At 68.3% G+C, this 55,180-nt stretch carries 55 protein-coding genes, 2 tRNA genes and 3 pseudogenes (1 of these 60 cut by a window edge); 32 read left to right on the top strand and 28 right to left on the bottom strand.

The window, feature by feature from the left end; all coding sequences use genetic code 11:
- Positions 1–80, bottom strand: partial view of a hypothetical protein gene (locus EXE52_RS12280; protein WP_049932929.1) — the beginning only. The gene continues 244 nt to the left of window position 1, outside the view; 80 of the gene's 324 nt are visible here — the first part of the coding sequence; its start codon is at positions 78–80; its stop codon lies beyond the left edge, outside the window.
- A 39-nt stretch (positions 81–119) separates the two neighbouring features.
- A complete protein-coding gene (locus EXE52_RS12275; protein ID WP_049932928.1) occupies positions 120–647 on the bottom strand; it encodes a DUF5813 family protein in 528 nt (175 codons plus the stop codon).
- Between the two features lie 157 nt (positions 648–804).
- Between EXE52_RS12275 and EXE52_RS12270 the strand changes: the two genes are divergently transcribed.
- Together EXE52_RS12270 and pyrF are read left to right on the top strand one after the other, a co-directional pair.
- Positions 805–2,109, top strand: a complete 1,305-nt coding sequence (locus tag EXE52_RS12270; protein WP_089308738.1) for a carboxylate--amine ligase — start codon at positions 805–807, stop codon at positions 2,107–2,109.
- A 74-nt stretch (positions 2,110–2,183) separates the two neighbouring features.
- Complete coding sequence (pyrF, locus tag EXE52_RS12265) at positions 2,184–3,014, top strand: orotidine-5'-phosphate decarboxylase (RefSeq protein ID WP_086215991.1); 831 nt, start codon at positions 2,184–2,186, stop codon at positions 3,012–3,014.
- Positions 3,015–3,033: 19 nt separating this feature from the next.
- Here pyrF and EXE52_RS18520 read toward each other — a convergent pair whose 3' ends face one another.
- Positions 3,034–3,174, bottom strand: a complete 141-nt coding sequence (locus tag EXE52_RS18520; RefSeq protein ID WP_167373098.1) for a hypothetical protein — start codon at positions 3,172–3,174, stop codon at positions 3,034–3,036.
- Between the two features lie 50 nt (positions 3,175–3,224).
- On the opposite strand from EXE52_RS18520, the gene trmY reads away from it, so the two are divergent.
- The 6 genes from trmY to EXE52_RS12235 all read left to right on the top strand — a co-directional run bounded on the left by trmY (position 3,225) and on the right by EXE52_RS12235 (position 8,113).
- Positions 3,225–3,839, top strand: coding sequence for a tRNA (pseudouridine(54)-N(1))-methyltransferase TrmY (gene trmY / locus EXE52_RS12260; RefSeq protein WP_089308737.1), 615 nt, complete (start codon positions 3,225–3,227; stop codon positions 3,837–3,839).
- Between the two features lie 11 nt (positions 3,840–3,850).
- Positions 3,851–4,285 (top strand): CHY zinc finger protein, encoded by a 435-nt coding sequence (locus EXE52_RS12255; RefSeq protein ID WP_089308736.1) that lies wholly within the window; start codon positions 3,851–3,853, stop codon positions 4,283–4,285.
- 395 nt (positions 4,286–4,680) lie between these two features.
- Positions 4,681–4,753, top strand: a tRNA-Pro gene (locus EXE52_RS12250).
- A gap of 278 nt (positions 4,754–5,031) precedes the next feature.
- Entirely contained in the window at positions 5,032–6,480 is a 1,449-nt protein-coding gene (locus EXE52_RS12245; protein WP_089308735.1) for a response regulator, read from the top strand.
- A 105-nt stretch (positions 6,481–6,585) separates the two neighbouring features.
- Positions 6,586–7,359: a DUF429 domain-containing protein gene (locus EXE52_RS12240; RefSeq protein ID WP_089308734.1), complete on the top strand. Its 774-nt coding sequence runs from the start codon at positions 6,586–6,588 to the stop codon at positions 7,357–7,359.
- A gap of 52 nt (positions 7,360–7,411) precedes the next feature.
- The gene (locus tag EXE52_RS12235) at positions 7,412–8,113 is read left to right on the top strand and encodes a TVP38/TMEM64 family protein (protein ID WP_049932921.1); all 702 of its coding nucleotides are present in this window, start codon (positions 7,412–7,414) and stop codon (positions 8,111–8,113) included.
- A gap of 25 nt (positions 8,114–8,138) precedes the next feature.
- Here the strand turns inward: EXE52_RS12235 and EXE52_RS12230 are convergent, their stop codons facing one another.
- Both EXE52_RS12230 and EXE52_RS12225 read right to left on the bottom strand, forming a co-directional pair.
- Positions 8,139–8,561, bottom strand: coding sequence for a GtrA family protein (locus tag EXE52_RS12230; RefSeq protein WP_089308733.1), 423 nt, complete (start codon positions 8,559–8,561; stop codon positions 8,139–8,141).
- On the bottom strand, positions 8,561–10,159 hold the full coding sequence (locus tag EXE52_RS12225) for a sulfatase-like hydrolase/transferase (protein WP_089308732.1): 1,599 nt from the start codon (positions 10,157–10,159) through the stop codon (positions 8,561–8,563). The genes EXE52_RS12230 and EXE52_RS12225 overlap by 1 nt, the downstream gene beginning before the upstream one ends.
- 193 nt (positions 10,160–10,352) lie before the next feature.
- On the opposite strand from EXE52_RS12225, the gene EXE52_RS12220 reads away from it, so the two are divergent.
- Together EXE52_RS12220 and EXE52_RS12215 are read left to right on the top strand one after the other, a co-directional pair.
- Positions 10,353–11,309, top strand: a complete 957-nt coding sequence (locus EXE52_RS12220; protein WP_089308731.1) for an alpha/beta fold hydrolase — start codon at positions 10,353–10,355, stop codon at positions 11,307–11,309.
- 73 nt (positions 11,310–11,382) lie between these two features.
- A complete protein-coding gene (locus EXE52_RS12215) occupies positions 11,383–11,655 on the top strand; it encodes a hypothetical protein (protein ID WP_089308730.1) in 273 nt (90 codons plus the stop codon).
- 12 nt (positions 11,656–11,667) lie between these two features.
- Here the strand turns inward: EXE52_RS12215 and EXE52_RS12210 are convergent, their stop codons facing one another.
- Positions 11,668–12,195, bottom strand: a complete 528-nt coding sequence (locus EXE52_RS12210; protein ID WP_089308729.1) for a hypothetical protein — start codon at positions 12,193–12,195, stop codon at positions 11,668–11,670.
- An 83-nt stretch (positions 12,196–12,278) separates the two neighbouring features.
- On the opposite strand from EXE52_RS12210, the gene EXE52_RS12205 reads away from it, so the two are divergent.
- Positions 12,279–12,353 (top strand) — tRNA-Val (locus EXE52_RS12205).
- Positions 12,354–12,628: 275 nt separating this feature from the next.
- Here the strand turns inward: EXE52_RS12205 and EXE52_RS12200 are convergent.
- Complete coding sequence (locus EXE52_RS12200) at positions 12,629–13,540, bottom strand: SDR family NAD(P)-dependent oxidoreductase (protein WP_086219278.1); 912 nt, start codon at positions 13,538–13,540, stop codon at positions 12,629–12,631.
- 60 nt (positions 13,541–13,600) lie between these two features.
- Here EXE52_RS12200 and EXE52_RS12195 point away from each other — a divergent pair.
- The 3 genes and pseudogenes from EXE52_RS12195 to EXE52_RS12185 all read left to right on the top strand — a co-directional run.
- Positions 13,601–14,230 (top strand): annotated as a pseudogene (locus EXE52_RS12195) (ABC transporter permease); the annotation flags it as partial.
- A pseudogene (locus tag EXE52_RS12190) lies at positions 14,227–15,275 on the top strand (ABC transporter permease). The pseudogenes EXE52_RS12195 and EXE52_RS12190, both read left to right, overlap by 4 nt.
- A 701-nt stretch (positions 15,276–15,976) precedes the next feature.
- Positions 15,977–18,637 carry a PAS domain S-box protein gene (locus tag EXE52_RS12185; RefSeq protein WP_089308543.1) on the top strand — a complete coding sequence of 887 codons (2,661 nt, stop codon included), beginning with the start codon at positions 15,977–15,979 and terminating at the stop codon, positions 18,635–18,637.
- Positions 18,638–18,694: 57 nt separating this feature from the next.
- Here EXE52_RS12185 and EXE52_RS12180 read toward each other — a convergent pair whose 3' ends face one another.
- From EXE52_RS12180 to EXE52_RS12160, 5 genes are all read right to left on the bottom strand, one after another.
- Positions 18,695–19,120, bottom strand: coding sequence for a universal stress protein (locus EXE52_RS12180; RefSeq protein ID WP_049931046.1), 426 nt, complete (start codon positions 19,118–19,120; stop codon positions 18,695–18,697).
- Between the two features lie 93 nt (positions 19,121–19,213).
- Positions 19,214–19,660, bottom strand: coding sequence for a peptidylprolyl isomerase (locus tag EXE52_RS12175; protein WP_049931060.1), 447 nt, complete (start codon positions 19,658–19,660; stop codon positions 19,214–19,216).
- A 143-nt stretch (positions 19,661–19,803) separates the two neighbouring features.
- Complete coding sequence (locus EXE52_RS12170; RefSeq protein ID WP_089308544.1) at positions 19,804–21,480, bottom strand: hypothetical protein; 1,677 nt, start codon at positions 21,478–21,480, stop codon at positions 19,804–19,806.
- 116 nt (positions 21,481–21,596) lie between these two features.
- Complete coding sequence (locus EXE52_RS12165; RefSeq protein ID WP_089308545.1) at positions 21,597–22,415, bottom strand: hypothetical protein; 819 nt, start codon at positions 22,413–22,415, stop codon at positions 21,597–21,599.
- 6 nt (positions 22,416–22,421) lie between these two features.
- Positions 22,422–23,738 (bottom strand): hypothetical protein, encoded by a 1,317-nt coding sequence (locus EXE52_RS12160; RefSeq protein ID WP_089308546.1) that lies wholly within the window; start codon positions 23,736–23,738, stop codon positions 22,422–22,424.
- A gap of 141 nt (positions 23,739–23,879) precedes the next feature.
- Here EXE52_RS12160 and EXE52_RS12155 point away from each other — a divergent pair, with 141 nt between their 5' ends.
- A complete protein-coding gene (locus EXE52_RS12155; protein ID WP_089308547.1) occupies positions 23,880–24,737 on the top strand; it encodes a metallophosphoesterase in 858 nt (285 codons plus the stop codon).
- Between the two features lie 188 nt (positions 24,738–24,925).
- Here EXE52_RS12155 and EXE52_RS12150 read toward each other — a convergent pair whose 3' ends face one another.
- From EXE52_RS12150 to EXE52_RS12135, 4 genes are all read right to left on the bottom strand, one after another.
- On the bottom strand, positions 24,926–26,404 hold the full coding sequence (locus EXE52_RS12150) for an MATE family efflux transporter (RefSeq protein WP_086219270.1): 1,479 nt from the start codon (positions 26,402–26,404) through the stop codon (positions 24,926–24,928).
- The gene (locus tag EXE52_RS12145) at positions 26,401–26,991 is read right to left on the bottom strand and encodes a TetR/AcrR family transcriptional regulator (RefSeq protein WP_049931032.1); all 591 of its coding nucleotides are present in this window, start codon (positions 26,989–26,991) and stop codon (positions 26,401–26,403) included. The genes EXE52_RS12150 and EXE52_RS12145 overlap by 4 nt, the downstream gene beginning before the upstream one ends.
- Before the next feature lie 1,430 nt (positions 26,992–28,421).
- Positions 28,422–29,663 (bottom strand): chemotaxis protein CheC, encoded by a 1,242-nt coding sequence (locus tag EXE52_RS12140; RefSeq protein WP_089308548.1) that lies wholly within the window; start codon positions 29,661–29,663, stop codon positions 28,422–28,424.
- 233 nt (positions 29,664–29,896) lie between these two features.
- Positions 29,897–30,109, bottom strand: coding sequence for a hypothetical protein (locus tag EXE52_RS12135; RefSeq protein ID WP_049931028.1), 213 nt, complete (start codon positions 30,107–30,109; stop codon positions 29,897–29,899).
- A 203-nt stretch (positions 30,110–30,312) separates the two neighbouring features.
- On the opposite strand from EXE52_RS12135, the gene EXE52_RS12130 reads away from it, so the two are divergent.
- Together EXE52_RS12130 and EXE52_RS12125 are read left to right on the top strand one after the other, a co-directional pair.
- Positions 30,313–31,221, top strand: coding sequence for an ADP-ribosylglycohydrolase family protein (locus EXE52_RS12130; RefSeq protein ID WP_049931026.1), 909 nt, complete (start codon positions 30,313–30,315; stop codon positions 31,219–31,221).
- A gap of 187 nt (positions 31,222–31,408) precedes the next feature.
- Entirely contained in the window at positions 31,409–33,289 is a 1,881-nt protein-coding gene (locus tag EXE52_RS12125; protein ID WP_089308549.1) for a cation:proton antiporter, read from the top strand.
- 40 nt (positions 33,290–33,329) lie between these two features.
- Here EXE52_RS12125 and EXE52_RS12120 read toward each other — a convergent pair whose 3' ends face one another.
- From EXE52_RS12120 to EXE52_RS12110, 3 genes are all read right to left on the bottom strand, one after another.
- Positions 33,330–34,064 carry a CBS domain-containing protein gene (locus EXE52_RS12120; protein WP_086219267.1) on the bottom strand — a complete coding sequence of 245 codons (735 nt, stop codon included), beginning with the start codon at positions 34,062–34,064 and terminating at the stop codon, positions 33,330–33,332.
- A 62-nt stretch (positions 34,065–34,126) separates the two neighbouring features.
- On the bottom strand, positions 34,127–34,735 hold the full coding sequence (locus tag EXE52_RS12115; RefSeq protein ID WP_086216449.1) for a TetR/AcrR family transcriptional regulator: 609 nt from the start codon (positions 34,733–34,735) through the stop codon (positions 34,127–34,129).
- 2 nt (positions 34,736–34,737) lie between these two features.
- A complete protein-coding gene (locus EXE52_RS12110) occupies positions 34,738–35,190 on the bottom strand; it encodes a zinc ribbon domain-containing protein (RefSeq protein WP_089308550.1) in 453 nt (150 codons plus the stop codon).
- A 240-nt stretch (positions 35,191–35,430) separates the two neighbouring features.
- Between EXE52_RS12110 and EXE52_RS12105 the strand changes: the two genes are divergently transcribed.
- Positions 35,431–35,754: a HalOD1 output domain-containing protein gene (locus EXE52_RS12105; protein ID WP_086219264.1), complete on the top strand. Its 324-nt coding sequence runs from the start codon at positions 35,431–35,433 to the stop codon at positions 35,752–35,754.
- 173 nt (positions 35,755–35,927) lie between these two features.
- Positions 35,928–36,047, top strand: a pseudogene (locus tag EXE52_RS18765) (short chain dehydrogenase); the annotation flags it as partial.
- An 82-nt stretch (positions 36,048–36,129) separates the two neighbouring features.
- Here the strand turns inward: EXE52_RS18765 and EXE52_RS12100 are convergent.
- The gene (locus EXE52_RS12100; RefSeq protein ID WP_086216452.1) at positions 36,130–36,870 is read right to left on the bottom strand and encodes a molybdopterin-binding protein; all 741 of its coding nucleotides are present in this window, start codon (positions 36,868–36,870) and stop codon (positions 36,130–36,132) included.
- Positions 36,871–36,985: 115 nt separating this feature from the next.
- Between EXE52_RS12100 and EXE52_RS12095 the strand changes: the two genes are divergently transcribed.
- Positions 36,986–37,969: a hypothetical protein gene (locus EXE52_RS12095; RefSeq protein ID WP_089308551.1), complete on the top strand. Its 984-nt coding sequence runs from the start codon at positions 36,986–36,988 to the stop codon at positions 37,967–37,969.
- A gap of 212 nt (positions 37,970–38,181) precedes the next feature.
- On the opposite strand, the gene EXE52_RS12090 is transcribed toward EXE52_RS12095, so the two are convergent.
- The 4 genes from EXE52_RS12090 to EXE52_RS12075 form a co-directional block, all read right to left on the bottom strand.
- Complete coding sequence (locus EXE52_RS12090) at positions 38,182–39,354, bottom strand: tubulin/FtsZ family protein (RefSeq protein WP_080508569.1); 1,173 nt, start codon at positions 39,352–39,354, stop codon at positions 38,182–38,184.
- Positions 39,355–39,475: 121 nt separating this feature from the next.
- Positions 39,476–39,826, bottom strand: coding sequence for a hypothetical protein (locus tag EXE52_RS12085; RefSeq protein ID WP_089308552.1), 351 nt, complete (start codon positions 39,824–39,826; stop codon positions 39,476–39,478).
- A 2-nt stretch (positions 39,827–39,828) separates the two neighbouring features.
- Positions 39,829–40,590: a Rho termination factor N-terminal domain-containing protein gene (locus EXE52_RS12080; protein ID WP_137703726.1), complete on the bottom strand. Its 762-nt coding sequence runs from the start codon at positions 40,588–40,590 to the stop codon at positions 39,829–39,831.
- A 3-nt stretch (positions 40,591–40,593) separates the two neighbouring features.
- Positions 40,594–40,770 (bottom strand): zf-TFIIB domain-containing protein, encoded by a 177-nt coding sequence (locus tag EXE52_RS12075; RefSeq protein WP_080508566.1) that lies wholly within the window; start codon positions 40,768–40,770, stop codon positions 40,594–40,596.
- 87 nt (positions 40,771–40,857) lie between these two features.
- Here EXE52_RS12075 and EXE52_RS12070 point away from each other — a divergent pair, with 87 nt between their 5' ends.
- The 4 genes from EXE52_RS12070 (at position 40,858) to EXE52_RS12055 (ending at position 45,804) form a co-directional block, all read left to right on the top strand.
- Positions 40,858–41,748, top strand: coding sequence for a permease (locus tag EXE52_RS12070; protein WP_089308554.1), 891 nt, complete (start codon positions 40,858–40,860; stop codon positions 41,746–41,748).
- 51 nt (positions 41,749–41,799) lie between these two features.
- Positions 41,800–42,825, top strand: coding sequence for a cell division protein FtsA (locus EXE52_RS12065; protein ID WP_049931005.1), 1,026 nt, complete (start codon positions 41,800–41,802; stop codon positions 42,823–42,825).
- A gap of 154 nt (positions 42,826–42,979) precedes the next feature.
- A complete protein-coding gene (locus EXE52_RS12060) occupies positions 42,980–45,433 on the top strand; it encodes a penicillin acylase family protein (protein ID WP_089308555.1) in 2,454 nt (817 codons plus the stop codon).
- Positions 45,430–45,804, top strand: a complete 375-nt coding sequence (locus EXE52_RS12055; protein WP_394334820.1) for a hypothetical protein — start codon at positions 45,430–45,432, stop codon at positions 45,802–45,804. The genes EXE52_RS12060 and EXE52_RS12055 overlap by 4 nt, the downstream gene beginning before the upstream one ends.
- 1 nt (position 45,805) lies before the next feature.
- On the opposite strand, the gene EXE52_RS12050 is transcribed toward EXE52_RS12055, so the two are convergent.
- A complete protein-coding gene (locus tag EXE52_RS12050; RefSeq protein WP_089308556.1) occupies positions 45,806–46,171 on the bottom strand; it encodes a cupin domain-containing protein in 366 nt (121 codons plus the stop codon).
- Positions 46,172–46,302: 131 nt separating this feature from the next.
- Between EXE52_RS12050 and EXE52_RS12045 the strand changes: the two genes are divergently transcribed.
- From EXE52_RS12045 to EXE52_RS12020, 6 genes are all read left to right on the top strand, one after another.
- Positions 46,303–47,163 (top strand): hypothetical protein, encoded by an 861-nt coding sequence (locus EXE52_RS12045; RefSeq protein ID WP_089308557.1) that lies wholly within the window; start codon positions 46,303–46,305, stop codon positions 47,161–47,163.
- An 88-nt stretch (positions 47,164–47,251) separates the two neighbouring features.
- Complete coding sequence (locus EXE52_RS12040; RefSeq protein WP_086216459.1) at positions 47,252–48,280, top strand: VOC family protein; 1,029 nt, start codon at positions 47,252–47,254, stop codon at positions 48,278–48,280.
- Between the two features lie 92 nt (positions 48,281–48,372).
- On the top strand, positions 48,373–49,230 hold the full coding sequence (locus EXE52_RS12035; RefSeq protein WP_086216460.1) for a TatD family hydrolase: 858 nt from the start codon (positions 48,373–48,375) through the stop codon (positions 49,228–49,230).
- Between the two features lie 85 nt (positions 49,231–49,315).
- Complete coding sequence (locus EXE52_RS12030) at positions 49,316–49,897, top strand: DUF2150 family protein (protein WP_049930992.1); 582 nt, start codon at positions 49,316–49,318, stop codon at positions 49,895–49,897.
- A 364-nt stretch (positions 49,898–50,261) separates the two neighbouring features.
- Positions 50,262–50,972, top strand: coding sequence for a trans-aconitate 2-methyltransferase (locus tag EXE52_RS12025; RefSeq protein WP_089308558.1), 711 nt, complete (start codon positions 50,262–50,264; stop codon positions 50,970–50,972).
- 60 nt (positions 50,973–51,032) lie between these two features.
- The gene (locus EXE52_RS12020; protein WP_049930989.1) at positions 51,033–51,515 is read left to right on the top strand and encodes a DUF456 domain-containing protein; all 483 of its coding nucleotides are present in this window, start codon (positions 51,033–51,035) and stop codon (positions 51,513–51,515) included.
- Positions 51,516–51,539: 24 nt separating this feature from the next.
- On the opposite strand, the gene EXE52_RS12015 is transcribed toward EXE52_RS12020, so the two are convergent.
- The 3 genes from EXE52_RS12015 to EXE52_RS12005 all read right to left on the bottom strand — a co-directional run bounded on the left by EXE52_RS12015 (position 51,540) and on the right by EXE52_RS12005 (position 53,618).
- Positions 51,540–52,349 carry a DUF63 family protein gene (locus tag EXE52_RS12015; RefSeq protein ID WP_049930986.1) on the bottom strand — a complete coding sequence of 270 codons (810 nt, stop codon included), beginning with the start codon at positions 52,347–52,349 and terminating at the stop codon, positions 51,540–51,542.
- Positions 52,349–52,798: a universal stress protein gene (locus tag EXE52_RS12010; protein ID WP_089308559.1), complete on the bottom strand. Its 450-nt coding sequence runs from the start codon at positions 52,796–52,798 to the stop codon at positions 52,349–52,351. The genes EXE52_RS12015 and EXE52_RS12010 overlap by 1 nt, the downstream gene beginning before the upstream one ends.
- Positions 52,799–52,868: 70 nt before the next feature.
- Positions 52,869–53,618, bottom strand: coding sequence for a DUF547 domain-containing protein (locus EXE52_RS12005; protein WP_086216462.1), 750 nt, complete (start codon positions 53,616–53,618; stop codon positions 52,869–52,871).
- A gap of 101 nt (positions 53,619–53,719) precedes the next feature.
- Between EXE52_RS12005 and EXE52_RS12000 the strand changes: the two genes are divergently transcribed.
- Both EXE52_RS12000 and EXE52_RS11995 read left to right on the top strand, forming a co-directional pair.
- Entirely contained in the window at positions 53,720–54,238 is a 519-nt protein-coding gene (locus EXE52_RS12000) for a peroxiredoxin (RefSeq protein ID WP_086216463.1), read from the top strand.
- A 3-nt stretch (positions 54,239–54,241) separates the two neighbouring features.
- Positions 54,242–55,177, top strand: a complete 936-nt coding sequence (locus tag EXE52_RS11995) for a prenyltransferase (RefSeq protein ID WP_089308560.1) — start codon at positions 54,242–54,244, stop codon at positions 55,175–55,177.
- Positions 55,178–55,180: the final 3 nt, after the last annotated feature.

Below are 55,180 nucleotides of genomic sequence, written 5' to 3'. Positions count from 1 at the left end.
AACCGGGTCGCGACCCCGGCGAGGAACGTGTGGAACGCGACCAACGCGAGGAGGCTGCCGAACCCGAACAGCGCGAGCATGGTCGCCGTACGATCCCCCGACACTTCCCCCTATCGACCTCAGACGGGCCCGCCGCCGCCCTGCTGTCGCGCGGCCGAGAGCAGGTCCGAGACGGGTGCCGTGTACTCGTAGCCCGGGATCACGCCTTGGACGTACGTGCCCTCGACGAAGTCGATCAGGGCGCCCGCGTCGTCGACGCCCCGCCGCTCGTTGATGTCCGAGAGCGCGTAGGTGATCGCGATCTCGTCGTCGTCGCGCTCGACGGCCGGATCGAAATCCCGATCCTTGCGGGTGACGCCGCCGACATCGACGGCGCGGCGCTCGAACGTGTCGACCCAGCCGTCCTCGACCACGTCCGCGACCTCGTCAGCGGTGGCGGCGGAAAGCATTGGCACGCGAACGGTAACGGTGAACCGGATGCGCCCCTCGCCGGCCGGCTCGGCCCGGACGCGCCCGTCGAACGCAGTCGTCGTCGACACCCAGCCGTCGCCGTCGCGCTCGAACGAGCCGTGGTCGCCGAACGCGCGCCGGACTCGGCCGGGGAGTTCGTCGGCCGCGTCGGCGTCGTCGTCCTCGGTTTCGGTCATACCTATCCGGAGGTGACGCGGCCTGAAAAGCCGCTCGCGTCGCCCGCGCGAGCCGGGCATCGCCCCGTCGCCGACGGCCCCGTCGCACCCGTCACCGATACGGGCACACCGAGCCGGTACGTCGGGCGCTTTTATGCGTCGACCGACGAGACGAGGTATGGCTGACCGGTTCCGGTCCACGGAGGGACTGATCGACGCGCTCGCGACCGCCGAGTTCGACCGACCGCCGGCGCTCGTGAGCAACGCGCACATCACCGGGCTCGGGGTCGCGCGCGCCCTCGACGCCCACGACGTGCCCGTCATCGCGCTCGACCGCGCGGGCGACGGCGCCGACACCGAGGCCGAGACCGTCGCACACGACGGCCTCGCGCCCCCCTCTGACGCGGTCGACTACGCGGGGGCGGTGACGTACCCGCTCGACGACCTCGACGGGTTCCGCGAGGACGTGGAGGCGATCGTCGACGCGGCGGGCACCGAGGCCGTCGCGTTCGGCTGCATGGACGAGTGGGCGCTGTCGTACGCCGAGGCAGACCCCGATGGCGTCCGGCTTCCGTTCGCCGGGAGCGAGACGCTCGACGACGTGCTGAACAAGTCCGAGCTGTACGCGACCTGCGAGGAACTCGGCGTGCCCTACCCGGAGACGTACCGGCTCGAAGCGACCGCGGCGAGCGGGATCCGCGAGGCGGACGCCACCGTCGACGAGGCCGCGGCGGCGCTCGGCTTCCCGCTGGTGGTGAAACCCGAACTCAAGCGCGACTTCGAGGAGGCGTTCGGCACCAACGTGATTGAGGTCGCGGACCGCGAGGAGTTCGCGGACGTCGTCGCGGCCGCGGCCGACGAGGGCATCGCGGTGATGGCCCAGAAGCGCGTCGACATCGCGACGGGACGGGACCACTCGCTGGCCTCCTACGTCCCCCCGTCCGGGAGCGACGACGCGCTCGCGGTGGTCGGCAACGCGGCGGTCCGGTACCCGCGAAACTTCGGCACCTCCTGTCTCGTCGAGACCGCGAACGAGCCGGCGATCCGGGAGCACGCGCTCGCCGTCCTCGATGACGCGGGCTACCACGGGATCAGCGAGGCGGAGTTCGTCTACGACGCCGACCGCGAGGAGTACCTGCTGCTCGACGTCAACACCCGGCCGTGGAAGTGGATCGGGATGCCCGTCGCCGCGGGCGCGAACCTCCCGATGGCCGCCTACGCGGCGGTCACCGACGCGACCTACGAGTCGTCCGGAATCGAGCCGATGCGGTGGGTGTACCTTCGCGACTACCTCTCGCTGCTCGCGGGCGACGACGCGTTCTGGGACCAGCTGTCGGCCGCCGACTGGCGGCGGCTCGTCTCCGGCGCGTTCGAGCGCGAGGGCGACCTGACGGCGGGCGTCTACCGCCCCTCGGACCCCGATCCGGCCGCGAAGCTGCTAGAGACCGAGTTCGTCGACCGCGAGTACTACTGCTCCTGTTGAGGCGTCCCCGACCGGGAGACGCGTGAGCGACCGCGGAACGCAACGATTAGTTCGCCCGCCGACACAGGGCGCGTATGGACTTCTTCGAGGCGCTCGCGGACCGGATCGAGGCCGTCGACAGCGTCGTCTCGGTCGGGCTCGACCCCGACCCGAGCCGGCTCCCCGACGCCGTGGCCGACGCCGATCTACCGCGGTGGGCGTTCAACCGCCGGATCATCGACGCCACCCACGAGCACGCCGCCTGCTACAAGCCGAACGCCGCGTTCTACGAGGATCCGGACGGCTGGCGCGCGCTGCGCGAGACCGCGGCGTACGCCGAGGGGAAGGGCGTCCCCGTCCTGCTCGACGCGAAGCGCGGCGACATCGGCAACACGGCGCGGCGGTACGCCGAGGTGCTCGACCACGTCGACGCGATCACGGTGAACCCCTACCTCGGGCGCGACTCGCTCCAGCCGTTCCTCGACCGCGCGGACAAGGGCGTGTTCGCGCTCTGTCGCACCTCGAACCCCGGCGGCGCGGACCTCCAGGATCTCGAACTCGCCTCCGGCGAGCCGCTGTACGAGCGCGTCGCGGCGCTCGCGGACGTGTGGAACGCGAACGACAACGTCGGACTCGTCGTGGGGGCGACGACGCCCGAGGAGCTGGAGACGGTCCGCGAGATCGTCCCCGAGATCCCGTTCCTCGTTCCCGGCGTCGGCGCGCAGGGGGGCGACCCCGAGGCCGCGGTCGAACACGGGCTCGCCGAGCGCCCGGACCTCCCGGTCGACGTCGGGCTCGTGAACTCCTCGCGCGGGATCATCTTCGCAGGCGAGGAGTCGAGCCGGCCCGGCGACGAGGCGACGTACTTCGGCGCCGCGGGCGACGCGGCGAAGCGACTCAAGAAGCGGCTGAACCGGCACCGCTGAGCCGTCGCGTCGCGGCGCGTTAGCGCCGCCCGGCGACGCAGGCGGTACAGGCTCGGGCCGTCTCGTCCCAGTGGTCGTCGCAGACGGCGCGGCCGCAGCGGTCGCAGGCGCGGCTCGCGGTAGCCGCCTCGCAGATCTGGCACAGTCCAGTGCGGCTCACGGCGGCGGTTGGGTCGGACGGCTTATGACGATCGGGGGCGACCGCCCGGTATGCGCCAGTTCGTCGTCATCGGCCGCGACGTGCCAACCGATCCGGACGCGATATCGCTGTCCGACATCCCCGGGGCCGGCCGGCTCGACCTCCTCTGCCGGTGCGTGAGCGCCGGCGTCTTCCTCTCGCACGGCATCCGCGAGTCCGTCCGGGTCCACCTCGCGATCGCCGACGAGTTCACCGTCTCCTTCGACTCCGACGCGCTCCGGCACCTCCACCCCGACGAGCGCAACGTCGCCGCGCGGGTCCGCGACGCGCTCGACGCGCGAGACGAGGCGATCGGCCACATGCCCGCAGACGTCTCTCCGGGCGTCGAACTCCGCCGGATGGGGCTCGACGCGACGCTCGACCGGCTCGTCGGCGCGGACGGCCGCGGCCCGGACGGGACGCTCGTCCAGCTCCACGAGGACGGCGCCACGCTCATCGACGCCGAACCGCCGGAAGATCCGGTGTTCGTGCTCTCGGACCACCACGACTTCGCGCCGGACGAGGCGGCTGCGGTCGACGAGCGCGCCGACCGCCGGCTCCGGGTCGGCCCCGAACTGCTCCACGCGGACCACGCGATCACGGTGGTCCACAACTGGCTCGACACCGACGGGTACGCCAGCTACTGACTGCGGGACGGATGACCGCACCACCCCCCGGCAGCGACCCGTCGCCGCCCGACCGAGAGACCACGACCGCGCCCGACGCGGACTCCCGGTTCGCGGTTCCACTCCGCGGGGTGGCCGTCGACCCCGAGACGCGCTGCGCCCACTGGGACGACCCCGTCGACGTGGTCGCGCTCCGGTTCGGCTGCTGCGAGGCGTACTACCCCTGCGACGCCTGCCACGACGCCGCGACCGACCACGAGGCGGTCCCGTGGCCCCGCGACCGCTTCGACGATCCGGCGGTCCTGTGTGGCGTCTGCGAGACGACGATGACCGCGAGCGAGTACCTCGACTGCGACGATACGTGCTCGGCGTGCGGCGCCGCGTTCAATCCCGGTTGTCGGAAGCATCGGAGCCGGTACTTCGAGGTGGCGGGCTCGGGGGACGAGGACGGTGACGACGGTTTATAACTGATGGCGCGGCAGCGGTGGCGTGTGCCTGCGAGCGCCCGACGGGCGCGAGTCAGGACGCGCGAGGGAGTCAGGCGCGACGAGGGCGACTGAAGGGAGCCCGCAGGACGCGCCTGACGAGGCTGGGGAGGCGTGAGGTGCGGTTGCGGTGCGGGACGGGACTCGAAGGGGCAGTCGCGAGGACGAAGACGCGCGACGTAAGGACCGCAGGGAGCGAGTGAAACGAGCGACTGAGGACCGCAACGAGCGCATCGAGTCCTCGCGACTGGGGCTTCGTGGTACCCGCGTCTGGCGTCGATGAACTGGATATTCTATCGACTCCTCCCCCCTCCGGTCCGTCTTGATCGCCCCCCTTTCGGAAGGATTAAAAGAACGAACGGCCTTCTGTCGAGTGCGGGCCGGTGGGGTAGCTTGGTATCCTTCGGCCTTCGGGTGGCCGTAACCACGATTCAAATTCGTGCCGGCCCACTTCTCCCGCATTTTCCGCCGACTACCGACGGGTACCTACCTTCGGTGAAGCCGCGGTGTTCCGCCGCGGATGTCACCCGACCACCGCGTTCCGAGACGTGTGTTTCCCGGGCGCAGCGGGGAGGCCGAAACGGCGGAAATCGCGGTCCCGTCGCCGGTGATCTGAAGTATAAGGTATCCGGGACGATCGGTCGAACAGCTCCCCGATCGGCTTCTCGAAACGAGACACTACAGCCAGATATTTTTCCGTTTAGAACCCCTCTTGATCGGTAGTTGGAATGTCGATCGATAACCCGAATGAAGCCGCCACTGCGTCGATCGAAGTCTTACATGTCGACGACGATCCCGCGTTTCTCGACCTGACCAAATCCTTCATCGAGCGGGAGCTCGGCGACGTCGAAATAACCACGGTGGCCAGTCCGGACGCGGTGCTCGACACGCTCGACGAGCGGTCCGTCCACTGCGTCGTGAGCGACTACGAGATGCCCGGGACGGACGGACTCGAACTGCTCGACGCCGTCCGCGATCACTACGCCGACCTCCCCTTCATCCTCTACACGGGGAAGGGCAGCGAAGAGATCGCGGCGCAGGCGATCAACGCCGGCGTGACCGGGTACCTCCAGAAGGGCGGCCCCGACCAGCACCGCCGCCTGGCCAACCGGGTCAAGCACGCCGCGACGGAGTACCGCGCCCAGATCGAGTCGGAGCGGTACTCGACGGTCCTCCGGGCGCTCGACTATCCGATCTACGTCGTGAACGCCGAGGCGGAGTTCGAGTACGTCAACGAGGCGTTCCTCGACCTCGTCGGCTACGACAGGGAGGCGATCATCGGCAGCCCGCCGGGCAAGATCAAGACCGACGAGGGTGTCCAGCGGGCGAACGACATGCTCGCGACGATCGTCTCCAGCGCGGGGCCGGAGACGCAGCAGTTCCGGGTGGACATCCACACGAAAGACGGCGAGACGGTGCCGTGTTACGACCACATGGCCGCGCTCCCGTTCGACGACGAGTTCCGCGGGTCCGTGGGGATCCTCCGTGACGCGACGCGCGAACAGCGGCAGCGCGAGGAGCTGATCAGACAGAACAAGCGGCTCGACGAGTTCACGTCGATCGTGTCGCACGACCTCCGGACGCCGCTCCAGAACGCGAAGACGGCGGCGGAGATGGCTCGCGCCGAGAGCGAGGCGACGCACTTCGAGGCCCTCGAACGGGAACACGAGCGGATGGAGCAGATGATCGGCGAGCTGCTCACGCTCGCGAAGGAGGGCGAGTCGGTGTCCGAGCCGGAGCCGGTCGACGTCGGCGCGCTCGCCGCGGAGGCCTGGAAACCGTTCGGCTGTCCGGCCGACACGCTCGACGTGGTGGACGACGAGATCACCGTCTCCGGCGACCGCTCCCGGATCCGGCGGCTCCTCGAGAATCTCTTCCGCAACGTCGACGACCACTGCGGGTCGCCCGTGACCGTGACGATCGGGGCGTCCGCCGACGGGTTCTACGTCGCCGACGACGGGCCGGGGCTCGACGAGACGGACTGCGAGAGCGTGTTCGAAGCGGGGTACACGACCGCCACGGACGGGACCGGGTTCGGGCTGACTATCGTCGAGCGAATCGCCGACGCCCACGGGTGGGACATCTCGGTCGGCGACAGCGCGAGCGGCGGCGTCCGGTTCGACGTGACCGTCGACCCGGCGGTTCCCGTGACAGACGACGTACCCGTCTCGCCGTAGCGGGCCACGCCGCGGCTTCGACCGCACCTCGCAGGGCCCTGTGCCCCGAGCGATCGGTCCGCGGACCGGGCCGATTGAATAGGCACGGGAACGAGCGATCGATCGATGACACCCGACACCGTCGCGGGCGTCGACTGGGCGGGCGGCGCGTGGCTCGCGGTCGTGTTCGACGGGACCGGCGGGCCGGACGCGCGCCTCGAACGCGACCTCGAAGCGCTGTGGAACGACGGCGTTGATCGGCTGCTGGTCGACGTGCCGATCGGTCTCCCCCACGACGCCGAGACGCTGGTGAAGCGCGAGGCCGTCGACTCGGCCGCGCGGTCGGCCGCCGAGCGTCCGAGCAGCGTGTTCCCCGTCCCCTCGCGGGGCGCGTGCGAAGCGGCCAGAGACGGCGCTGACTACGAGGCGGTGAGCGAGCGGAACCGGGCCGACCTCGGCAAGGGGCTCAGCCGACAGTCGTACCACATCGCGCCGGCGGTCGGCGAGGTCGACGCGTTCCTCCGGCGGGACGAGGCGGCGCGCGAGGCGGTCATGGAGGCGCACCCGGAGGTGTGCTTCCGCGGGCTCAACGGCCGGCGGCTCGACCACTCGAAGACCACGGCCCCGGGCGTCGGCGAGCGGCTCGGCGCGCTCGACGGGCACCTCGACGACCCGGGCGCCGCGCTCGGTCGGGTCTGTCGACGGCTCGCAGACGAGCCCACCGACGCCGTGAGGGAGGCGGACCCCACCGCCGACGACGCCGTGGACGCGCTCGGGCTGGCGGTCGTCGCCCGCCGGCCGGTCGACGAGCTACGGTTCCTGCCGGGTGACGCGGATCACCGGGACGACGAGGGGGTCCCGATGCGGATGGCCTACTGGAGCGCGGACCCGTTGGCGTGAGGATCCGCCGGGTGGTAAGGTTGAAGTCCCTCTGTCACCCGCTACGACACGAATGAAACTCTTCTCCTCGCGGGCGGACCGCCGGCGAGGGATCGCGGCCGCGGTCGGCGTCGCGGTCCTCGCGGTCGGGCTCTACGTCCTCGTGAGCCGCTACGCAGGGTTCCTCACCAACGCGGAGGCCCTCCGGACGTGGCTCGACCAGTTCGGTATCTTCGCCCCCATCGTCTTCATCGGCCTTCAGGCCCTCCAAGTCATCGTCGCCCCGATCCCAGGGCAGGTCGTCGCGCTGGTCGCGGGGTTCCTCTTCGGCCCGCTCGCGGGCACGGTGTACAGCCTCACCGGCGTGCTGATCGGGAGCGCGGTAGCCTTCTCGCTCTCGAAGCGGTACGGGCGCACCTTCGTGGAGCGGGTCATCCACGAGGACGTGATCGCCCGCTTCGACGGGTTCGTCGACACAGTCGGCGTTCCCGGGCTGTTCGCGTTCGTCATCATTCCCGGCCTCCCCGACGACGCGATCTGCTTCCTGAGCGGCCTCACCAAGTGGTCGCTACCGACGTTCATGGCCGTCATCGCGGTCGGTCGCCTTCCGGCGTACGTCCTCACCGTGTACGCGGGGGGCCAACTCGCGAGCGGCCGGTTCCTCTCGGCGATGGCGCTCGTCGCGCTCGTCGTCGCCGCGTCCGCGGTCGGGTACTACAAGCAGGAGGCGGTCCGCGACCTCGTCGAACGCGTCGAGCCGCGGCTCCCCTTCTGAGGGGCCCGAGACGAGCGATCCGGGGTCAGCCCCACGTCCAGTGCGCGTCGAGGACGAACCGGTAGAGTCCGCTGACGAGGATCGCGGCCACGTTCGCGATCAGGTACATCACCCCGGCCCACTCGACGAGCGCGGCGAGCACGCCGAGCTGGATCGGAATCGCCGTGCCGCGGACCAAATTCGTCTTCAGCAGTCCGGCGAGGTACTCGGAGGCGCCCGTGTTCCGGCTCGCCCGGAACGTCCACGCGTTGTTGAGGACGTACGAGCAGACGATCGTGATCTCGATCGCGATCGTCGCGCCGACGATGTAGTTCAGTCCCGCGGTGTCGACGAACAGCCAAAGCAGGGCGAGCTGGAGCCCTGCGGTGAGCGCACCGACGACGACGAACCGGCGCATCTGGACCGCGATCGGTCCGCTGGCGAGGTCGCGGAGGACCGCTCGAAGCATCACTTATACCCGAGCGCTTCGAGGCGAGCTTCGAGGTCTTCGTCGACCTCGTCGTCGCCCCGCTCGGCGGCGGCCGCCTCCGCCGCGGCGCCGCGCTCGCGGAGCAGTTTCGCGTGGGAATCGACGACCGGGGCGAGCCGGTCGATGACTGCTTGTCCCTCCGCGTCGGGGTCGACCGCGAGGTTCTCTTGTTGGGTTGGATCCGTGGGACGGTGGTACAGCTCGCGGTCGCCGGCGTCGACGTTCTCGATGTACGTCCAGTCGTCGTCGCGCGCGCTGACGAACAGGTCGCCGTCGGACAGTGACCGGGGGATCGGCTGCTGGGTCACGTCCTCGCCCCGGACGGTCACCGAGACGACGGGGTCGGCAGCGTCGCGGTCACCGTCGCCGCCGGACTCGGACGGCGCATCGACGACGGTGTCGGAGGGCGTCTCCTCTCCGGCGGCAGAGAGCGTCTCCTCGCCGCCGCCGGAGCGCCTCTCCTCGCCGCGGAGCGCCGGCAGGAGCGACTCGCCGTGCCACTCGGGCACCGGATCGACGCCGAGGAGGTCCGCGACCGTTGGGGGGATCGCATCGAGGCCCACGTGGCCGTCGACGTGGCCGCCGTCGAGCCCGGGCACGTCGGCCACGAACGGAACGTGGATCAGCTCGTCGTACAGCTTCGGGTAGTGGGCGAGGTGGCCGTGTTCCTGGAACTCCTCGCCGTGGTCCCCCGCGAGCAGCACCGCGGTGTCGTCGCGGACGCCCGCGGCGTCCAAGGCGTCGAGCAGTCGCCCGACGCTGGCGTCGACCTGCCGCACCGTCGCCTGGTACAGCGTCCGCAGTTCGCTGAGCGTCCGCTCGCCGACTTCGAGGCCGAGGCTCGTCCGGGCGTGCGCGTGGAGCATCTGGTGCGTGCCGACGATACCGTCGGACACCTCGCGGATGTAGCGCGGCGCGGGGACGTACGGCGTGTGCGTGTCCATGTAGTGGACCCAGAGGAAGAACGGCTCGTCGGTGTCGTCGACGAACCCGGTCGCGGCGTCCTCGACGTCGAACATGCGCGAGGCGTCGAGGAACGGGCGGTCGTCGCTGTCGCCGCGGAACTTCGAGCCGAGCCGACGGACGGGCGAGGTCGCGAGCTGGATCCACGCCTCGACGGTCGGGTGGGCCGCGAGGTACCGGCTGTAGACGCTGGATCCGACGCTGGTGACGAACGGCTCGAACTCGTCGAAGCCGTCGGGATACCCCCAGTGGTCGGTGAGGAATCCGTTCGCGGCGTTGAAGCCGCCGGTCGCGATCCCGGCGTCGGAGAGCACCTCCGCGAGCGTCACCGACTCGTCGACGCCGATGTCACCGGACCGAGTGAACACCGGTTCCGAGGCGAGGATCGACGGGAACGAGAACGGCGTCCAGTTGCCGGTCGCGAACGCGCGGTCGAACACGGTTCCCCCGTCGGCGAGCCCGTCGATCACCGGCGAGCGTCGCTCCGGGTCGTACGGGGAGACCGCGTCCGCCCGCAGCGAGTCAACCGTCACGAGGACGACGTTCGAGACGGCCGCGTCGTCGCTCGGCGTACCGGGGTCTGCGGCCGTCCGGGTCGACGAATCGGATGTCATAGAGTACGCGGCGGACCCCCCGCGGCCGCGCCTCGGGCGGCGGCGCGCGGAGCGTCACGAGTATACTTAAATGCGGTTTGCCAGCGGTTTGAGGATTTCGATCCCTCCCATCTCCCGGAGCGCGGCAGTCCGTGGGTCCGTGTGCGCCCGCGTCGAGCGTAGCTATTTGCCCGTCCCGCTCCTCAACCCGACCATGCGCGAGACGCCACAGAGCGGACCGGTCGACGCCGCGGCGCTGCCGGAGTCGGTCCCCGACGACGAGATTCCCGAGTCGATCCCCGCCGAGTCCAGGGCGATCGAGACCAGCGGTGCGACACTTCACGCCGTTGAGGCCGGTCCGGAGGACGGGAAGCTCCTCGTGCTGCTCCACGGGTTCCCCGAGTTCTGGTACGGTTGGCACGAGGCGGTCGTCCCGCTCGCGAACGCCGGCTACCGCGTCGTGGTCCCCGACCAGCGCGGCTACAACCTCTCGGCGAAGCCGTCGGCGGTGCGCGATTATCGGATCGGCGAACTCTCGCGCGATGTCGTCGACCTGATCGACGCATACGACCGCGAGACGGCCGCCGTCGCGGGGCACGACTGGGGGGCCGCGGTGGCGTGGTGGCTCGCTCTCCACCACGAGGACCGTCTCTCGGAGCTGGTCGCGGTCAACGTCCCGCATCCGACGGTGTTCGAGGAGGCGCTCCGGGGGTCGTGGGACCAGCGGCTCAAGAGCTGGTACATGCTCGCGTTCCAGCTCCCGAAACTGCCCGAGGCGGTCGCCAGCGCGGGGAACTGGCGGCTCGCGACGAACGCGCTGCGGGACACGAGCGCACCCGGCACCTTCACCGACGAGGACCTGCGCCGGTATCGCCGGGCGTGGAACCGCGACGGCGCGTTCGAGGCGATGGTGAACTGGTACCGCGCGATCGTGCGCGACCGCCCCGAGCCGATCAAGAGGGAGGTGGCCGTCCCGACGCTCGTGATCTGGGGCGCGCAGGACCAGTTCCTCGCGCGCCGACTGGCCAACGAGAGCGTCGACCGCTGCGCCGACGGTCGCCTGCTCGCGATAGAGGAGGCGAGCCACTGGGTCGTCCACGAACACCCGCACCGCGTCGCCGAGGCGATCGCGGACCACGCCGACCCTCTCCCGCCGGGCGCGCGCGAGTGAGGCCGGCCGTTTCGAATACTGTCCCCGCCGAGTCGCCACAAAGGTTATATCTGCCCTCGGCCAAGGGACAGATATGAGCAAACACTTCGAAGACGCGCGGTACTACCTGGGTCGGGCGGCCGAACACGCGAAGGCGGGCGTGGTAGAAGAGTTAGAGCCGGTCGAAGCCCGCGTGAAGGAGCTCGTCGGCCGGGAAGACGAGGAACCGGAGCCGTCGCGGCTGGACAAGCTCCAAGCGGACCTGAAGGACCTCGAAGAGCGCGCCGAGGGCGAGGCCCGCGAGGCGGTCGCGTCCGCCCGGAAGCGCGTCGCGGAGTACCGCGGCAAGGACACCGCCGCCGAGTAGTCGCGCCGCGTCCTATCGGATCGGCGGCTCCGCTCCGGCGGTTTCGTCCCCACCGATCCGTTCGTCAGCGGGAACCACCGCGTACTCGATGCCCGCTTCTTCGAACAGCGACCGCACCCGTTCGATGCCCCGCTGTGCGTCGACCTCCGTCGCGCGGTAGTGCCGGACCGGGTGGCGGATCCACGACGGCTCCCAGTGGGCGTACACGTCCGTGGTCGAGCGGTCGGGGCCGACGTACAGCGCGAGGTGGAGCTGGTCGTCGCTGGCGAGCGCCCCCTCGGGGTACCACGCCCAGCTCGCGACGGTCGTCTCGGGCGGCGTCTCGTAGTCGCGGTACTTCAGCGAGGAGACGAGGTTGCGGACGAACCCGAGCCGGTGGAGCTGCGCTTCGACGAGGGGAAACGGCTCGCGGAGCGTGAACGCGTACTGCTCGCGCGGCGTCTCGCGCTCGGCGTAGAGCCCGACGAGCGACAGGGGCGCGTGGAGGAGGCTCGCGACGCTCTGTCGGACCCGTTCGAGGAACCGGAGTTCGTGGGTCACGGCGGGGGATCCGAGCGGGTCCGGGATGTACTTTCCGCGTAAGGTAACTCTTAAGTCCGGAGGTCGGATACCTCGAAGTGAGCGGGTTGGTGGTCTAGCTAGGTTATGACGGCTCCTTCACACGGAGCAGGCCGGCGGTTCGAATCCGCCCCAACCCATGCGTCTTCCTGCGGTTTCTGAAGTAGACAGCCTTCGCTGTGTCATTCAGTCTGGGGAGATAGCTCTCTTTCCAGCTATCTGTGTTCAGTGTACTGGGTCGGTCAGGCCCTTCGATCAAAATAAGTCTGTAATTCTTGTCAGCACAAAATCACAAACCGACAGTAACAACCAATGATCGGTCACAGCCGCCAAGGTCCTCTATCAGCTAGCAAACGTGGCTCTGTTGAATGCTTCTAAAGACGAAGTGGATATCGTACTGTCGCAAACGCCCAGTTCATTCGGCACCTTCTGCGAGGGGCGTAGCTATCCCGAGCAGATCCGCGCTCGCATTCCAGAGACGCTGCGCCGCATAGGTGCCCTGTGCCGGAGCGGACGGCTGTGTCGGCCGTTGATCGCTGAAGTATCGTCCAGAGATCGTCGCTGTCCGCGGCGAGAGGGCGGGCACCAGAATCTCGGCCGCCCCCTCGGCAACGCTCGTGACGATCGGCAGACCATCGAGCGCTTCGAGGACGCGGGGGATCGGTCCAGGGAGGAACCGACTGAACCCGCTTCCCGGGATCGCACCGGGATGGATGCTATTCGAGACAACGTCCCGGTCGGCGGCGTCAAGTCGTCTAGCGAGTTCACTCGAGAAGAGAATATTCGCGAGCTTCGAGTGGCTGTACGCCCACATGCCAGAGTACTCGTCGAGCGTCTGAACCCGCGAGAGGTCCAGTGACGTCCCCTGGTGCGCGGCCGAGGCCGTCGTGACGATTCGACTGCCGGCGGTGAGATGGTCGAGCAGCTCCGCGGTCAACAGATACGGGCTGAGGTGGTTGACGTGGAACGTGTACTCGACGCCGAGGTCGGTGAGCCGCCCGCTTCGGAAGAAGCCGCCCGCGTTGTTGATGAGGAGGTCAAGGCCGTCAGTCGTCCGGCGGACGGTCGCGGCCAGTTCTCGGACGGCGTCGGGGTCAGCGAAATCGGCCCGAACGAACTGACCGTCTGACCCGAGCGCGTCGAGTTCGTTCACGACCGCCGCCCCGGCCTCCTGATCGCGACCGTGGACGATGACATCGGCACCGAGACGCCCCAACGCGAGCGCCGCAGCGCGGCCGATGCCGCTCGTCGAACCGGTCACGAGCGCTCGCGTTTCGGAACAGTCCACGTCCGCAACGCCCGCGATAGCTTCGGGCTGCGTAGTCATACGAACCATTCGTCCTATAGGCACTTGAGGCCGTCTGCCCGGAGGCTGGCGACACGTCCAATCATGTTGAACTTCATCGCGGTCGGGGTGGTGGGGTGGCTGGTCCAGAACCCGTTCCGCGGCGAAGGCAACGCGGCCCCGAACACGGAGCGAATTCCGGAGTACGTCTCCCTACCCGGCGTCGCGTTCGACAGTTCCGGCTTCTCGATCGTCGGGCCCGGAATCGCGCTCGCGACCGTCGTCGTGATCTCCGTCGTGGTGGAGCGCAGCCGATTCGGATACGACATGGTGACGAGCGGCCACCAGGAGTCGGCGGCGACGTACTCGGGCGTCGACGCCGAACGGACCGTCGTCTCGACGATGACCCTCTCGGAGGTGGTGGCGGGAATCGCCGGCGCGGTGTTCGCAATTATGATCCAAGGCTGCTACACCGACCTGAGCGGCATCGGGACGTACGGGTTCGACGCGATCGCCGTGAGCCTGCTCGCCGCGAACAACCCGATCGGCATCGTCCCGGCGGGACTACTTTTCGGCGGCCTCGAGTCCGCCGGGTCCCACATCGGGATCTACACCGACCTTCCGGTACAGCTCATCGACGGGGTCATCGGGCTCGTCATCCTCTTCGTCGCCGTGCCGGAACTGTTCCGGACGGCCGCCGTGCGGACCGGGGTAGGGGGTGACCGCCGATGAGTCTCGCGGGCTACGCAGACGGCAACCGACTCCGGATCGGGGACGGTGCCGCCCTCGTCGCCGCGGCCGTCGCGGTGGCCGTCGCGCTGGATCTACCGATCGTCGAGATCGTCACGATCGGGTTCGTGGAGCGCTCGCTTCAAGCCGCGACACCGATCGCGCTGACGGCCATCGGCGGTCTCTACGCCGAGAAGAGCGGCGTCTTCAACATCGGCGTCGAGGGGTTCATGATCTTCGGGGCGGCGACCGCGGCGACGACGATGTGGATCATCAGCGGGGGCGATCCGGGGCAGAGCGATATCTGGCTCGCGATCCTCGCCTCGGTGCTGGTCAGTCTCGCGTTCGCAGTGCTGTTCGCGATCCTGTTGATCAGATACGAGGCGGACCAGATCGTCGCCGGGTTGGCGCTCTGGTTCGTCGGGCTCGGCTTCGGGCCGTTCATGGCGGTGCTCGTCTGGGACAGCCGAAACAGCCCGAGCCTCGAGAGCATCGACAACCTGGCTATCCCCGTGCTCGCAGACGTCCCCGTGCTCGGTCGGATCCTCTTCGACGCGTCACCGCTCGTGATGATCACGGCCGTCGTGGCCGTGGCCGCGTGGAAGTTCCTCAACGACACGAGGTACGGATACTGGATCCAAGCGGCCGGGGAGAACCCGGAAGCGCTCGACACGGCCGGCGTCGACCTGACGCGTGTTCGATACGCGGCAGTGATCTTCTCCGGCGTCATGGCCGGCCTCGGCGGCGCGGTACTGCTCGCACAGGCGGGGTCGTTCACCGGCACCGGTGACACGATGGTCAGCGGCCGCGGCTGGATCGGCATCGCCGCCTACCTGTTTGGGAACTACAACCCGCTCGGAGCGGCCGCCGCAGCGCTCGTGTTCGGGGCTTGGACATGTTACAGATCCAGCTACAGACGGTCGGCATCAACGTCCCGAACAGGCTGGTTAATCTGTTCCCGTACGCCGGCGTGATCCTCGTCCTGACGATCTGGGGCTCCACGCGGACCCCCTCCGCCGTCGGCGAGACGTACGAGAGCGAGGAGTGAGCACCGACGGGCGAGTGCCCGTTCTCGGTGTCTGATCACGGTTATAGAGACGGCAAGGCGAATACACCCGCCTTTAGGCGGGTAATGAAGCCGACATGGTGGGAAGCTATCCACTAGCCGAACGTCTGTACAGAGTTTCACAGACGGAGATTTAATTGACAGGCCGCTCTATCTGAAGGTAGGAATCGGTCGGAACGGAGCGGATTCCGGACCGTCCTTCAGAGGCGGCCTGTCCGCCCGCGTAACGAGACAGTATCTGAAAGGGTAGTCGGTGAACGCTACATCCTCGAAGGGTGTGTCTGTGCCGACCGCTCAAAGCACGCGACACGATATCCCCAACTCCGCTGACGCCTGCTGGCGCCCCCGTGGCAAAAACAACATTGGGACGCCATACATGGTCGAGGATAGGGGTAACGGCGGCTTGGCACCGCCAGCAGTCCACCACATCGACGCTGTGGGACTACCCGTGCCCGAAAGGTGTGGTAGTCCGGTGATCGGACTGGAAACCTGAAACTCCCACCGCTCGGGATTCCTCCGCGTTTACGCGGAGGAGGATGTCAATACCACGGTCGAGACCGGAGGCGCGAGGCCGACATTCGCTCATAAACACTACCCGAGTGCTGCGTCTTGGTTCACGTTTAGTTACATTTCTATAGGGGACTTATTACTGCGTAATTATATATCTAACAGTAAGGCGTCACATGAGCGAGAAAGTGAACTCAATCCGCATTTTACATGTCGACGATGATCCCGACCTTGCGGAATTGGTCAGTACCTATCTTCGAAGAGAGGACAGTCATTTCGAGGTCGTATCCGCGGGGAGCGCGAGTGACGGACTCGACACACTCGCTGAAACGGACATCGACTGCGTTGTTTCCGACTACGACATGCCGGAGCGGAACGGGATCGAACTTCTCGAAGCCGTTCGCGAGCGGGACGCCGATCTTCCATTTATACTGTTCACGGCGAAAGGAAGCGAGGACATCGCGAGCGATGCGATTTCGGCGGGCGTTACGGATTATTTACAGAAGGGAGTCGGCACCGATCAGTACGCCGTTCTGGCCAATCGGATCCGAAACGTCGTCGACAAGTGGCGAGCCGAGCGGGAGGCCGAACGGACCAAGCGGCGCCTTGAGGCGATCGCCGAAAACTCAAGCGACGCCATCCTCACCGTCGACTCCACGAACACGATCCAGTTCGTAAACCAAGCGACCGAAGACTTGTTCGGGTACGAGCCGGAGACCCTCAGAGGCGACTCGCTGTTCACCTTGATACCGGAGCGGTATCGAGACGGCCACCGGCAGGGAATGGAGCGGTTCCTGGAGACGAACGACCGGTCGCTGGACTGGACGGCGATCGAATTCTCCGCCCAGCATCGAGAGGGACACGAGGTGCCGGTCTCGATATCGTTCAGCACGTTCAAGGAGGGCGGCGAACGCAAGTTCGTCGGCGTTCTCCGAGACATCTCGGAGCGTGTTCGGATGGAAGACGAACTCCGAGAGCGAGAACGGCGGTTCCGGCAGATGGCCGAGAACATCCAGGAAATGGTCTGGATGACCGACCCGACGAAGGGAGAAGTGCTCTACGTCAACCCCGCGTACGAGGTGATTTGGGGCCGGTCGCCCGACGCGCTGTACGAGGACCCGCAGTCATTTGCGGACGCCATCCATCCGGAGGACCGAGACCGAGTCGAAGAGATCCTCGATCCGCAGTCGACTGGCTCCTACGAGGAGGAGTACCGCATCGTCCGGCCGAACGGAGAGACGCGATGGGTGTACGACCGGGCCGTTCCGGTGAAAAACGAGGCCGGAGAAGTGTATCGGACCGTCGGTATCGCCTCGGATATAACTGAGCGGCGAGAACGCGAGCGTGAGTTTGATCGCGTCGTCGAACTCCTCGATCACACGGAACGGGTCGCCGATGTCGGCGGCTGGGAGGTCGACCCGAAGACGGGGGACGCGTTCTGGTCCGACCACCTGTTCGAGCTCATCGGCTGGGAGGGCGACCGAGCGCCCTCACTGGAGGACGTCGTCAACATCTACGTCGAGGAAGACCGGCCGAGGGTTGAAGCCGCGGTCGAAAACGCACTTACTCACGGGGAATCGTTCGCGATAGAGGCCCGCCTCCAGCGGTCTAACGGTGAGGATCGGTGGATGGAGATCCGCGGCGACCCTCACGTCGAAAACGGTGAAGTCACGACGCTCCGAGGGGCCGTTCACGACATTACTGAGCGGAAGCAACGAGAGCGGGCGCTTCACGAACTGTACGACGTCACTTCGGACCCGGATCTGTCGTTCGACGAGAAGGTACAAGCGCTTCTGCGGCTCGGTCGGAGGGAGTTAGGAACCGAGTACGGGACCCTCTCGAGCATTCACGACGACGAATACGTCTTCGAGTTCGTCGACACGGACCGTGAGACGATCCAGCCCGGCGACGTAGTTCCGGTCTCGGCGACGAACTGTGAACTAGTAGCGAGCACCAGACAGACGGTCGTGATCGGCGACGTCGAACGGGATGCGCCCGAGGAGACCGGCCGGGCGGGATTCACCGAGTGGGGGATTTCGTCGTACATCGGAGCCCCGGTGTTCGACACCGGTGACGTGTACGGGACGTTCTGTTTCTACGACACTGCGGCCCGGGCCGATCGGTTCACGGACTGGGAGGAGACGCTGGTTGACCTGATGAGCAACTGGGTGACGGTGGAACTCCAGCGAAAGCGGACGACGGAACAGCTCCGAGATCAGAACGAGCAGTTGAGCCAGTTCGCGTCGATAGTTTCGCACGACCTACGGAACCCCCTGAACGTCGCGAAGGGCCGACTGGAGTTGGTACGAGAGGAGTACGACGGTGAGCATATCGACGCGGTGCGCCGGTCTCACGAGCGGATGCAGGACTTGATCGACGATCTGCTTGCGCTCGCTCGCGTCGGAGAACAGATGGGCGAGTTAGAGCGAGTGAACCCGGCGGATGTAGCCAGCGATTGCTGGCGGACGGTCGCTACCACTGAGGCAACGCTCAGAACGGCTATCAGCCGGAGTGTTCGTGCCGATGAAAGTCGGTTTCGCCAGTTGTTCGAAAATCTCATCAGTAACGCGATCGAGCACGGCGGCGAGGACGTGACGGTTACCGTCGGGGAACTGGACGACGGGTTCTACGTCGAAGACACCGGTGTGGGGATTCCGGAAGAGAACCGTGACAGCGTGTTCGAACCCGGCTACTCCACCACGCGAAACGGGACCGGCTTCGGACTACACATCGTGAATCAGGTGGTGAAAGCACACGGATGGGACATCCGGGTGACTACCGGAGCTCGGGACGGCGCCCGGTTCGAAGTCACGGGCGTCGAGTTCAGTTCGGAGTGACCTGTCGCGGGTTCAGCTCCCGAGGCGTCGCCCCGCGACGCGGAGCGGCACGGCCTCTCAGGACTGCTGGTTGGGGAAGACCATCACCGGTACGGCCGCCTCCCGGATGAGTCGGTTCCCGGGGTCGCCCGCCAGCGTCTGCTTCCACGTGTCCATGTCGCGCGGCGTGAAGGCGACCACCGTCGCCGCGGTCATCTCGACCGCGTCGACGAGCGCCTCCGTGACCTCGCGCGCTTCGAGCGTCACCCACTCGAACTCGAGGTCGCGGCGATAGAGGATGTCCGAGAACGTTTCGTAGGTCGCCCCGGCGAACTGGTCTCGACCGGTCTTGATCGTCGTCTCGGCGTCGGTCCCCCGCGTGACGTGTGTCACGATGAGCGTGGTCCCCGCGTCGAGATGCGGCCGGATCGCACGCGCCGTCGCCTCCGCGTCTTCGGGACTCGCTATCGGGACGAGAATGCGTTCGAAGAGCTCGTCGTTCACAACGGAACTGTCTCCCAGACGAACATAACTCGTGGGGGACGTTCCCGAGGTGCGGCTCTCCGTGTGCGGCGGCCACCGACACCTCAGTCAGACTCAGTTGACCTCGATGATCTCCACGTCGAACGTCAGCGTTTCGCCGGCGAGGCGGGGGTTGAAGTCCACCCGAACGATCTCCTCGTCGACGTGAACGACCTCTCCCTGACTCCCGTTCTGAGCCTCGAGATACGAGCCCTCCTCCGGCGTCTGTCCGCCGAGCATCTCTCTGAGCTCCGCGGTCTCGAACTCCTGGACGTGTTCCTCGCTGGGTTCGCCGTAGGCCTTCTCCGGCGGGATCGTCAGCGTCTCCGTGTCTCCCGCCTCTAAGCCGATCAGTCCCTCCTCCATCCCCTCGATGACCTGCTCGGCCCCGATTTCGACCGTCAACGGCGTGTACTCTCTGTCGGGTTGCGCTTCGGCGAGCCCCGCCTCCTCGGCGACGGACTGCCGGGTGGTGTCGAACACTGTTTCGTCGTCGAGTCGGCCCGTATACTCGATCGTCACGGAATCGCCGGTATCGATCGTCATACGCGTTCGAACAGCGCCGCACGGAAAGTCTGTGGCATTGCGCGACAGGAGCCGGTGCGGCACAGTGCGGCGTCGCCGTGTCGGCGGTCAGGGCGGGCGCCGACGGGTGGCTCGCTTCGTCACTGCGATCCGACCGACCGCCGGAGCGCGCGCTGTGCGCGGTACAGCGTGTACGCAACGGAGACCCCGACGAAGACTACCGCCGCACCGACGGCAGCGAGCACCGGACCGGACGCCGGCTCCTTCAGGTCGTCGCCCGTGCCGCAGTTTCCGCAGCCGTCGTCGCCGCAGTTCCCACACCCCGGCGCGTCCGTCGAGTCGTCGTCCGCCGAGTCGGCCGTCGATCCGCCCCGATCGGCCGCGGTGGCCTCGTCTGCGTCGGGGGTGGCACTCGTCTCGTCCGGTTCGCGAGAGACGCCGTCCGGCCGCGTCTCGCTCGGCGTTTCGTCCGGGCCGTCGTCCGTGGCGACCGGCCCGGCGGTCACTTCGACCGAGTCCGTGGCCTCGCCACCCGAGTCGTCGGGCTCGTCGAACAGGTGCGGCGCGTGCGAGCGGAGCGCCTCCAGCCCAGCCTCGATCTCTTCGCGGTCCTGGTGGCCCACCGCGAACTCGGACAGCTCGTCGACCATCTCGCGGGCGCGCTCGGATCGGTCGTTCTCGACGTAACTCCGGGCGGCGTCGAACATTGCCCGGCCGAGCCAGTGTGCGAACACCGGGTTCTCGTACCGGTCTTCGAGCGCTTCGAGGCGTTCGAGCTTCGTCTCGCCCGCGTCGATGTCGCCGTCGAAGAACGACGCCCGCGCGGAGAAGAACGCCGCCACCGCCGCCCACGTCGCACTCGACGGCGTCGAGAGTCGCTCGTGGTGCGCGGCCGTCTCGCTCGCCCAGTGTTCGACCCGACTGATGTCGGCCGCCTCGAAGCCGGCGCGCGCGGCGTTCGCCGTCGCGACCGGGAGCCAGCGGGTGATCGACTCCTCCCGGGCCGGGTACCGGTCGGCGAGCGCTTCGATCCGACCGATCCGGGCCTCGATCGCTTCGACGTCCGTCCGCTTGGCGTCGGCGTTCGTTCGGCCGGCGAGGACGCCGGCCAGGCCGGCGGCGACGTCGCCGTCCGGGTGGGTTCGAAACAGCTCCTCCGCGCGGGCGACGCGGTCACCTTCGACCGCCGAATCGGGATGGTCGTCGCCCGTGTCGGCGCCGCCGTTGCGGCCCAGCGGCACGTCAGCGGTCTCCTCGCTCTCGGGTTCCTCGCCGAGGTACAGTTCCGCGTGAGCGTACGCCCGCAACAGCGCGGCCGCGACGTCCGGCTCGGGATGCGCGTCGTACAGCGTTTCGAGACGGTCAACCAGGGGTTCGATCCGATCGCGACGATCCCCCTTCCCGTTCGCGTGGATCGTCTCGGCGGTCGCCCGAGCCAGCGGCGCCGCGATCGCCGGCTCGGGGTGGCGGTCGTACAGCGTTTGGATTCGGTCTCGGTACGCCTCGATGCGGCCGGGGTCGATCGCGGTCTCGTAGAGGTCGTCACGGTCCCGCACGCTCGTCGCGTTCGCGAGGGCGTTCGCGAGGTGGACCGCCGTGTCGTTGGCTCCGCCGTGGCCGCGGAGCCGGTCCAGCCGCGCGATCGTCTCGGCCTCAGCGTCGAACGCTCCGCGTTCGCCGTAGGCGTCGGCGAGCGCGACGAGGGCGTCGGTCAATCGCGCGTGATCGTCCGGGCTCCTCTCGGCCGGTTCCGTCGCGGCGATCGCCTCGACGCGTCGCTCTAGCTCGTCGACAGACCGTGTGTCGCTGGCTACCATATGTGTTGATCTACCCTTGGCGTCTTCCGACGTAAACGCTCGCCTTCGAGCGTGGCGTCACCTGCTGTCGTTTTCCCCGCGCGTCCCGCTCCGTGCTGCCGAGCAGTTTCCGGTCGTCAGGCACTAGCGCTGGCTGCGTCGGCGCTCCGCTTGAGCCTGATAATGAGACTAATCAGGAAGGTCCCTATCATCACCAAGAGCACGTTGACGGCCCCTCGGATTGCCGGCGCCGGGAGCGAAGTGGCGGTGGCGCCCTGTATAACGCTCACCGTCCCCACACAGATCAGCACGGCGATCACGTAGGTGACGGTGGCATCGAGGACGGTCCCGTGCGTCAGCCGACGCGCCCGGATCGCCTGTCCGAACGAGACCCCGTAAACGGTGAACGCACCGGCCGCGGTCGCGACGATCACCTCCGCGACCACCGTCGGCCCGAGCCAGACAACGAGCGGGAACTGGATTAAGGCGAGCAGCATGAATCCAGTCTCGATCCGTCGGGCCGTCGACAGCGAGATCCGGGTTCCCTCGGTCGATGTCGCGGGCTGAGCGTAGTACAGTTCTCGGAGTGACAAGGCGAGGAAGACGGCAAAGAACAACTGTGAAAGGAGTCTGAACGCGACGAGAACCGTTCCAACTGCCGGGCGAGTCGTCTCGGCCAGCAACAGCGCCGAGAACACTCCACCGACGGCCGTCGACAACGCGACGTACCGCCACACGAGCGTGTCATGCGGTTCGTGTCGCGCTGTTACCAGCGCGTACCGCGCCGTTCCGAGGCACGCGGCCAGCACGAGGACGAGGGCGACGAACCGAGTGACGCTGGCCCCGAGTACCGGTGACGAGGTACTAACGACCGCTGGTCCCGGCTCTAACGCGCTCGACCCGAGAGTCGCCGTCATCAGTTCGTTCCCGCCACGTTCGACGACGCGGTCACGCATTGCTGGTCACGATAACAAGTCTCGTTTGAACGCTGCCACAGAGGCGTATCGCTCCATCTTCGCTGTTCTCAGCGACTTCAGCAGGACTGTGGACAGTCCTTCGGGGATACCGGTCACGACGTCTCGCGTGTGAACGGTCCCGTCGTCGCGGATCGGCGCGGCGCCCGTCAGTAGCTCGTGCCCGATCATACCGAGCCCGTAGATGTCGGTCGCAGTGTCGACCCCGCCGAATCGATCGGGAGCGACGTGTTCCGGTGCCGCGTACGAGTCGGGTATCTCGGAGAACGTAGTCTCCGGCCCGAACACTTCCCGCAGTCCCCAGTCGCTGACCCGCGGAAAGGCCCACGCGTCAGGGTCTTCGACGGCGTTGACCGCAGTAATCACGCCCGGCCACATCGCACCGTGAAGCACGCCCGCAGCGTGTGCGTACTGAACCGCGTCGGCGATCTGTAACAGAATCCACCTGGCTTCAGCCGGTGAGACCGGCGTCTCTCTCTCGGTGAGGAGCCCCGGTGCGCCCCGCTCAGAGACGAGCCACGGTACGGGGCGCGTTCCGGCGTCGACGACGCGTGCGACAGCGTCATGATCGTCGATCCGACGCCACCGCTCGATCGCGTCCCGAAAGGCGTCGTCATGCATACCGCTGGCGATCACACCCCGGCGGCACGTCGCTGTGAATTCGCGCCCGCTCGTCGCGAATTGGATGCGCTCGGCGTCTGAATCGCCGGCTGCTTCAGCAGCCTCTCTTGACCTGTGTTCGGTCAGCGATCGGTCGAGTCGGGGTGGCTTCGCAGGGGGCTCGTTTGGGGGATGTCCGGGTGTCGGCGACGCGTCCTCGCCGTCCGCGGAGCCGGTCGACTCCTCTCGGTCCGCCGCGACGGCGGGTTCGGTCGGTGAGATCGCTTCGTCCCCTTCGTCCGCGATCACTGACCCGCCGGATTCGAACTCGGGGGGTTGATAGCCGGCGACAGTCCGGATGGCAAGTGACTCGTCAATCAACCCGGCTTCGACCGCCCCATCGATGATCTCGGCGACCGCCTCCTGGTTGTGGTCATCGAGCACCGCGAGGGTCCGAAGCGCGACCGACCGGGCCGCTGGATCGCGAAGCGCTCGTCGGAACCGTCCCGCACAGGCGTCGACGAGTTCGGGCGTCTCCGCGGACACGAATCGAAGTGCCCACGACGCGGCTCGTTGAACTTCCTCGTCGTCGTGCTCGAGCTGCGCCACGACCCGCGCGGTCCGCGCGGCGTCGAACGATTCGGGATCTGTGAGCGCCGCCTCGAGCAGCTCGTTCGGGTCCGGCGTCAAGTCCGTTCGGTCCATGATGACACTCTACCCAACAGCACGTCGTCACGTGGTCTGCTCAACCTGAGAGAGTCACGCTAATAAATCACGCTACATCACCCACGGTCCGCTCGATCTCCACCAAACGACTTCGGGGGTCGAAGACCAAGGTGTACCGAGATGAGTGTTCCGCCCGCTACTGTCGAACGAACCTCCGGCGACCCGTTGATCGTACACGTCAGTGATATCCACGGCTACCTCACGGACGCTCGAAGCGCGCTGCTCGCCGTCGGTGACTCCGGGCAGTATCCGGACCTCGTACGGGCCGATGAGTCTGACCGGCTCCACTGGGCGGACAACGATTACGTACTCGTGGTCAACGGCGACGTGATCGACCGGGGGCCGGCGAACGAGGAGTGTCTCGAGATGGTCTGGCGACTCCAAGAGGAAGCCCCGCCCGGGCGGGTCCGATACCAGTTAGGGAATCACGAGTTGGCTATTCTGCTCCCGTCGTTCGTCCGGTGGCCGGGTGCGTATTCCACCGGCCTCGACGCGGCGGACCGGCGCGAGTTTCTCCGGCGAGCCAGCGAGGGGGCTGTCACGGCCGCCTTCGAGGGATATCAGTATCGCTACAGTCACTCCGGACAGAACGAGCCGTTCGACGTGACGAGGGTAAACGACGTAGTCCGGAACGCCGCGAGCGAGCTGTTGGCCGTCGACGGCGACGACAGAACGGTACAGAAGCGGCTCGAACGACGACACGGCCGCGTGTTCGCCCTCGGCAGCGACGGCGGCCGCGGCCCCGATGCCGGGCTCTGCTGGCTGGACTTCACGCACCTGGACCCGTCGGCCCTACCACAGATCGTCGGCCACACGAAGCGAGTTGACCCCGTTCGGAACGGCAACGTGGTCTGCGGGAACATCATCCGGATGAACCACCGCTCGGCAGGGGGCGAGGGCGTCCTGATCGAGAGCGCTGATTCGCTGGAGGTCGTCCGCCGAAAACCCGACGGGTCCGTCTCCGTCTCATCGGTCTGACCGGCGCGCGCCGCGCTGTAGCGAGCGATCGGCGCAGGTGGACCCGCTCCGCGTCTGTGCGTGACAACGCCCGCTGCGGCGACTGCCCAGTTCTACCGGTGTACGGGGCGAGCGCCGCGACGCGCGGCCCCGAGACCGTCCACGGGGCCGAAAGCGTCGACGGTGCGTTTCGGATACGGCTGAAGTGATCAGTCGTCCCCGATGGTGGCCTCAGCGTCGTCCGGTTCAGGTCCCGGTTCGGAGCCGCTGGGGTCCGGCGTCCCGCGAACGTCGCCCGCACGCCACGTCCCGCGTCGGAACCACAGCCACGCGATGACCGCCCCGGCGACGTTCGAGGCGAAGAACGCGATCCAGATGCCCCGGACGTCGGGCTGGCCGAGGAACCACAGGTCGGTCGGGAGTATGCCCTGCGAGGCCACGTAGGAAACGGGCAGCCGGATGACGGCGAGCGCCGTGATAGAGATGGCGGCGGCGATCAGGGTCTTCCCGGCGCCGCGGAAGCCGCCCGTGAACGCCCGCTGGATCCCGATGAACCCGAACGAGAGCGCGACGTACCGGAGGAACTGCGCACCGACATCGAGCACGGCCGGGTCGTCGGTGAACACCGAGACGATTGGTGTCGGGACGAAGAAGATGGCGACGCCGACGACGCCGAGGATCCCGAACAGTCCCTTCGCGGCCACGTAGTTGGCCTCCTGTGCGCGGTCGTACTTGCCGGCCCCGACGTTCTGCCCGGTCATCGTCTCGACGCCGCGCGCGACGGCGATCGCGGGGAGGAAGATGACGGAGAACACCCGCGTTCCGATACCGAACGCGGCGACGACCGAGGTCGAGAACAGCCCCACGACAATCAGCAGGGCGTTGATCGAGAGCGCCCGACCGGTCCCCTCGATCGACGCCGGGACGCCGATTCGGAGGATCTTCCGGAGATACTGGAGGTCGGGCTTCATATCGGCGACGTTGATCTGAATCCCCCGCGTTCCCGACAGCATGATGTAGAGGCCGACGAGCATCGCCAGCGCCCGCGAGAAGATTGTGGCGATAGCGGCGCCCTGAATCCCGAGTTCCGGGAACGCGATCGGGCCAACCGCCCAACCGTTGATCAGGAACGGGTCGAGGATCACGTTGATGACGACCGTCCCGAACATGACGAGCATCGGCGTGATCGTGTCGCCCGCGCCGCGCATCAGCGAGATGAACACGAAGAATCCGAACATGAACGGCAAGCCCAGCGCGACCACCTGCATGTACGCCGTCGCGCCGGGGAGGACTTCGGGCGAGGCGCCGAGGAACGCGAGGAACTCCTCGACGAACGGATACCCGATCGCTCCGAAGATGACCGAGGCGATGAACGCGAACGAGACCGTCTGCGAGGCCGCATACTCGGCTTTTTCCGTCTCCTCGGCGCCAGTGTGCTGGGCGACGAGGACGCTCCCGGCGACCGAGAGCCCCATCCCGAGCGAGATGAGCAGGAACACCATCGGGAACGCGAAGGAGATGGCCGCCAGCGCCTCCGTCGAGTACTGGCCGAGCCAGAACGTGTCCGCCAGGTTGTAGGCGGTCTGCATCAGGTTCGTAATGACGATGGGAAGCGAGAGGAAAAACAGCGGTTTGACGATGCCGCCCTCCGTCAGGTTGAGCTCCTCTTGGCCTTTGAAGAAGCTCACGCGACCACCTCCGATCGGGGCTGCCAGCCGAGGTGGAGTTCCAGCGTGTTTTCGAGCATCCGACGCGTGTCGTCAAGCGGCTCACCGAGCGCCACGTGTCGGGCGTGTGCGCCGTTGATCGTCGTCGTGACGAGCCTGGCGACTTCGTCCGGGTCAGTCTCGGCGAAGTGTCCGCCGTCGATACCGTCGGCGACGATCTCCCTGACGACCTCGCACACGATGTCGTCGAGTTCGAGGAACCGTTCCCGGTACAGTTCCTGGAAGGGTGCTTGGGCTTTCAGCTCCATCATCGCCACGGGGAAGCCGTCGGCGGCGGGATCCGACGGTGTGAAGGCGTGGTCGAGGAACGCTGTGAGCCGGTCGCGCGGGTCGGTCGCCTCGAACGTGAGTTTCGTCTTGAACCGCTCGATCAGGTCGTCGAGGAACGCGTTCAGCAACTCCGCTTTCGTGTCGAAGTGGTAGTGGATCGCGGCGGTGGTCATCGACGCCTCGTCGGCGATTTTCTGTACCGTGAGGCCGGCGTACCCGTGCTCACACAGCACCGAATTCGTCGCGTCGATGATCTCGGATTTTGTCTCCGATCCCATTTCGTTCTGTCTCAACTTACTAACTGATTAGTTAAGGGCCTTCTGATGCGACGGCGGAGCCGAGGAGTCGGTCGCTGCGACTGCGAGAGTCGAGTGGATCGGTGTCGTGTGCGGTATCACATCGCCGAGGCCGACCTTCGGTGTGATCCAGGACCCGGCGCCGACCGGCGGAGCGGCTAGAAGCGCGTCCGGTACGCTGTCGCCGTTGAACTCCGACGGCGCTCGACAGACCGGACCGCGTCGTACGCGTTTCCCGTCGATCGCGTTCCGCGCGTCACCCAGGCCACTCACCGGCGGCGTGACAGAAACCGTGTCAAACTTCACGTCGTGTCGCCGCAATCGTTCGCTCGACATGAATCCGGAGCTGATGGGGGTGGGGGTCGCACTGAGTCTCGTCGGCGTCGCGCCGGTGGGGACCTGAGCCTCTCCGGGCCGAGGCCCCCGACCACCCCGCTGGGGCCGGTGGGACGGGCGCTCCTCTTTGCCGGCCTCGCCGGGATACGACTCAGTCTCGGCCCCGATCGGTGAGTCCCGCCGGTCGTCTCTGGACCGGCGTGAGACGGGCCGCCCGGTCGTCGGGAGGTATGTGTCGAGAGCGGACGGACTACGCACCCGGCGAACGCCCCTAACGGCGAAGTGACTCACTGTTCAGCGGGGACCCACCGGTGAAGTCTCGGCCGACGGTCGCGTGGGCCCTCGGAGTTGTCGGGCAATAGATCGAAGCGAGAACCGAACGAGTGCTTGTGTGTCTACAACACATTTCTGCCGAATGTTTAATCCAGCTAACCGCGAATGGGTGGACGGAAAGAGAGTCGCACGCTCCCTTTCCCCCCTAATGACCGACAGCTCGGCGCCGCTCGGACAGTGCCCGAGCTGCGACCGCGAGATCCCCGCGGCGTGGAAGATCATTGAGTACGACCACGGGGACGGGAATACGGGTGTCTTCGCGGAGTGTCCGGACTGCGATGCGGTGGTGAAACCACGGTAGGCCGGTCCGCTCCCTCGACGTAGTCGGGGAGTTCCGGTCTCGGAGACGGCTTGGTCTCAGATCGCGACCTCACAGACGCGTCTCAGAGAAATGGAGTGGCCCCCTCGCCCGTGTGTGCGTGAACGATGAAAATCGGCACGTCGTTCATCGCTGGTCCCGTTAGCTTATGTACAATTCGCACAATACAGTCTCGACGCCGGCGAGACGACCGGCAGAGATGATCTCACCGTGCGACGATCGACGCCGCGGGACCTCGCCGTGACGGAGATGAATCTCGCCAACGACGAGAAGAGCCGCCGGCGCACGGGATGAGCGGGCCTGTTCAAGCCGGTGGTTCCAGTCGCCCTCCGTTCCAGCGCACCGGCGGATTCGTGACTTCCGGGTCGACCGTTAGCCGCTGGGCGACGCGATGACTTCGGACGACATCACCGCACCCAAAGCGCTACTCGACGTGCTCTTGGAACAGGGACTCGGGGTCGGCCTCCATTTCTGCCTCGACGTCAGCGGACAGTTCGCCGACCGAGAGTTCGTCGAGCGCCTCCTTGAGCTCCTCGGCCCGTGGGAGGGCGAGTATTTTGCAACTCACGGCGTCCCCAGCCGTTTTAATGAGGGTGTCGAACCCGAACACGTACTCCTGCGTCGTCGCGAGATCCAGCATTATCGGATCGACGATAGCCGACGCGAAGTCGTGGACGAACTCCGGAGGGGTATGCTGGTTCGACGTGCCGAGCACGTTCGCCCACCCGTCGACGAATCCGCTGATCATGATATTGCTGATCTCTTCGATCGCGCTCTCGTGAATTCCGTCGAATCCGTCGGTGACCGCTCCGGTACCCATCGCCTCTGCGATTGTTTCGGCGGAGGGCTCGTCGAACAGGACAAGGACGTAGCCGGTGGGGAGGCCGGTTAGCTTCGCAACGACTCCCACCTGCTGCTCGTCACCGAGTCGCGGTCCGATCTGTTCGACCTGAAGGAAGCTCATGCGGCTGACCGTGACCGACGTGTCGATCCCGGTCATCATCGTTATGCTGTCGCCTGCGGTGTCGCCGCCCTTCGCGGCCATTCGGCTGAACACCTGGAGCTTGTCCAGCGGTATCGGCGTCGACTCGCTGGTGAGCCGGGTATCGAGAATATGCCTGAACGACGCCTCCTCGAGGAATACGTACGCCGTCGTTTCGACGACTGCGCTCGACGTTTCGAACGTAGTGTTCACCGTCAGCACCTGATTCGACGCCTGATCGATCGGCGTCGCGTCCGGGATGATGTCCGTCCCGCCTCCCGTCAGGTACGTCGGTGGGCGCTGATCGATAGCCTGGTTCAGATAGTCCGCCCACCCGTCGATGAACCCGCTAAGCATGATGTTTCCGAGTTCCGTGAGCCGCGATTCGAGACCGATCTCCTCGGCGCCGTCACCGGGAAGGCTCTTCGCGAGCGTCCTCGCGCCCGCCTCGTTGAAGACGAGCAGTGCTGTCCCAGCGATACCCCCGGAGAATTCGCTCGAAATGCCGATGAGATCCTGATTGTGAAGGTCAGCGATGATATCTCGACGCCGGAGGAGATCGATGCTCGTCGCTTCGACCGTCGGCCGGACACCGGTCAACTGTCCGAGTGAGTTCGCGGCCTGTTTCGACCCGTCATGAGCGAGGCGATTAAACTCTCCGAGGGCGTTAACCTCAATCTTCATATATGGTATGTTAATTGACAAGGCAGCATTTTAACACTTACCCCGGCGTTCCGCACCGCGGAAGCGAACCCTGAGAGCTCCTCGAACGGTGACGCGTTATACGGGCGCCGAGTGAAGGCAGCATCGGCAACCGCAGCATCGATGAACGCGAAGCGGCCACCCTCGGCAGTTCGTTCGGAGTGACGCGTCGTCCGCTGCGGAGATTCACTGTGCGTCGGAGAATCCGTAGGCTTTCACTCTCTGAACTCCACCGTGTAGCCGTTGTCGCGGAGCGCCTCGACGAGTTCGTCTCCGCGCTCGATCGTGAACTCGTGGAACGAGTTGTCCGGGCTGTCCGCCGAGTACAGCTCCGAGTCGATGTTGTCCGGGACCTCGTTCTGATGGGTGTCCTCCTGGACGACGACCGGCTGACTGGGAACCCGGGTAGAACTGCTTTCCTCTGTCATTTGAACATATCTTGTTACAGGTGTTCGGATATTTGAATTTCGATCCGGGTTCGGATCGGGACCGGCGTCCCCACGAACGAATACGGCCGGGTCGGTGCCGACGGCGGACGGATCGACCAGAACCGTCGACTGCGAGAGCGAGAGCTGCCGGAGCCGGTGCGCGTCACCCGACACTTTTCGTGGGGGCTCGTGTCGTGTGACGTATGGACGTTGATCGGGCCCGCGGTGTCCTCTGTGGGATCGCCTGTGGAGACGCGCTCGGTCGGCCGGTCGAGTTCATGTCCGCGTCCGGGATCCGTACCGGTCACGGGCGACTCGACGAGATGGTCGGCCACGGAACGTGGAACCAGCCCGCCGGGACGATCACGGACGACACCGAGCAGGCGCTGTGTATCGCGCGGAGCCTCGTCGAGCGGGGAGAGTTCGATCCGGCGGACATCGCGGAGCGGTTCGTCGCGTGGTACGACAGCGACCCGTTCGACATCGGCCGGATGACGATGAAGTCGTTGAGCCGACTCAAGCACGGCGGCGAGTGGGACGAGGCGGGCCGGCACGTCTGGGAACACAGCCCGGAGGGGCAGAACGCCGGGAACGGGAGCGTGATGCGGTGCGCGCCGCTCGCAGTTCCGTACGCGGCGGACCGAGAGCGACTCGTCGAGGTGAGCCGGGATTCGTCGCGGATCACGCACGCCGATCCGCGGTGTACGTACGGGTGCGGGATCCTGAACCTCACGGTGGCTGGGCTCCTCGACGACGCGGACGCGCCGTTACGGGATGCGCTCGACTACGTGGGTACGGACGCACCCGCTGAACTCGTCACGGCGCTTCGGCCGCTCGCTCGGGGAGACTCGCTTGACGACCTGGAGACGTCGGGCTATGTCGTTCATTCGCTACGGACGGCACTCCACGACGGGCTGTCCGCCGAGAGCGCCGAGGAGGCAATCGTGACCGCGGTCAATCGCGGCGGAGACGCCGATACGATCGGGGCGATCGCGGGTGCGGTCGCGGGTGCGCGGTTCGGCGCATCGACGCTTCCCGATCGGTGGCTCGACGCCGTCGGCGAGGCTGACGAACTCGAACGGATAGCGGACCGGCTCGTGGAGACGGCGTAATCCCTCTCTTGGCGTTCGACAGGGATCGGACGGTGAACCGGCGGCTCACACGTCGCCAGCGGAACGGAACGTCCGGGGGCAGGTCGTCGCGCAACGGGCGGCGAATCGGCGCCGAGTCGGCGGCCGAGGGACGCACCAACTGACTTATAATCCAGCAAAAAGTGAGTCAGGGCACGGAGGACCGAGTGTGTCACAGGAGTTTCTGATCCCGCTCGTCGCCGGCATCATCGGACTCGGCGTCCTCGCGCAGATCCTCGCCGCTCGGCTCCGCGTCCCGAGTATCATCTTCTTTCTGCTCGTCGGAGTGACGATCGGTCGACCGGGGCTCGGGATCGTGACGAGCGAGAGCTTCGGCGACTCGCTCCCGGCGATCGTCGGGCTCGCGGTCGCGATCATCGTCTTCGAGGGGGCGTTCCACCTCGAGTTCGAGCGCATTCGGCAGGCGCCCCGGGCGGCGGTCCGACTCGTCACGGTCGGGGCCGGCATCGCACTGGTCGGGACCGCGGTGGCCGTCCGAGTCCTCGAAGGGCTCCCGTGGGAGCTCTCGTTCGTGATCGGGGCGCTGCTCGTCGCCACCGGCCCGACGGTCATCTCCCCGATCCTCGAGGTGGTCCCCGTCCGCGATCAGGTCGCAGCCGTCCTGGAGACGGAGGGGATCGTCAACGACGTGACGGCGGCGATCACGGCGGTCGTGCTCTTCGAGACGGTGAACCCGACTGTCGCGGGCGAGGGACTGATTCAGGGGTTCGCGCTCCGCCTCGGAGAGGGGCTGCTCGTCGGCCTCATCGTCGCGGGCATCCTCTACTACCTGCTCCGATACGTCGACCTGTCGCCCGGGGCCGCGCCGCGGAACGCACGGCTGCTCGCCCTCGCCGGCGCGCTCGCCGCGTACGCGGGGGCGAACCAGCTGGCGAGCGAGGCCGGCGTCGCCGCCGCCGCCACCGCCGGACTGGCGCTCGGGAACGTGGACATCCCATACAAGGAGGAGATAACCGACTTCAAGGGCGACATCACGCTGCTCGTGCTGGCGTTCGTGTTCATCGCGCTTGCCGCGCAGCTCCCCCCCGCGGCGATATTCGACGTGGGGCTCGCGGGGCTCGGCGTGGTCGTCGTGGTCGCGGTGGTGATCCGGCCGCTGCTCGTGTTCGTCTCGACCGTCGGCGACCGGTTCACCTTCTCCGAGCGGCTGTTCATCAGCGCGATCGGGCCGCGCGGGATCATCCCCGCGTCGGTTGCGACGCTGTTCGCCACCGAGCTTCGGGCGGCCGCCACGGAGCTCAACGACCCCGCGCTGGCGCAGCAGGCGGACCTGCTGATCGGGACGGTGTTCCTCGTCATCTTCGTGACCGCCCTCGTCCAGGGCGGGCTGGCGCGGTACATCGCGCAGTACCTCAACGTGATACCCATGAGAGTCATCATCGTCGGAGGCGGACAGGTGGGCCGCGCGCTCGCCGAGCGCCTCGAAGACCGCGGCGAAAACGTCGTCATCATCGAAGAAGATGAGGCGACGGTCGAATCGCTCCGCAACGACGGCTTCGCCGCCGTAATCGGCGACGGGACGGACACGGAGGTGTTGCGCAAGTCCGGCGCGGAGAACGCCAAGATCCTGGTCGCGGCCACCGGAGACGACGACACGAACCTGCTCGTCGCGCAGCTCTCGAAGACGAACTTCGGCGTCGAGAAGATCCTCGCGAAGGCGAACAACTCCGACAACGTCGACGCGTTCGAAGACCTAGGCGTGAGTACGATCTCGGCCGCGATGTCGGCCGCGTGGGCCATCGACAATCAGATCGAGCGGCCGGACCTCGCCCACTGGATGACCGACATCGGGGAGACCGGCGACGTCCAACAGATCGAGGTCACCAACGAGGAACTGATCGGTAAGGCCGTCCGCGAGGTGGGTCCGATGCTCCCCGACGGCTGCCTCATCGCCGTTCTCAGCGACGGCGACAGCGAGTCGGTCGCGGTGCCGAGCGCGGACACGGTGGTAAACCGCGGCGACCACGTCACGCTGCTCGGTCGACGCGAGGCCGTCCGAGAGGGAATGGAGTTGGTTCAGCCCGACTGAGCCGGGCTGGGAGACCATGCGCCTCCGCGCTCGGCGAGACTCACACGGAAGAGAAGTACGACTGGCCGAACCGGAGGAGGTCGCGGTCGAACTCTTCCGGGTCGTCGACCCGGAAGTGAAAGAGTCGGTTCCGCATGTCGCCGATTTCGAGCACGAGCTCGCGGATCACGTCCTGCTGGTCGTCGAAGATCGGCTCGAACTCCGCCCAGTGGATGGAGATGAACTGGGCGTAGTGCGCGTAGCTACAGTGGTCGACTGACGCCGGCGTCGGCAGCGGGTGGTCCTCGTCGAACGTCGCGGCCAGCTCGTCTGACAGCGCGTCGCCGAACGCCCGCGCGAGGAGCTCGCGAAGCCGCATCTCGATCGACTCGATCAGCAGGAACGGTTCGAGCATCCGCTTCAGCCGCGTCAGGAGGTCGTAGTCGGTCAGGATCTGCCACGCCTCGCCCCCGTCGACGACGATGTACGTGTGCTCCGCGAGCGCGTCGAACACCGCGAGGACGGTCTCGTCCTCGCTGACCGTGTGCGCGTCCTCGACGGCCGCCCCGACCGATATCTTGTCCAGCGTCTTGTGGCCCACGTCCAGCTGGTGGAACGCGAGCAGCGTCCGGACGACGGATCGGTAGGTGACAATCCCGACGAGCTCGCCGTCGCGTTCGACGCCGACCTGCGTGTAGTCGTTCTCGAACATCCGGCGGAGGGCCGTTTCGAGCTCGAGGTCGTACTGGACGGTCCGGAGTCGGTTGTCGATCGGGAGGTCTGCGATAGTGTACATGATGCTGTCGTGTCGTCGCGGGGAGAGCTACGCGTCTCCGCGCGGTCGTGTCACCGCTCCGCTCACGGGTGACGCCGGAGTTCGGAGTCGATGTACGAGGCGAGCGAGACCCGGGTCGCCGCCGCGGCGCTCTCGCGATCGGTCGTCGCGCGGGCGTACATCGCGCCGTTGACAGTCGCCAAGACGTGCTCCGCGACCCGCGACGGGTCGACGTCGCGGAACGTCCCCTCGTCGATGCCGCGCTCGACGATGTCCCGGATGGCGGCCGCTAACCGGTCGTCGATCCGCGTGAACTGCTCGCGGAACACCTCGTTCGTCACGGCCTGCGACCGGAGCTCGACCAAGACGGCCTGGAGCTGGCGCTGCTCCTCGTCCGGTTGGAGCGGCAGGAGCTTCTCGATGACGTGTTCGAGATCGGCCGTCGGCTCGTCGCCGGTCTCGGTCGCGACGGTCGCTTCGAACCTGTCGACGGCGAACTCGAGAAACGTTGCCAGGAGCTCGTCTTTGGCGTCGTAGTGGTAGTAGATGGCGGCCTTGGACTTGCCGAGTTCGGCGGCGATCCGCGAGATCGACAGCCCGGCGTAGCCGTGTTCGAGCAGCGCTCGGTAGGTCGCCTCCATGATCTCCGCTTCGGCGGCGCTCCAGTCCCGCTCGGGTGCGTCGGCGGCCATCGTCACTCGTCTCCCCGCTCGTCGACCCGTCCGGTGCCGGCGTCGTCGAGGGCTTCGAACTCGGTCGTACACCAGTGACAGAACGCGATGTCCGGGTCGACAGGCTTCCCGCAGGCGGGACAGGCCGGCGATTCGTCCGCCTCCGTCGCTCTCGCCGCATCGCTCGCCCGAGCGTCGTCGGACCGACGCTCGGCGTTCGCGACGAGGTACGCGTCGAGGACGCTGATACCGGTGACGAGGACGAGCGGGAGCAGCGAGAACGGGTCCACGAGCGTCCCCGAACTCACGGCGGACAGTGTCGATTCGGGGACGAACAGGACCGTCGCGGCGAAGCTGGCCGAGAGCCACCCGAGGGCGCGGACCCAACGCCGGAGGTACAGGTGGCCGAGCCCGGTGGCCAACGTCCCCAACAGGGCGGCGAGCAGCGGATTCTTTCGGAGCGAAACGCGTGCCATACCAAATACTGAACGTTCGGTAGGTAAAAGTGCTTCGTCCGCGTCTCTGGGTGTGTGCCGAGAGCGCTTTCCGCGGTCTCGAAGTCGTCTACCTGCCAGAAATCCCGTCATACGGCGCTAGAGGCGGCTTCCGAACACCGACGGGGAGTCGTCCCCTTCGACGCCAAACGCGGACGAAAGGTTGATACTTACCGAACGTTCAGTAGAAGTTACGGGCGAACCGACGCCCGCGTTCGACCAATGACCCGCAACCCCCGATCCGCCGACGAATCGACGAAACTGTGGCACGACCGCCAGCTCGCTCACTGGGACGAGTCGGCCCTCTACGAGGCCGTCACCGAGGCCGTCTCGAACGCCACCGGGACGGCCCGCTCGACGGTCGCGTCCCGGTACGACCGCGCGCACGCGGCGGCCCTCAGCCGACTGTTCGGCGAGGGCGACGGGGAGGCGACGCCCTCGACCGGGGTGGTCAAGTTCGTTCTCTCGGAGTGTGTCGTCTCGGTCCACAGCAGCGGACGGATCTCGGCCAGCCCCGCCGACGAGACGCCCGCCGCGGACGGCTGAGACGTCGCGGAGCAGCCGTGGCACCGAGTCGCTCGCGCCAATACGCTCTTTTCGCTGGTCACCCACCGGTCCGGACGGGCGACCGGAGGCGATGGTCGGCCGTTACCGCTCGACGCTGTCGGTCCCTGTTCCTGAAGGGATTTGAGGCGCCGGCGGGACCGAGACATCGAATCGTGAGCGGAGTCGGCGGGAAGACGGCGCCGGTCACCGGTGCGGGCTCGGGCATCGGCCGCGCCTCGGCGCTGCGCTTCGCCGAGGAGGCGGCGAGCGTCATGGTGGCGGACATCGCGGCGACCGAGAGGCCTGACCGACTCCGTCGACGGCGGACAGCCCGCGGACTGAGTCGTCTCGCCCGCGTTGCCCGCGTCGCCCGCGTCACCAGTCGCGAGACACCGGCGTCTCGCTCGCGTCGACGTTCGACAGCAGCCACGCCGCGGCCGCCGAGAGCGCGTCGTCGTCGGTGGCGGTCACCTTCAGCCGGTTGTGGTCCGCCTCGCGGTCGGGGTAACAGCCGACGGCGACATCGAACCGGTCCATCGCCTCCCGCAGCGCGGGCACGATGTTCGACTCCGGTTCGACGGTGTACAGGAACCGGGAGCGGCGGTCCCCGGCGAACTCGTCGGCGACCGTCTCGAAGGTCGCCTTCAGCTCGTCCGGGATGCCGGGCAGGACGTAGACGTTCTCGACCACGCAGCCGGGCGCGAGCCCCGCGTCGGTCACCAGCGGGCGGCTCCCCTCGGGGACCGCCGCTTCGGCCTCGACGTCGACGTCGAACTCGCGGTCGGGGACCCGCTCGCGGATCGCCGCAAGCCGGCGCTCGACGGACTCGCGCGTGAGGTCGGTGACGGCCATTTCGCGGTCGAACGCGTCCGCGACCGCCTCCACCGTCACGTCGTCGGGGGTGCTGCCGATGCCGCCGGTGACGATTACGGCGTCGAAGTCCGCGGCGTACTCCCGGACTCGGTCGGCGATCTCTCCCCTGTCGTCGGGGATCGAGAGGATCCGTGCCACGGCGACGCCGCGCTCGCTCAGTTCGGCGGCGAGCCAGTTGGCGTTCGTGTTCACCGTGTCGCCCGAGAGCAGTTCGTCACCCACCGTGATCAGCGCGACCTCCATCAGCATCTCCTACGGTCGGGCGACGGATGTACGTTTCCCGCACCTGAAGGCGCCGAGGTAAGTCCCGACGGAAGCCACCAGAAGGGCTAACTACGCGATCCGTGTACCTCGACGCATGGCCCTCCACGCAGTCGAAAACGTCGAGGAAGCGCTCGGTGTCACTCGAGCGTTTCTGACGCCCGTCACCGTGCGCCGCTGGCTGAAGCTCGCGGTCGTCGTGTTCTTCGTCGGCGGTGGCGTGAGCTTCCCGACGACACAGTTCAGCACGTCGGCTCCGACGGGAGAGGTTTCTCCCGGCGAAATTCCCTCCGGGCTCCCGGTCGAGCTGCTGACGCTCGCAGCCGCGGTCGTCGCCGTCGGCCTCCTGCTCCTCGGGCTGTTCGGCCTGGTCGGAGCGGTCATGGAGTTCGTGCTGATCGAGTCGCTCCGCACCGGCGAGGTGTCGCTCCGACGCCACTGGCGCCGACGCTGGCGGCAGGGGATCCGCCTGTTCGGGTTCCGAGTCGCGATCGGACTCCCGATGCTCGCGCTGTTCGGCGGCTGGGTCGCACTGCTCGCCGTTCCCGTCCTGACCGGGCGCGACCCCGCGCGCTCCGCCACGGCGTTCCTCGTCGGGATCCCGGTGCTGGCTCTCATCAGCGCCGGGTACGCGTTGGTCTCGGGGTTCACGACCGCGTTCGTCGTGCCGCTCATGATTCAGTCGGACTCGGGCGTCGTCGCGGCGTGGCGTCGCCTCTGGCCGTCGGTCAGGGCGGCGTGGAAACAGTACCTGGCGTACGTCGCGGTCGCGTTCCTGTTGACGGTCGCCACCGGGGTCGTCGTCTCGATCGCGGTCGCGCTCGTCGCGTTCGCGCTCCTGGTCCCCGTCCTCGTCGCGGTCGCGATCGTACACGCGACCGTCTCGGTGACGTCGCCGCTCGGACTCGCCCTCCTCGTCCCGCTCGCGGTGCTGTTCGGCGTCGCGTTGCTCGTCGTCGGGACGCTCTCACAGGTCCCCGTCGTGACGTACCTCCGGTACTACGCGCTGCTCGTGCTCGGCGACATCGAGGAGTCGTTCGACATCCTCGCCGACGGGCGGCCGTCGACCGAGGATCGGTGACGAGGTCGCTCCCCCGGCACCGAGCGTCGAGCGACTCCGTTTCGGGGCCGCTCGCATGCGAGAGCCCCGGGTCGGTGGAACGGATCGAGCACTCCGCCGACTGCGTCCGCGTGATCGCCGCCGCGCGTGCGTCTCACGCTCTCGGGCCGTCGGTGCCGGAGCGGGCCCCGCCCGAGGCGCCTCGGAGGACGGCTCCGAGTAGGCGATGACGGTCAGAACAGCGACTCCAGCTCCCCGTCGCTATCCATCAGCTCGGTGAAGCGGTCCTCGCTCTCGTCGGTGATCTCGCCCAGATTCTGTTGCGCCTCGACCGCGACCTGCTGAAGCTCCTTCACTCGCGGGACGTTCGTCACGCCGCCGAGCAGGACGAGCCCCGCGACGGTTCCCTCGCCGCGTCGCGGGTAGTCGCCGCCGCGGACCTCCATCGACCCGGTCTGTTCCTCGAGCCACTTGCGACCGTGCTCGATGCCCTTCCGGTTGAGATACTCCGGCGGCCCGGCGACGACGAGCAGCGCCCGCTCCGTCCCGCTCACCTCACACGGCAGAGTGAGCCGACCGAGCGTCGCCTTCCGGACGAGGCTCGTGATCCGATTGGTGGCCTCCGTGCTGTCGATCCCCTCGTTCGAATCGTTGCCGAACCGCGAGAGCAACCCCGACCGCTTCGGTTCGTCGACCTCGACGTCGGCGTACCCCAGCGACGAGATGCCGCCGCCCTTGAGCGTGTTGATGATCTCGGAGGAGTCGACCACGCTCTCGGCGACGTCGCTCCCCTCGGTGATTTCGCCGGCGCTGAAGAGCACGCCGAACCGCTGGACCAACTCCCTGTTGATCGCGTCGAACCCTTCTCCGACGGACTCGCCCGAACTGCGCCACGCGTCGTTGTCGAACAGCATGAGGTTGTCCACCTCGTCGACGAACGTCTTGAGCGAGCGGGCGGCGTTCAGCGTGTAGATCCCGCCCTCGTCGCTGCCGGGGAGGATGCCGAGCCCGTAGACGGGTTCGGTGTAGATCCGTTTGAGGTTCTTCGCGATCACGGGTGCGCCACCCGATCCCGTCCCGCCGCCCAGCCCCGCAACGACGAGGAACGCGTCGATCTCGTGGACCGGCACCGAGTCGAGCGCCCCCTGGATCTCGTCGATGTCCTCCTCGGCCACTTCCGCGCCCAGCTCGTTGTCCGCGCCCACCCCGTGGCCCTTGACCCGCGATTGCCCGATCAGGATCCGGCGGTCCTCCGGAAGGCGGTCGATCCCGTTGAGGTCCGCCTTCGCCGTGTTGACGGCGATCGCTCCCCGGACGATGTCTGCGCCCGTCTGTGCGTCGTAGGCCAGGAACTCGTCGACTACCTTCCCACCTGCCTGTCCGACCCCGATCAATGCGAGTTTCACGTGAACACACCGCATGTATCTACGCGGGTCGGACTAATAAAGGTTAGAAGCCGCCTCAGCGTAGCGTGAGCGACTGCTTCCCCGGTACAGGAAGCCGCGGTGTTCACAGGCGGGAGTGGCGTCACGAGTCGTCGTCCGCGGACGCGTCGGAGTCACGCCGTTCGGTCGACGGATCGGCACCGACGCTCGGACCGTCGGCAGGAGTCGCCCCGGTGTCGTCGTCGCCGCCTTCGTTACGAGCCTGCTTGAGTGCGTCGACGGCGCTGTCCGTCGATTCGACCCGGGTTTCGGTCACGCCGCTCGGATCGAGTTTCGGCTTCGCTGCGGCCTCGGTGCCAGTTTCGTCGGCGGCCGAGCCGTCGGTCTCGTCGGCGGCCGGGGTATCGACCTCGGCGTTCGCGTGTGGGTCCCCGTCTCCGTCGCCGTCGCCGCCGAGGCCGAGCCACGATCTGAGTGTGTCAAGAAGCCCCATCGTTAGTAGTGTTTAAACAGGGCCGCGCGAACGTCGTCTTTGGTGCGCGCGGTCTCGACGCTCCCGTCCGGCAGTTCGACCTCGTAGCGGGCGTCGCCGTCGGCCGAGTCCCACTTGTCGCTGTGCGTTTCGAGCAGGCTCAACATCGCGTTGAGCTGACCGTCGTCTCCGGCTTGGTCGCCGGCGTCGGACTCGGCGGCGGTATCGCTCTCGTCGCCGCCGTCCTCGGCGTTGTCGTGGTCCGCTTCGGAACTACCGTCGTCGTCGCCGTGGTCCGCTTCGGAACCGCCCTCGGCGGAGTCGGTGTCTGCTCCGGAGCCACCGTCGTGGTCGGCGTCGGGTAACTCGACGTCGACCGGCGCGAACGGGGCCGTGTAGCGCCGTTCGGCGACGTCGAGGATCGCCGTCACGAGCTCTCCCTTAGTCATGCTGCTGCGGCCCGAGACGTCGTACTCCGCAGCGATGCTGTACAGGTCCATCGGGTCGTCCGGGTTTGCGTCGCTGTGGCGGCGATTACGCTCGCGAAGCCGCGCTTCGAGCCGCTCCCGCGGAAACCCGCCGTCGTCGTCGTCGGCCTCCGATCGGTTGGTATCGACCGCCGCCCGGCGGTCGGGGTCGTCGACGGCGTCGGCGAGGTCGAGGAGGTAGGCCACGGTGTCGCGCAGTGTGACCGAGGTGTATCTGTCGGCGTGCGCGTCGGTGAGCTCTTCGCGCAGCGCGGCGATGCGGTCGCGTTGGTCGTCGGTGATGTCGATCGATGGCATGGGTCAGGACTCCTCGTGGAACCGCCGGAGCGCGTCGTCCCAGCTCTCGACGACCGTCCGATCGCCGGAGTGATCGGCCTCGACGCCGACGTAGCCGCACGCCTCGCACGCGAGCGCCTCGACGCCCGCCAGCGTGAACGCGGTCAGGCTGTCGCCACACCGTGGACAGTCCGGCTCCACTGTTGATCAGTTGAACCTCAGTCGCGGAGTTGTTAAGGACTAGGGTCGGGGGGAACAATGATTACAGTCGGGGCGGAACGCTCCCGTATGAGCGAGGCGACCGACTCGAACCAACTCCTCCGGTACTACCGACGATACATCGGCGACCCCGACCGGACCGTCGACGTGTACGCCGGGTTCGGCCTCTTCTTCGTCGGACTGGTCGCGGGTGCCGTCAGCGTCGTGGTGTTCCTCTACAGCGCGACGTTGCCGGCGGCCTCGTCGTCCTCGTACGCGATCCGCGAGGTCGCCGGCGTCGCCAGCGCGGTCGGATTCCCGGCGCTGCTGCTCGGAATCGTTGTCCTGCTGCCGGTCGACAAGCGGATGCTGTACGTCGCCGCCGCGGGCTCGGTGATCGACCTCGTCGCGGTCGGCCTCTTCGTGTGGGCCTACCCGCAGGACTGGAACGTGACCGTGCCGCCGGACTACAGCGCGCAGGTCATCGCCCTCTACAGCGTCGGTATCGCGCTCGTGGTCGCCGCGACCGGCGCGGCCCTCGTCGCCCACCGGGTCGAGCGCGCGGTCGACGAGACGGGCGAGGCCGAGGCGACCGAGGCGGACGCGGAGGAGACGGAGACCGTCAGCGACGAGCAGGTACGGTCCGACATCGACAGCGCGCTCGACGACGCGGAGCTCTCCTGGGGCGGCGTCAGCCGCACGGAGACGCGACGGCTGAACCTCGACACGAGCGCCATCGACGACATCGACAGCGAGAATCTGCCGGACTCCGGGATCGAGACCCGGACCAGCGACGGCAACGTCTCCGACGCGGTCTCACAGCTACAGGGCCTCCAGGGCGGGGATGTCGAGACCGCGAGCGGCGAGGGGACCGACGACCAGGCGGCCGCGCTCCGGGAGCTCCGCGAACAGCAGCGCGAGGAGGAGGAGACCGATGCGACCGGCGAGGGGCTCATCGACCGGATCCGCGGGCTGTTCTAAGCATCCTGTCTTCCTACGAAAACTTATGTGGATTCGCTTTGAGGTTAGCGTATGGCCAAGGGACTTGACGTTGGCACGATGAATATTCTCTCCGCGCGTCAGGAAGGCGCAGAAACCGTCTTCGTACAACAGCGGAACTCGTTCGTCGAGATCGAGTACAGCGACATGGCCGAGCAGATGCTCTCCCGGAGCGAAGTCCTCCACATCCGAAAAGACGATCAGGTGTACGTCGTCGGGGACGACGCGCTCAACTTCGCGAACATCTTCAACCAAGAGACCCGTCGCCCGATGCAACACGGGATCCTCTCGAGCGACGAGTCCTCGGCGATCCCGATGATCAAGCTCATCACGGAGCAGGTCGTCGGCGAGCCGTCGCGGCACAACGAGCGGCTCTACTACTCCAGTCCGGCCGACCCCATCGACTCGGACCTCTCGACGCTGTATCACGAGAAAACGCTGGAGTCGATGCTCGGCGACATGGGGTACGACCCGGAGCCGATCAACGAGGGCATGGCGGTCATCTACTCCGAGCTGGCCGACAACAACTTCACCGGGCTGGGGATCAGCTTCGGCGCGGGGATGACCAACGTCTGTCTGGCGTACTACGCGGTTCCGGTCATGAAGTTCTCTATCGCCCGCGGCGGCGACTGGGTGGACGAGCAGACCGCGCAGGCGACCGGGACGCCGGTCGACAAGGTGACCTCCATCAAAGAGGACGACTTCGAGCTGGACTTCCGGACAGACGTGGGGGGCGTCGAGGGGGCGCTCGCCATCTACTACGAGAACCTGCTCGACTACGTGATAGAGAACATCACCAGCGAGGTCGACGAGGAGGACATCGAGGAGGGCCTCGACGTTCCGGTCGTCGTCACGGGCGGGACCTCGAGCCCCAACGGCTTCGAAGATCTGTTCGCCGACCACCTCGAAGACGCGAACATCCCGTTCTCCATCAGCGGCGTCCACTCGCCGGACGAGCCGATGTACAGCGTCGCCAGCGGGGCCCTCGTGGCCGCCCGCTCCGAAGAGGAAGAGGAAGCCGAAGAACAGGAAGTCGAAGAGCCCGCCGCCGAGGAGTAGCGCCGCCGCGGCTTTTTTTCGCGTGTCCGAGAGCGCGCAGACTGGAGTCCGCGCGTACTGACGGCTTCGCCGTCGTCCACTGCTCACGCTCGGATACGTGAACCACCCCGATCCGATCCAAATTATAATGAGGAATCGGGTCGTCGGTCGTGAGGTGACACGCGACACCACGCGCCGCGCGGTCCTCGCGAGCGTCCTCGCGGCCGGCAGCGCCGGACTGGCGGCGAGCGACGCGGCCGACCTCCTCGACTCGTTCGCCCCGCTGTCGGGCGAGGCGTGGGACGCCGCCGACCGGTCCCTCCCGGAGACCGTCGAGAGCCCGCACGGGGCGGCGACGGTCGCCCGCGACGAGTTCGGCGTCCCGCAGATCGAGGCGGACGAGGAGCCCGCGGCGTACTTCGCGGTCGGCTACTGTCAGGCGTTCGACCGGCTGTTCGCGATGGATCTCCAGCGGCGGGTGATGCGCGGCCGGCTCTCGGAGGTGATCGGGGAGGCGACGCTCGACAGCGACGAGTTCAACGTCGCGATGGGGTTCGCCGACGCCGCCGCGGCCACGTGGGACGCGGTCGCCGAGACGCGCGCCGGGCCCCTCGTCGAGGCGTTCGCAGACGGCGTCAACGCCGCGATTGAGGACCTACCGCTCCCGCTGGAGTTCGAGCTGATCGGCTACGAGCCCGAGCCGTGGACCCCCGTCGACTCGATGCTGATGGAAAAGCAGATCTCGTGGACGCTCACGGGGAGCTTCGCCGAACTACGGCGCGCGCTCGTCGCCGACCGCCTCGGATCCGAGCGCGCCGAGACGCTGTTTCCGACGCGGTACGACCACGACGACCCGATCCTCGACGGGACCGAGACGCGGCTCTCCGAGGGGAGGGGCGCCGAGAGCCTTCGCGGGGCGGGTGAGCGCGCGCCGAACCTAGAGGCGACCTCGAACGTTGGGGGCGGCGCCGACCCCGTCGACCCCGAACTGACCGACTGGCTCTCCGGCTTCGAGTCGCCGACGGGGGTCGGCTCGAACAGCTGGGTCGTCTCCGGAGAGCACGCCGCGAGCGGGAGCCCGATCGTCGCGTACGACCCGCACCTCTCGCTTCAGGCGCCCCCGCTGTGGTACGAGCAGTCGGTCGACACCCCCGAGCGGTCGGTGCGGGGCGCGACGTTCTCGGGCGTCCCGTTCGTCATCGCGGGCGCGAACGACCGCGGCACGTGGTCGTTCACCAACCTCGGCGCCGACGTGCTGGACTGCTACCGGTACGATATCGACGAGGCGGGCGACCGCTACGAGTACGACGGGGAGTGGCGCCCCTTCGAAGTCGACGAGCGCGAGACGATCCCGGTCGCCGGGGGCGAGGACCGGGAGGTCCGGGTGCGCCGAACCGTCCACGGCCCCCTGATCGAACGCGAGGATCAGACGGTCGGCGTCGCGTGGACCGGCCACACCGCGACGCGCACCACCGTCGCCATCGAGGCGTACGGACGCAGCGAGGGGATCGACGACCTGCTCGACGCGACGCGCAACTTCGATCTCCCCACGCAGAACCTCGTGTACGCCGACGCCGACGGCCGCACGCTCTACTTCGCGACCGGGAAACTCCCGATCCGCCGCACCGACGGCGAGGTCGTCGACGGCGACCGGGTGTTCGACGGCTCCGCCGGCGAGGGGGAGTGGGCGGGGTTCGAGCCGTTCGGTGAGTCGTCGTGGGAGGGGTTCGTCCCCTTCGCGGAGAAGCCGCACGCGATCGACCCCGACGCGCTGTCGACCGCCAACCAGCGCCCGATCGACGACCCGATCCACTACGTCGGCGTCGACTACGCGACCCCGTACCGCGGCGCCCGGATCGCCGACCGTCTCGAGGGGACGATCGACGGGGGGGAGGGGTCGACCGACCCCGACTTCCACCGCGCCCTCCAGAACGACGTGCGCGACGGGCGCGGCCCGGAACTCGTCCCCGAACTGGTCGCCGCGGTCCGCGACCGCGACGACCCCGATCCGCCGCTCGTCGACGCCGCTGACGCCCTCGACGAGTGGAACTACCGAATGCGACGGGACTCCCGGGCCGCGCTGCTGTTCGCCCGGTACCTGCCGAAGTTCCGCGAGCGCGTCTTCGAGCCCGCCTTCTCCGACGGCGGCCTCGGCGAGTCCTACTACCCGAGCGACTGGACGCTCGCGCGGCTCCCCGACGACGACCCACTGTTCGAGGGGGGCTCGCGCGGCGACCTCGCGGCCGCGGCCCTCCGCGACGCGCTCGACGAGATCGGCGAGGAGGGTTGGGAGACGTACGGCGACTACAACACCACGCGGGCGATGACCCACCCCCTCGGCGGCGAGGCGGCGTTCCTGAACTACGACGAACTGTCCGCTGACGGCTCGCCCGCGACGGTGAAGAACTACCGCGTCGAGTCCGCGGTCGGGTCGAGCTGGCGGATGGTGGTGCGCCCGGGGACCGACGCGACCGCGGTCCTCCCGGGCGGGAACTCCGGGGACTACTTCTCGGAACACTACGACGACCAGCTCCGGCGCTGGCTGGGTAACGACCAGCGCCCGATGCCGCTCGGCGCGGGCGGCGAACCGGCGGTTCGGTTCGAGCCCCCGACGGAGGGGTCGCAGTGAGCGACGCGCCGTCCCCGAACGACGCGCCGGCCCCCGACGACTCCTTGCCCCTCCTCGGACGCGTCCGGACGGAGCCGCGCTCTCACGCGGTCGCGCTCGTCGCCGCGCTGGGAGTCGGCGTCGCGCTCGCGACGGTCCACTGGCTCGGGCTGATCGCCGCCGGCGCGCTCGCGTCGCTCGTCGCGCCGACGGTCCGGCGGGGCGTCGCGTACGCGCTCGGTGCGGGTATCGTCGCGCTCGCGGCGTTCGCGGTCGGTCTCGGTTCCGCGGCCGCCGCGGTGCCGGGGATGCGTCCGGTCGTCTACCTCACGGTCGGCGCGGGACTGGCGCTCCCCCTGTTCGGGTCGCTCGCGCGCGCCGTCGTCTCGTGACTCAGTCCAGCCGCTCCACGTCGGTCACGGTCTCGTCGGTCTCGACGTCGCCCGTGTTGCGCGTCTCGGTGGGTTCGAACAGCAGGATCTCGGCCTCCGGCTCGGCGACGGGGCGGTGGTCCGTCCCGCGCGGGACGACCGTGAGCTCGCCTTCCTCCAGCACAACATTGTCCGCCTCGCGGAACTCGATCCGGAGCCGCCCAGAGTGAACGAAGAACAGCTCGTCGGCGTCCGCGTGGCTGTGCCAGATGAACTCGCCGTCCGCCTTCGCGAGCTTGACCGCCTGTCCGTTGAGTTCGCCCGCGAGCCGCGGGGACCACGTCTCCTCGAACGAGCCGAACGCCTCGGCGAGGGCCACCTTCTCCATACCGCCGATCGGCGGCGGAGCGGGAAAGTCGCTGTCCCCGGCCCGAGAGCTATATACCCCTCCGGAGCCGTCCGGTGTGGCGGATACGTCTCATATAAGCGTTTACAGGAGGTGTCGCCGTGCCGCGACACATGGCAGCGATTCACGCGGACGAGGGGAGCGATCCGATCCGGGCGGCGCGGGCCGCGCTCCGCGTCGAGCGGCGCCGGGTCGTCGACGAGCGCGAGGCGTTCCGGGCGTTCCGGAGCCGCGTGTCGTCGATTCCGGGCGAGAGCGGGGGCACCGGTCCCGCGGACGCCTCCGCGCCCGGCGGGTTCGCCGGCGTCGCCGACGCGATGCGCAGTGCGGTCGGCGACGGGGCGGGCGGTCGCGGCGACGCGGCCGCGGCCCCCGGCTCTCGGCTCGTTACGGTCAGGGACGCGTATCGCGCCACGGTGATGTCGGTCCCGCACTACGCCGAGGAGTACGACGACACCTACGAGCGGAGCGTCGCCGAGGAGTTCGGCCCCGAGCTGGCGTACGCGCTCACCCGGACGGACTGCTTCCGCGAGGAGTACAAGCGGTCGGTGCTGAGCGCCGCCGAGACCACGGTCCAGGAGCGCGAGGCGTTCCTCGACGCCGTGGAGTCGGAGCTGGAGTCGATCGATCGCGCGGCGTCCCGCCTCGACCCGATCCGGTCCGAGATCGCGGCGATCGACGATGAACTCGGCGACGAGGGGGACGACGCGGCGGCCGGGTTCGGCGCGCTCGACGCCTGCCGGACCCGGACCGCGGCGCTCCGCGACGACTGCGACCGGATCGCCGCGCGCCGCCAGCGCGTGCTCGCCGAGCACACGCGCCGGCTCGCGCTCGACGGCGACCTCGACCTCCCGGGGTACTGCTACCAGGACCTCGACGTCACGTATCCGGTGTTGGCGGCGGTCGGCGCCGTGGGCGACCGGCTCGAGGCGCTCAGTGAGCGGATCGAGCGGGCGATGGCGCTGGCTCGGTGACCGGTCGCCCCGCCGGCTCACCGCCGCCGGGACCCGGTAACATCCGTGTCCGCGCCGATTCAAGTCGGTCCGGGACCTACGGGGTAACATGACCGACGGACCCGACTCAACAGACGGCGAAACCGGCGACGGCCCCGCGCCGACGCCCGGAATCCACCACGTGACCTGCGTGGCCGGCGACCCGCAGCGGAACCTCGACTTCTGGGCCGAGACGCTCGGCCTCCGGCTCGTGAAGCGCTCGATCAATCAGGACGACCCCGGGACGTACCACTTCTTCTACGGCGACGCGGAGGGGACGCCCGGCACCAGCATGACCTTCTTCCCGTGGACGGAGCTCCCGGAGGGCGAGGTCGGCGCCGGTCAGGTCTCGCGCACCGCGTTCCGGGTGCCCGAGGGGAGCCTCGACTACTGGGAGGACCGGTTCGACGAGCGCGGCGTCGACTACGACGCCCGCGAGGAGCGGTTCGGCGAGGCGGTCCTCCCCTTCCGCGACCCCGACGGGCTCCCCGTCGAGCTGGTCGCGGTCGAGGTTCCCGACGACGATCCGACGACGGCGTGGACCGCGTTCGTCCCCGAGTCGGCCGCGATCCGCGGGTTCCACTCCGTGACGCTGTGGCTCGGCGACGCCGAGCGGACCGAACGGCTCCTCCGGACGATGGGGCTGACGGCGGCCGAGACGGAGGCGGACGACGCGGCCGGGAACGAGCGGACTCGCTTCGCGGCTGGCGGCCCGGTCGGGAAGTACGTCGACGTCGTCGAGACGGACCGACAGGGGAGCTCCGGCCGCGGCACGGTCCACCACGTCGCGTTCCAGACACCGACCGACGCCGACCAGTCCGGGATGCGCGACGCGGTCGCGTCGATGGGGCTGCGCCCAACTCAGCAGATCGACCGCCACTGGTTCCGCTCGGTCTACTTCCGGGAGTTCGCGGGCGTCCTCTTCGAGCTCGCCACCGCCGACCCCGGCTACGCGAGCGACGAGCCGCTCGACGCGCTCGGCGAGCGGCTGGTGTTGCCCGGGGAGTTCGAGGGGCGGCGCGAGGCCATCGAGGCCGAGCTCCCCGCCGTGACCGTCCCCCGGCCCGACGGGAAGTTCGCGGCGAACCGCGCTGACTGAGCGGGCGCGGCGAGTCCGTCGCCCTCTCGGTCCCCGTGCCCCCGATCGCCGCGGACCGATCCTTCTAATCGCGCGCGGCCGAACGGTCGCCCATGAGCGAGGACCTCGGCACGCCGGTGTTGGACGACCACCTCCACCTCGACCCCCGACACGGCCGCGGGATCGAGGCCGTCGAGGAGTTCGTCCGGCTCGGCGGCACCCACCTGCTCGTGGTGAACAAGCCCTCGTGGCTGCTGGGCGTCGAGCCGGACGAGCCGGACGACTTCCGGGCCGTCTTCGAGGAGACGCTGGAGACGGTCGCGGCCGCGACGGAGGTCTTACCAGGGCGCGCGTGGCCCGTCCTCGGCGTCCACCCCGGGCTGATCAGCCGGCTCGTCGACGAGCGCGACTTCTCCCCCGAGGTGGCCCGCGACCTCATGCGGGGCGGGCTGGAGGTCGCGAGCGAGTACGTCGCGGAGGGCGACGCGCTCGCGTTGAAGTCCGGCCGCCCACACTACGACGTGAGCGACGCGGTCTGGGAGGCGTCGAACGCGGTCACGCGGCGGGCGTTCGAACTCGGCGCGGAGGTCGACTGCGCGGTCCAGCTCCACACCGAGGCCACGGAGGACCTGACCGACCTCGCCGCAGTCGCCGAGGAGTCGGGGCTGGACCCGTCACGCGTCGTCAAACACTACGCAGCGGGCGAACTCGCCGGCGTCACGCCGAGCGTGATGAGCGACAAGGATCGCCTGGAGCGCGCGGCCGAGGCGGGCGAGCCGTTCCTGATGGAGACCGACTTCGTCGACGACCCGGACCGTCCGGGCATGGTCCTCGGGCCGAAGACCGTCCCGCGCCGGGTGCGCTGGCTGCTGGAGGCGGGACACGACGAGGCGGTCCGCCGGGCGCACGTCGAGACTCCCCGGGCCGTGTACGGGATCGACACCGAAGCGACGCTGGAACGCGAGTCCTGAATCCGAGGATTCACGCGAGTGAGACGGTCTCTCGGGCGGCGATCGATAGGAAAGGCATTTGAGTTGGCCGGGCGACGTACGGGACATGACCGACGACGACGCCGTTGAAACGTTCTATACCGACGAACGCTGGCAGAACTGGCTCGACAGGCTGGCCGAAGAGGAGATCGACCCCGAGAACGAGGACTCCGCGCGGCTCCTCCTGAACCTTCAGGACGACGCCGCGATCGCCGTGGTGAAGGTGCTGGCCGCGTTCGACGAGGACCGCATCGACGAGGACCGCGCCGTCGAGGAGGTCCGCGACATCCGCGACATCGTCCTCGCTGACGTCGAGTTCGACGACGAGGACAAGGTGATGCTGATCGACGGCGTCCAGACCTCGCTCGTCCCCGTCTTCTACGCGGCCGAGGAGTATCTCGTCGGCGGCGTCGTCGACGGCGACGTGAGTGAGTTCGTCCGCGCGGCCGCCGAGGCCGAGGAGGGCGACGACCTCGACGCCGCGCTCGGCTACGTCGTTCAGGCCGGGACGCGCGTCATCGACGGCGAGACGCTCGACATCGAACTCGTCGAGGACTTGGAGTACGGCCTCGTCTCCGAGTGGGTCAACGGGCTCGACTCCCTCCAGTCGGCCATCGAGGACCCGGAAGTCGTCGAGGAAGAGGACTGACGGCGTCGAACCGGACCGGCATCGACGGCGTCAGACGGGTTTACGCACACTTCTGCGGGCCACGCGGATCGGGTCAGAACACTGCCCGAGCGGGCTGTAACTGTTCGGAGAGGGTCGCCCTCGTTCGAACGGGCGTCGACGCGTGGTCGGACAGTGGTTTCGACGGGTTCTACGGACGAGTCCGACGGAACGCGGCTACGGGACCCCAAAATATAATTCTCTCCGTCTCGAAATAGTAAGCAAACGGTAAAGTAAATATCTTTGGTAAGTTTTTTGCTCGTCGATTCCTTTTCTATTCTCGGACTGAGGCCGAAACAACCGACAGAAAGGTCAGGGAACGCCAAAATGTCACTTCCACGAAACGATGACCGAGACCCAATACGCGGGGACTATCGACTGGGGCGAGTACTGGGACGGAGCCGATGAGGCGGTGCGCGAGGACACGGGGCCGAGCGCGGACCTCGTCGCGGAGCCGTTCGTCGAGTTTCTGGACGCCAATTTCCGCGACGGCCCGGACGCGCACGCCGATGTCGGATGCGGGCCCGGCGACCTCGCGTTCGAGGTCGCGGAGCGCTACCCGGACACGACCGTCGTCGGGTACGACGCCGCCGAGGCGGTCCTCGCGGCGAACCGCGAACGCGCACGCGAAGCTGACCGCGAGGTCGCCTTCGAGCGGGCGGTCCTTCCGGAGTTCGACCCTGACCGCCGGTTCGACGTGGTCTCCTGTCTGTTCACGCTGTGTTACGTGGCGGACATCGCACGGGCGATAGAACGCCTCTACGGCGCGGTGGAACCCGGTGGGTGTCTCGTCTTCAACTACCACAACCGGCTCGCGCGGGCCCATTACAACCGGATCGCGGAAGCGCCGCACGAACACCTCGGCGAGGACGCCGTGTGGGACCCCGAGCGCTTCACCGATCGGTTCGGACTCGTTCTCGCGGGCGAGAACTTGCTTTCGTACGAACGCATCCACGAGGTGTTGGGGACGTGGCCGCAGAGCGTGTTCTCGCTGGCCGACGACGCCGAGCCGTACGCCGCCCACCGGTACGAACCCCTCGTGTACGTCCCGAAGTGACGGGACCCGAGACGGTGCGACGGTAGACGCGTTTTTGAACGCGCGACGCGTCTGCCTCGTATGGTCTCTCCCGCGGCCGGACTGGCGATCGCGCTGCTCGTCGTCTGGACGGCCAGCGCCTTCGCTCCGTTCGTGCCCAGCGGCGTCCTCGCGGCGCTGACCGTCCTCGCTTACGCGTACACCACCGGCTTCGCCGAGCCGGGGCTCGCCGTCCTGGTCGCGCTCGTCGCCGTCTCGCTGCTCGCCTCCGCCGTCGACCTGCTGTCCGGCATGGTCTCCGGGCGGCTCGGCGGCGCGTCGACCCGGACCGTCGTTGCCGGGACGCTGGTCGGCATCGCGTTGCTGATCCCGCTGGGACCGATCGGACTCGTCGTCGGGCTGGCCGGGACCGTCTTCGTCGTCGCCCTCTACGGGAACGGTGACGACCCCGAGGCGGCCGCCCGGCAGGCGGCGTACGCGGCCGTCGGCGTCCTCGCCAGCGCGTTCGTCCAAGCCGTCATGCTGGCGAGCGTCGCGGTCGTGTTCGCGCTCGCCGTATGGTGAGGCGTTACGACCCGCAGCCCCCGGTCAGGCGGCGACGGAGAACAACAGCAGGTTGTGCGCCGCGGGGCCGAGCCCCATCGCGGCGACGAACCCGAGGAGGAGGTAGCCCTCTCCCGGAGTCTCCCGGACGTATGCGGCGAACAGCCAGACCACGGCGCTCGCGACCGCGAGCTTCACGAGGAGGAACAGCCACCCGTCGCCGATCACCGGAAGCGAGGGCAGTCCGCCGATCTCTAAGAGGATCCGCGACACCGGCGTGCGCTCGCCGAAGCCGAGCTGCGTCGTCCCGACCGCGGTCGAGACGCCGTCGAGCGCGTGCCCGAACACGGCGAGCGCGCCGACGCCGCCGGTGACCGCGACCTCCGGCCGGAAGCGGGTCAACCCGAGCCAAGCGCCCCCGGCGATCGGAACGGTGAGCCCGAGCGCGACGGCCGACCAGCGCGCGCCGACGGGGGAGAGTCCGGCCCCGACCGCGGCCGCGACGACGGGGACGAGGAGGGCGACGCCGGTGGTCGCGAGCGTGCCCCCGACCCGTTCGGGACGGGCAGCGTCGGCGGCGAGCCACGCCGCGCCCGCCAGCGACCCGACGGTGAGGTAGACGGTCGGCGAGCCCGCAAGCGGCGCGATCAGGGGCGGGAGCGCGTCGACGACGTAGAGGACGTGCGCGGCGGAGCCGAGCGCCATCCACGGCGCGAGCGCGAGCACCCGGCGACCGGTGACGGCGGGGCGGCGGCGGCGAAGCGCGGCGACGACCCCGCCGGTCGCGAGCAGGACGGCGAGGAGGTGCGGGAGGGGCGGCAGGGTCGTGCCGGCCGGGAGGAGGCCGCCGACCATCAGACGGACAGCACGGGCTGGCTCGCGTACAGGAGGACATATTCCGCCGCCTTCCCCAGCACCTCGCCGGGGTCGCCGGAGACCGGCTCGCGCGGGACCACGATGAAGTCCGATTCCAACTCCTCCGCGGTGTCGAGGACGACGCTTCCCGGGTGGACGGTCTTCACCGACGTGGAGAAGCCGTAGGCGATCGAGTTGCTGTGGGGGACCCCGGCCGTCTCCGCGCGGCGGGCGACGGAGTCGGTGAACGCCTCGGAGTCGTCGGCCACGTCGCTCTCGTCGACCACGCCGTGGTCGATGGCGCGGACGACCTCCTCGTCGAGGACGTACAGCGCGTGGACGCTCGCGTCGTACTCCGCCGCGAGTGCGATGGCGTAATCGACCGCCTCGTGAGACTCCTCGCTGCCGTCGACGGGCACGAGGACGAGGTCGATGTCGAGATCGGTCATACCCGGGTCGTCGGCGGGGGAGGTCAAAAAGCCCGCCCCAACGGCCCCGGCGGCCGCGAGCGAGCGAGAGTCACTCTCCGCCGCGGAACGGCTCCAGCGACGGCGTCCAGTCGTACTCGCGGTAGCGGATCTCGGGCGTCGCGTCCGCGTCGATCACCCCGTACCGCCGGAGCCGCTCTCGGATCCCGCTCCTCCCGCCGAAGTCCCCGCGGTACCACAGCATGAGCCGCGGGACGCGGGCGGTGCCGTCCGCGACGACCGTCTCGCCTCGCAGGTACGTCTCGGCGGCGTGGTCGAGCGCCTCGTCGACGGTCGCCGGGTCGTAGGCGAAGACGGCCGGACAGGCGGTGGCGCCGCAGTTGACCGCGAAGTGGATCCGCGGGTCGGGATCGGCGACGCGGTGCCGGCGGACGAACGCCGAGGGGAACGGGTCCGGCAGGTATCCCAGCCCGTACTTCCACTTCGAGCGGCGTAAGATTCCGTGTTCGATCTCGTCGAGGCTCAGGTCGGCGCCGGCGACGGAGACGACGGACGCGGCGAAGAAGCGGCGCCGGTTCGACAGCCGCGTCGGGTCGTCGAGGAGGGCGTCCCCGGTGGCGGCGTTGTAGACGTTGATCCAGAACGCCAGCTGCTCCGCGGCGTCGAGGGCGTCCAGCGCGGCCGGCGGCAGCGCGTCGAGCCGTCGTCGGGCCGCGTCGACGTCGCCGTCCGTTCGGACGGCCCGGAGGAACTCCCGCGCGGCGTCGACCGGAGCGGGCTCCGCGGCCGCGCCGCTCGCAGCTTCGACGGGCGAGCCGGCGGTCCCACTCCGTTCGGTCATACTGCGTGAACGAGTGTCATTGACCTATATTTGTCCCGGTTCCGCGCGCGGCGCGCCACACCGACTCCCCGTTTATGCGGCGGGAGCGCGTAGCGGGCGCCATGAGCGACACTCGGACGTCCGCCGAGGCGGTCCCCGACTTCGAGTTGCCGAACGCGGGAGCGGGTCCCGACCGATTTTCACTGTCGGCCGCGGCCGCGGACCCCGACACCGACGCGATCGTCCTCCTGTTCCAGCGCGACTACCACTGCGGGAACTGCCGGAAGCAGGTCCGAGCGATCGCCGACCGGTACGACGAGTTCGAGGCACTGAACGCGACGGTCGTCTCCGTGCTCCCCGAGCCGGTGGGCCGAGCGCGGTCGTGGCAGGACTCGTACGACCTCCCGTTCCCGCTGCTCGCCGACCCCGAGACCGACGTGAGCGACGCGTACGACCAGCCCGTGCGGTTCGGGGTCCTCGGCTCGCTCCACGACCTCGTCGGGCGGATGCCGGTGGCGATGATTCTCGACGCTCGCGGCGGCGAACCGGTCGTCGCGTACGCGTACGAGGGTCGGATGCCCGCCGACCGCCCCGAGATCGACGACCTGCTGGCCGAGGTCCGCGGGCTGGGCGACGACTGACCGATGGACCGGCGCGTCCCGGCCGCCTTCTGGCGGCTCTCGCGGCCGTCGCAGGTCGCGCTGATCGGCTTAGTGTACGCGCTCGGCGTCGTGATGGCGTACGGCCGGGGGTACGGCGAGACGGGGGGCGCAGCGCGGCTCGGACTCGGGCTCGCGGCGCTGATACCGGTCGCCGCGAGCGTCCACTACGCTAACGAATACGCCGACGTCGAAACGGACGCGCTCACCGACCGCACCCCGTTCTCGGGCGGGAGCGGCGCGCTGGTCGAGACCGACCTCCCGCGGAGGATCGCGCTGCGCGGTGCGGTCGCCGCCGGCGGGCTCGGCGTGACCCTGACCGGCCTCGGGGTCGCGAGCGAGGCGACCGGGCTCGCCGAGGCGGCGCTCCTGCCGCCGACAGCGGCCGCCCTCCTCGCGGGAATCCTCGTCGTCGGCTGGCAGTACTCCGTCGGTCCACTCCGGCTCGCGTGGAACGGGCTGGGCGCGCCGGCGAACGCGCTCCTCGGCGGCGTCGCGCTCCCGCTGTACGGGTTCGCGGTCGTCGCCGGCGAGGTCACCGCCGCCGCCGCGCTCGCGACGCTTCCGTTCGGCGCCACGGTGTTCGTGAACCTCCTGGAGACGACGTGGCCCGACCGCCGGGCGGACGCCGCGGTCGGGAAGCGGACGCTCGCGACGCGCTGGTCGCCCCGGCGGCTCCGGGCCGCGTACGCGCTCGGGGTCGCGACGGCGGCCGTCGCGACCGTCGCCCTCGTCGGGCGAGCGCTCCCGCCGGTCGTGGCCGCGGCGACGCTGCTCCCGCTCGTCGGGCTCGTCCCCGGCTACCGACGGTTCACGCGGCGCGAGGAGCCGCTGCCCGCGGTGGCGACGATGGTCGCGATGGCGGCGACGACGACGGTCGCGTGGGGGTTCGTCGCGCTCTGGGTCCGGCCGGGCGGGTAGGGG

This window comes from Halorubrum sp. CGM4_25_10-8A (assembly GCF_005435025.1).
Classification (GTDB): domain Archaea; phylum Halobacteriota; class Halobacteria; order Halobacteriales; family Haloferacaceae; genus Halorubrum; species Halorubrum ezzemoulense.
The sequence above is the reverse complement of the archived record's forward strand: the minus strand, read 5'-3'. Positions and strand labels throughout refer to the sequence as shown.

What these genes read in the sequence shown, in the direction of transcription:
- EXE52_RS12275 (WP_049932928.1), bottom strand. Translation starts at nt 647, where the DNA reads ATGACCGAAACCGAGGACGACGACGCCGACGCGGCCGACGAACTCCCC.
- EXE52_RS12270 (WP_089308738.1), top strand. Translation starts at nt 805, where the DNA reads ATGGCTGACCGGTTCCGGTCCACGGAGGGACTGATCGACGCGCTCGCG.
- pyrF (WP_086215991.1), top strand. Translation starts at nt 2,184, where the DNA reads ATGGACTTCTTCGAGGCGCTCGCGGACCGGATCGAGGCCGTCGACAGC.
- trmY (WP_089308737.1), top strand. Translation starts at nt 3,225, where the DNA reads ATGCGCCAGTTCGTCGTCATCGGCCGCGACGTGCCAACCGATCCGGAC.
- EXE52_RS12255 (WP_089308736.1), top strand. Translation starts at nt 3,851, where the DNA reads ATGACCGCACCACCCCCCGGCAGCGACCCGTCGCCGCCCGACCGAGAG.
- EXE52_RS12245 (WP_089308735.1), top strand. Translation starts at nt 5,032, where the DNA reads ATGTCGATCGATAACCCGAATGAAGCCGCCACTGCGTCGATCGAAGTC.
- EXE52_RS12240 (WP_089308734.1), top strand. Translation starts at nt 6,586, where the DNA reads ATGACACCCGACACCGTCGCGGGCGTCGACTGGGCGGGCGGCGCGTGG.
- EXE52_RS12235 (WP_049932921.1), top strand. Translation starts at nt 7,412, where the DNA reads ATGAAACTCTTCTCCTCGCGGGCGGACCGCCGGCGAGGGATCGCGGCC.
- EXE52_RS12230 (WP_089308733.1), bottom strand. Translation starts at nt 8,561, where the DNA reads ATGCTTCGAGCGGTCCTCCGCGACCTCGCCAGCGGACCGATCGCGGTC.
- EXE52_RS12225 (WP_089308732.1), bottom strand. Translation starts at nt 10,159, where the DNA reads ATGACATCCGATTCGTCGACCCGGACGGCCGCAGACCCCGGTACGCCG.
- EXE52_RS12220 (WP_089308731.1), top strand. Translation starts at nt 10,353, where the DNA reads ATGCGCGAGACGCCACAGAGCGGACCGGTCGACGCCGCGGCGCTGCCG.
- EXE52_RS12215 (WP_089308730.1), top strand. Translation starts at nt 11,383, where the DNA reads ATGAGCAAACACTTCGAAGACGCGCGGTACTACCTGGGTCGGGCGGCC.
- EXE52_RS12200 (WP_086219278.1), bottom strand. Translation starts at nt 13,540, where the DNA reads ATGACTACGCAGCCCGAAGCTATCGCGGGCGTTGCGGACGTGGACTGT.
- EXE52_RS12185 (WP_089308543.1), top strand. Translation starts at nt 15,977, where the DNA reads ATGAGCGAGAAAGTGAACTCAATCCGCATTTTACATGTCGACGATGAT.
- EXE52_RS12170 (WP_089308544.1), bottom strand. Translation starts at nt 21,480, where the DNA reads ATGGTAGCCAGCGACACACGGTCTGTCGACGAGCTAGAGCGACGCGTC.
- EXE52_RS12165 (WP_089308545.1), bottom strand. Translation starts at nt 22,415, where the DNA reads ATGCGTGACCGCGTCGTCGAACGTGGCGGGAACGAACTGATGACGGCG.
- EXE52_RS12160 (WP_089308546.1), bottom strand. Translation starts at nt 23,738, where the DNA reads ATGGACCGAACGGACTTGACGCCGGACCCGAACGAGCTGCTCGAGGCG.
- EXE52_RS12155 (WP_089308547.1), top strand. Translation starts at nt 23,880, where the DNA reads ATGAGTGTTCCGCCCGCTACTGTCGAACGAACCTCCGGCGACCCGTTG.
- EXE52_RS12145 (WP_049931032.1), bottom strand. Translation starts at nt 26,991, where the DNA reads ATGGGATCGGAGACAAAATCCGAGATCATCGACGCGACGAATTCGGTG.
- EXE52_RS12140 (WP_089308548.1), bottom strand. Translation starts at nt 29,663, where the DNA reads ATGAAGATTGAGGTTAACGCCCTCGGAGAGTTTAATCGCCTCGCTCAT.
- EXE52_RS12135 (WP_049931028.1), bottom strand. Translation starts at nt 30,109, where the DNA reads ATGACAGAGGAAAGCAGTTCTACCCGGGTTCCCAGTCAGCCGGTCGTC.
- EXE52_RS12130 (WP_049931026.1), top strand. Translation starts at nt 30,313, where the DNA reads ATGGACGTTGATCGGGCCCGCGGTGTCCTCTGTGGGATCGCCTGTGGA.
- EXE52_RS12120 (WP_086219267.1), bottom strand. Translation starts at nt 34,064, where the DNA reads ATGTACACTATCGCAGACCTCCCGATCGACAACCGACTCCGGACCGTC.
- EXE52_RS12115 (WP_086216449.1), bottom strand. Translation starts at nt 34,735, where the DNA reads ATGGCCGCCGACGCACCCGAGCGGGACTGGAGCGCCGCCGAAGCGGAG.
- EXE52_RS12110 (WP_089308550.1), bottom strand. Translation starts at nt 35,190, where the DNA reads ATGGCACGCGTTTCGCTCCGAAAGAATCCGCTGCTCGCCGCCCTGTTG.
- EXE52_RS12105 (WP_086219264.1), top strand. Translation starts at nt 35,431, where the DNA reads ATGACCCGCAACCCCCGATCCGCCGACGAATCGACGAAACTGTGGCAC.
- EXE52_RS12100 (WP_086216452.1), bottom strand. Translation starts at nt 36,870, where the DNA reads ATGGAGGTCGCGCTGATCACGGTGGGTGACGAACTGCTCTCGGGCGAC.
- EXE52_RS12095 (WP_089308551.1), top strand. Translation starts at nt 36,986, where the DNA reads ATGGCCCTCCACGCAGTCGAAAACGTCGAGGAAGCGCTCGGTGTCACT.
- EXE52_RS12085 (WP_089308552.1), bottom strand. Translation starts at nt 39,826, where the DNA reads ATGGGGCTTCTTGACACACTCAGATCGTGGCTCGGCCTCGGCGGCGAC.
- EXE52_RS12080 (WP_137703726.1), bottom strand. Translation starts at nt 40,590, where the DNA reads ATGCCATCGATCGACATCACCGACGACCAACGCGACCGCATCGCCGCG.
- EXE52_RS12070 (WP_089308554.1), top strand. Translation starts at nt 40,858, where the DNA reads ATGAGCGAGGCGACCGACTCGAACCAACTCCTCCGGTACTACCGACGA.
- EXE52_RS12065 (WP_049931005.1), top strand. Translation starts at nt 41,800, where the DNA reads ATGGCCAAGGGACTTGACGTTGGCACGATGAATATTCTCTCCGCGCGT.
- EXE52_RS12050 (WP_089308556.1), bottom strand. Translation starts at nt 46,171, where the DNA reads ATGGAGAAGGTGGCCCTCGCCGAGGCGTTCGGCTCGTTCGAGGAGACG.
- EXE52_RS12045 (WP_089308557.1), top strand. Translation starts at nt 46,303, where the DNA reads ATGGCAGCGATTCACGCGGACGAGGGGAGCGATCCGATCCGGGCGGCG.
- EXE52_RS12040 (WP_086216459.1), top strand. Translation starts at nt 47,252, where the DNA reads ATGACCGACGGACCCGACTCAACAGACGGCGAAACCGGCGACGGCCCC.
- EXE52_RS12035 (WP_086216460.1), top strand. Translation starts at nt 48,373, where the DNA reads ATGAGCGAGGACCTCGGCACGCCGGTGTTGGACGACCACCTCCACCTC.
- EXE52_RS12030 (WP_049930992.1), top strand. Translation starts at nt 49,316, where the DNA reads ATGACCGACGACGACGCCGTTGAAACGTTCTATACCGACGAACGCTGG.
- EXE52_RS12025 (WP_089308558.1), top strand. Translation starts at nt 50,262, where the DNA reads ATGACCGAGACCCAATACGCGGGGACTATCGACTGGGGCGAGTACTGG.
- EXE52_RS12020 (WP_049930989.1), top strand. Translation starts at nt 51,033, where the DNA reads ATGGTCTCTCCCGCGGCCGGACTGGCGATCGCGCTGCTCGTCGTCTGG.
- EXE52_RS12015 (WP_049930986.1), bottom strand. Translation starts at nt 52,349, where the DNA reads ATGGTCGGCGGCCTCCTCCCGGCCGGCACGACCCTGCCGCCCCTCCCG.
- EXE52_RS12010 (WP_089308559.1), bottom strand. Translation starts at nt 52,798, where the DNA reads ATGACCGATCTCGACATCGACCTCGTCCTCGTGCCCGTCGACGGCAGC.
- EXE52_RS12005 (WP_086216462.1), bottom strand. Translation starts at nt 53,618, where the DNA reads ATGACCGAACGGAGTGGGACCGCCGGCTCGCCCGTCGAAGCTGCGAGC.
- EXE52_RS12000 (WP_086216463.1), top strand. Translation starts at nt 53,720, where the DNA reads ATGAGCGACACTCGGACGTCCGCCGAGGCGGTCCCCGACTTCGAGTTG.
- EXE52_RS11995 (WP_089308560.1), top strand. Translation starts at nt 54,242, where the DNA reads ATGGACCGGCGCGTCCCGGCCGCCTTCTGGCGGCTCTCGCGGCCGTCG.